At 55.1% G+C, this 57,671-nt stretch carries 46 protein-coding genes (2 of these 46 running past the window's edge); 20 read left to right on the top strand and 26 right to left on the bottom strand.

Translation table 11 applies throughout. The features are described from left to right. On the bottom strand, positions 1-121 hold the start of the coding sequence (locus D467_RS0104790; RefSeq protein WP_018916372.1) for an efflux RND transporter periplasmic adaptor subunit. It extends 1,136 nt beyond the left edge of the window; the window shows 121 of its 1,257 coding nt (coding positions 1-121); its start codon is at positions 119-121; its stop codon lies off the left edge, out of view. A gap of 149 nt (positions 122-270) precedes the next feature. On the opposite strand from D467_RS0104790, the gene D467_RS0104795 reads away from it, so the two are divergent. The 4 genes from D467_RS0104795 (at position 271) to D467_RS0104810 (ending at position 5,367) form a co-directional block, all read left to right on the top strand. Beyond that, positions 271-864, top strand: a complete 594-nt coding sequence (locus tag D467_RS0104795) for a TetR/AcrR family transcriptional regulator (RefSeq protein WP_018916373.1) — start codon at positions 271-273, stop codon at positions 862-864. Positions 865-928: 64 nt separating this feature from the next. Beyond that, positions 929-1,813 carry an alpha/beta fold hydrolase gene (locus D467_RS0104800; protein WP_018916374.1) on the top strand — a complete coding sequence of 295 codons (885 nt, stop codon included), beginning with the start codon at positions 929-931 and terminating at the stop codon, positions 1,811-1,813. Between the two features lie 116 nt (positions 1,814-1,929). Continuing rightward, positions 1,930-4,113: an OsmC domain/YcaO domain-containing protein gene (locus D467_RS0104805; protein WP_018916375.1), complete on the top strand. Its 2,184-nt coding sequence runs from the start codon at positions 1,930-1,932 to the stop codon at positions 4,111-4,113. A 48-nt stretch (positions 4,114-4,161) separates the two neighbouring features. Next, positions 4,162-5,367 carry a serine hydrolase domain-containing protein gene (locus D467_RS0104810; RefSeq protein WP_018916376.1) on the top strand — a complete coding sequence of 402 codons (1,206 nt, stop codon included), beginning with the start codon at positions 4,162-4,164 and terminating at the stop codon, positions 5,365-5,367. 4 nt (positions 5,368-5,371) lie between these two features. On the opposite strand, the gene D467_RS0104815 is transcribed toward D467_RS0104810, so the two are convergent. Next, a complete protein-coding gene (locus D467_RS0104815) occupies positions 5,372-6,601 on the bottom strand; it encodes a spore maturation protein (protein ID WP_018916377.1) in 1,230 nt (409 codons plus the stop codon). A 146-nt stretch (positions 6,602-6,747) separates the two neighbouring features. Between D467_RS0104815 and D467_RS0104820 the strand changes: the two genes are divergently transcribed. Further along, a complete protein-coding gene (locus tag D467_RS0104820; RefSeq protein WP_018916378.1) occupies positions 6,748-7,341 on the top strand; it encodes a GNAT family N-acetyltransferase in 594 nt (197 codons plus the stop codon). 93 nt (positions 7,342-7,434) lie between these two features. Here D467_RS0104820 and glgB read toward each other — a convergent pair whose 3' ends face one another. The 12 genes from glgB to D467_RS0104885 all read right to left on the bottom strand — a co-directional run bounded on the left by glgB (position 7,435) and on the right by D467_RS0104885 (position 30,144). Further along, entirely contained in the window at positions 7,435-9,672 is a 2,238-nt protein-coding gene (glgB, locus tag D467_RS0104825) for a 1,4-alpha-glucan branching protein GlgB (protein WP_018916379.1), read from the bottom strand. After that, positions 9,665-13,018, bottom strand: a complete 3,354-nt coding sequence (gene treS / locus D467_RS0104830) for a maltose alpha-D-glucosyltransferase (protein WP_018916380.1) — start codon at positions 13,016-13,018, stop codon at positions 9,665-9,667. Before treS ends, glgB begins: the two co-directional genes overlap by 8 nt. 158 nt (positions 13,019-13,176) lie before the next feature. Next, positions 13,177-15,216, bottom strand: a complete 2,040-nt coding sequence (locus tag D467_RS0104835) for an alpha-1,4-glucan--maltose-1-phosphate maltosyltransferase (protein ID WP_018916381.1) — start codon at positions 15,214-15,216, stop codon at positions 13,177-13,179. Between the two features lie 58 nt (positions 15,217-15,274). Continuing rightward, positions 15,275-17,518 carry a glycogen debranching protein GlgX gene (gene glgX, locus D467_RS0104840; RefSeq protein ID WP_018916382.1) on the bottom strand — a complete coding sequence of 748 codons (2,244 nt, stop codon included), beginning with the start codon at positions 17,516-17,518 and terminating at the stop codon, positions 15,275-15,277. A 45-nt stretch (positions 17,519-17,563) separates the two neighbouring features. After that, positions 17,564-18,163, bottom strand: coding sequence for a DUF2934 domain-containing protein (locus D467_RS0104845; protein ID WP_018916383.1), 600 nt, complete (start codon positions 18,161-18,163; stop codon positions 17,564-17,566). A gap of 17 nt (positions 18,164-18,180) precedes the next feature. Then, a complete protein-coding gene (gene treY / locus D467_RS0104850; protein ID WP_018916384.1) occupies positions 18,181-21,015 on the bottom strand; it encodes a malto-oligosyltrehalose synthase in 2,835 nt (944 codons plus the stop codon). Continuing rightward, the gene (malQ, locus tag D467_RS0104855) at positions 21,008-23,149 is read right to left on the bottom strand and encodes a 4-alpha-glucanotransferase (protein ID WP_018916385.1); all 2,142 of its coding nucleotides are present in this window, start codon (positions 23,147-23,149) and stop codon (positions 21,008-21,010) included. The genes treY and malQ overlap by 8 nt, the downstream gene beginning before the upstream one ends. After that, positions 23,146-24,990: a malto-oligosyltrehalose trehalohydrolase gene (gene treZ, locus D467_RS0104860; RefSeq protein WP_018916386.1), complete on the bottom strand. Its 1,845-nt coding sequence runs from the start codon at positions 24,988-24,990 to the stop codon at positions 23,146-23,148. Before treZ ends, malQ begins: the two co-directional genes overlap by 4 nt. Before the next feature lie 15 nt (positions 24,991-25,005). Beyond that, positions 25,006-26,697 carry a glycogen synthase GlgA gene (gene glgA, locus D467_RS0104865; RefSeq protein ID WP_018916387.1) on the bottom strand — a complete coding sequence of 564 codons (1,692 nt, stop codon included), beginning with the start codon at positions 26,695-26,697 and terminating at the stop codon, positions 25,006-25,008. Positions 26,698-27,232: 535 nt separating this feature from the next. Continuing rightward, positions 27,233-28,165 (bottom strand): LysO family transporter, encoded by a 933-nt coding sequence (locus D467_RS0104875; protein ID WP_018916389.1) that lies wholly within the window; start codon positions 28,163-28,165, stop codon positions 27,233-27,235. A gap of 16 nt (positions 28,166-28,181) precedes the next feature. Next, a complete protein-coding gene (locus D467_RS0104880) occupies positions 28,182-28,898 on the bottom strand; it encodes a hypothetical protein (RefSeq protein WP_018916390.1) in 717 nt (238 codons plus the stop codon). A gap of 310 nt (positions 28,899-29,208) precedes the next feature. Continuing rightward, the gene (locus D467_RS0104885) at positions 29,209-30,144 is read right to left on the bottom strand and encodes a 2-hydroxyacid dehydrogenase (RefSeq protein ID WP_018916391.1); all 936 of its coding nucleotides are present in this window, start codon (positions 30,142-30,144) and stop codon (positions 29,209-29,211) included. Positions 30,145-30,282: 138 nt separating this feature from the next. Here D467_RS0104885 and D467_RS0104890 point away from each other — a divergent pair, with 138 nt between their 5' ends. The 4 genes from D467_RS0104890 (at position 30,283) to D467_RS0104905 (ending at position 34,209) form a co-directional block, all read left to right on the top strand. Beyond that, the gene (locus D467_RS0104890) at positions 30,283-31,293 is read left to right on the top strand and encodes a DNA topoisomerase IB (protein ID WP_018916392.1); all 1,011 of its coding nucleotides are present in this window, start codon (positions 30,283-30,285) and stop codon (positions 31,291-31,293) included. A 164-nt stretch (positions 31,294-31,457) separates the two neighbouring features. After that, entirely contained in the window at positions 31,458-32,657 is a 1,200-nt protein-coding gene (gene doeA, locus D467_RS0104895) for an ectoine hydrolase DoeA (RefSeq protein ID WP_018916393.1), read from the top strand. A 50-nt stretch (positions 32,658-32,707) separates the two neighbouring features. After that, positions 32,708-33,724, top strand: coding sequence for a N(2)-acetyl-L-2,4-diaminobutanoate deacetylase DoeB (gene doeB, locus D467_RS0104900; RefSeq protein ID WP_018916394.1), 1,017 nt, complete (start codon positions 32,708-32,710; stop codon positions 33,722-33,724). An 8-nt stretch (positions 33,725-33,732) separates the two neighbouring features. Next, positions 33,733-34,209: an Lrp/AsnC family transcriptional regulator gene (locus D467_RS0104905; protein ID WP_018916395.1), complete on the top strand. Its 477-nt coding sequence runs from the start codon at positions 33,733-33,735 to the stop codon at positions 34,207-34,209. 75 nt (positions 34,210-34,284) lie between these two features. Here the strand turns inward: D467_RS0104905 and D467_RS0104910 are convergent, their stop codons facing one another. After that, positions 34,285-35,451 (bottom strand): GGDEF domain-containing protein, encoded by a 1,167-nt coding sequence (locus D467_RS0104910; protein ID WP_244147803.1) that lies wholly within the window; start codon positions 35,449-35,451, stop codon positions 34,285-34,287. A 432-nt stretch (positions 35,452-35,883) separates the two neighbouring features. On the opposite strand from D467_RS0104910, the gene D467_RS0104920 reads away from it, so the two are divergent. The 5 genes from D467_RS0104920 to D467_RS0104940 all read left to right on the top strand — a co-directional run bounded on the left by D467_RS0104920 (position 35,884) and on the right by D467_RS0104940 (position 40,724). Next, positions 35,884-37,380: an NAD-dependent succinate-semialdehyde dehydrogenase gene (locus tag D467_RS0104920; RefSeq protein ID WP_018916398.1), complete on the top strand. Its 1,497-nt coding sequence runs from the start codon at positions 35,884-35,886 to the stop codon at positions 37,378-37,380. Positions 37,381-37,576: 196 nt separating this feature from the next. After that, entirely contained in the window at positions 37,577-39,010 is a 1,434-nt protein-coding gene (locus D467_RS0104925; RefSeq protein WP_018916399.1) for an aminotransferase, read from the top strand. Between the two features lie 112 nt (positions 39,011-39,122). Next, entirely contained in the window at positions 39,123-39,800 is a 678-nt protein-coding gene (locus D467_RS0104930; protein ID WP_018916400.1) for a haloacid dehalogenase type II, read from the top strand. Positions 39,801-39,860: 60 nt separating this feature from the next. Beyond that, positions 39,861-40,208, top strand: a complete 348-nt coding sequence (locus tag D467_RS0104935) for a putative quinol monooxygenase (RefSeq protein WP_018916401.1) — start codon at positions 39,861-39,863, stop codon at positions 40,206-40,208. A gap of 48 nt (positions 40,209-40,256) precedes the next feature. Then, positions 40,257-40,724 (top strand): S-ribosylhomocysteine lyase, encoded by a 468-nt coding sequence (locus D467_RS0104940; protein ID WP_018916402.1) that lies wholly within the window; start codon positions 40,257-40,259, stop codon positions 40,722-40,724. Positions 40,725-40,825: 101 nt separating this feature from the next. Here D467_RS0104940 and D467_RS0104945 read toward each other — a convergent pair whose 3' ends face one another. Continuing rightward, on the bottom strand, positions 40,826-41,530 hold the full coding sequence (locus D467_RS0104945; RefSeq protein ID WP_018916403.1) for an inorganic diphosphatase: 705 nt from the start codon (positions 41,528-41,530) through the stop codon (positions 40,826-40,828). A gap of 75 nt (positions 41,531-41,605) precedes the next feature. Beyond that, on the bottom strand, positions 41,606-42,256 hold the full coding sequence (locus D467_RS0104950) for a DUF1826 domain-containing protein (RefSeq protein ID WP_018916404.1): 651 nt from the start codon (positions 42,254-42,256) through the stop codon (positions 41,606-41,608). A 256-nt stretch (positions 42,257-42,512) separates the two neighbouring features. Between D467_RS0104950 and D467_RS0104955 the strand changes: the two genes are divergently transcribed. Further along, positions 42,513-43,544, top strand: a complete 1,032-nt coding sequence (locus tag D467_RS0104955; protein ID WP_018916405.1) for a CNNM domain-containing protein — start codon at positions 42,513-42,515, stop codon at positions 43,542-43,544. 169 nt (positions 43,545-43,713) lie between these two features. Then, positions 43,714-44,364, top strand: a complete 651-nt coding sequence (locus D467_RS0104960) for a peroxiredoxin (protein WP_018916406.1) — start codon at positions 43,714-43,716, stop codon at positions 44,362-44,364. A 72-nt stretch (positions 44,365-44,436) separates the two neighbouring features. Here D467_RS0104960 and D467_RS0104965 read toward each other — a convergent pair whose 3' ends face one another. Next, positions 44,437-45,705 (bottom strand): methyl-accepting chemotaxis protein, encoded by a 1,269-nt coding sequence (locus D467_RS0104965; RefSeq protein ID WP_018916407.1) that lies wholly within the window; start codon positions 45,703-45,705, stop codon positions 44,437-44,439. 290 nt (positions 45,706-45,995) lie between these two features. Next, complete coding sequence (locus tag D467_RS0104970) at positions 45,996-47,009, bottom strand: isocitrate dehydrogenase (RefSeq protein WP_018916408.1); 1,014 nt, start codon at positions 47,007-47,009, stop codon at positions 45,996-45,998. Between the two features lie 465 nt (positions 47,010-47,474). Between D467_RS0104970 and D467_RS0104975 the strand changes: the two genes are divergently transcribed. Continuing rightward, positions 47,475-48,965, top strand: a complete 1,491-nt coding sequence (locus D467_RS0104975) for a SulP family inorganic anion transporter (RefSeq protein ID WP_018916409.1) — start codon at positions 47,475-47,477, stop codon at positions 48,963-48,965. Between the two features lie 111 nt (positions 48,966-49,076). Here the strand turns inward: D467_RS0104975 and D467_RS0104980 are convergent, their stop codons facing one another. The 3 genes from D467_RS0104980 to crcB are packed head-to-tail and all read right to left on the bottom strand — an operon-like array spanning position 49,077 to position 50,838. Beyond that, positions 49,077-50,036: an arsenic resistance protein gene (locus D467_RS0104980; RefSeq protein WP_018916410.1), complete on the bottom strand. Its 960-nt coding sequence runs from the start codon at positions 50,034-50,036 to the stop codon at positions 49,077-49,079. 23 nt (positions 50,037-50,059) lie between these two features. Continuing rightward, positions 50,060-50,464, bottom strand: coding sequence for a fluoride efflux transporter FluC (locus D467_RS0104985; RefSeq protein WP_018916411.1), 405 nt, complete (start codon positions 50,462-50,464; stop codon positions 50,060-50,062). Beyond that, positions 50,461-50,838 carry a fluoride efflux transporter CrcB gene (gene crcB / locus D467_RS0104990; RefSeq protein WP_018916412.1) on the bottom strand — a complete coding sequence of 126 codons (378 nt, stop codon included), beginning with the start codon at positions 50,836-50,838 and terminating at the stop codon, positions 50,461-50,463. Before crcB ends, D467_RS0104985 begins: the two co-directional genes overlap by 4 nt. A 254-nt stretch (positions 50,839-51,092) precedes the next feature. On the opposite strand from crcB, the gene D467_RS0104995 reads away from it, so the two are divergent. Beyond that, positions 51,093-51,947 carry a universal stress protein gene (locus D467_RS0104995; RefSeq protein ID WP_018916413.1) on the top strand — a complete coding sequence of 285 codons (855 nt, stop codon included), beginning with the start codon at positions 51,093-51,095 and terminating at the stop codon, positions 51,945-51,947. A 134-nt stretch (positions 51,948-52,081) separates the two neighbouring features. On the opposite strand, the gene D467_RS0105000 is transcribed toward D467_RS0104995, so the two are convergent. Next, positions 52,082-53,776, bottom strand: a complete 1,695-nt coding sequence (locus D467_RS0105000; RefSeq protein WP_018916414.1) for a 2-isopropylmalate synthase — start codon at positions 53,774-53,776, stop codon at positions 52,082-52,084. A 247-nt stretch (positions 53,777-54,023) separates the two neighbouring features. Here D467_RS0105000 and D467_RS0105005 point away from each other — a divergent pair, with 247 nt between their 5' ends. Beyond that, on the top strand, positions 54,024-54,506 hold the full coding sequence (locus D467_RS0105005) for an Lrp/AsnC family transcriptional regulator (RefSeq protein ID WP_018916415.1): 483 nt from the start codon (positions 54,024-54,026) through the stop codon (positions 54,504-54,506). Positions 54,507-54,577: 71 nt separating this feature from the next. Next, positions 54,578-54,937 (top strand): RidA family protein, encoded by a 360-nt coding sequence (locus D467_RS0105010; protein WP_018916416.1) that lies wholly within the window; start codon positions 54,578-54,580, stop codon positions 54,935-54,937. A gap of 3 nt (positions 54,938-54,940) precedes the next feature. Here D467_RS0105010 and D467_RS0105015 read toward each other — a convergent pair whose 3' ends face one another. The 3 genes in view from D467_RS0105015 to D467_RS0105025 are tightly spaced (each overlapping or abutting the next) and all read right to left on the bottom strand, a layout consistent with a single transcriptional unit that may run on beyond the window. Next, entirely contained in the window at positions 54,941-55,804 is an 864-nt protein-coding gene (locus D467_RS0105015) for a MurR/RpiR family transcriptional regulator (protein ID WP_018916417.1), read from the bottom strand. Next, positions 55,794-57,566, bottom strand: a complete 1,773-nt coding sequence (locus tag D467_RS0105020; protein WP_018916418.1) for an EAL domain-containing response regulator — start codon at positions 57,564-57,566, stop codon at positions 55,794-55,796. Before D467_RS0105020 ends, D467_RS0105015 begins: the two co-directional genes overlap by 11 nt. Continuing rightward, on the bottom strand, positions 57,563-57,671 hold the final stretch of the coding sequence (locus D467_RS0105025) for an ATP-binding protein (RefSeq protein WP_018916419.1). The gene runs 2,504 nt beyond the window's last position; 109 of the gene's 2,613 nt are visible here — the last part of the coding sequence; the start codon falls outside the window, past its right edge; the stop codon is at positions 57,563-57,565. The genes D467_RS0105020 and D467_RS0105025 overlap by 4 nt, the downstream gene beginning before the upstream one ends.

Consider the following 57,671-nt stretch of genomic DNA (forward strand, 5'->3'; position numbering starts at 1 on the left):
GGGCTGCCACGGCGCCAAAACGAATACGACCCTGTTGGGATGAGGAACAAGAGCTAAGCGATTTTATCAACACGGGGTATCCGTCGTAAGAGCGAAAATTCCAGACAAACAAGCGTATCATGCTAGCATCACGCATTGGTTCGCAGCGATTGGGTAAGCATTATGAAAATAGCGTGCAACCCTTCGCAAGCCGGTAGCATCTGCGGCTTTTTAATGGCGTGATCTATCCACATTGGAATAACTGCCGACCCACGAGTCTTTTTTACGCGTATGAAAAACACCGCCACCCGCGATAAGTTAATTGATACCGGCGCCGAGCTGATTGCCCAGCAAGGGTATAACGCAACGGGTATCAATGCCGTTCTTAAAGCATGCGACGTGCCTAAGGGGTCGTTTTACCATTACTTCTCCAGTAAAGAAGATTTTGGGTTGGCGGTCATTGAGCGCTTTGCCAATGATTACGATGAGAGTTTAGTGGCCCTGCTTGAAGATTCGATGACGCCACCGCTAGAGCGCTTGCAGCGTTACTTTGCCGCTGGCCGGACGTACATGCGCGAGTGCGACCATGCGACCGGTTGCCTGATTGGTAATTTAGGCCAGGAACTGGCCGGTCAAAGCGACCGTTTTCGTGAAGCGCTCAACAGCGCCTTCCAACGCTGGGAAGAGCGTTTTGCGCGCTGTTTACAGGATGCCCAGGCCCAGGGCTTACTCCCCACAGCGCTTGACCCGCATCGGCTGGCAAGCTTTATTCTCTGCGGTTGGGAAGGGGCCATTCTACGCGCCAAAACGCTTAAATCAGAAGCGCCCATGGAAGTCTTTGAGGCGCTGTTATTCGAACAGGTGCTCACTCCGCCTGCGGGCTGACCAGTTATCCTTGAACTGGCGTAAACTGCTTCATGTGCTTATTTATTCCGTGCAGGAGTCCGCCATGTTTACCCGCTATGAAAAACACACCCGTCAGGTCAACGGCGTCGAGATCGCCTTTCGCATGGGCGGAAACGGCCCTGCACTCCTGCTGCTTCACGGACACCCGCAAACCCATGTGATTTGGCATAAGGTGGCTGAATCGCTTGCCCAGCACTTCACCGTCATTGCTGCCGACCTGCGCGGCTACGGCGATAGCGGCAAACCCGACGATGACGCCGAGCATCTCAATTATTCCAAGCGCACTATGGCGACCGATATGGCCGAACTGATGAGTGGTCTGGGGTTCGAGCGCTTCAAGGTGCTGGCGCATGATCGCGGCGCGCGGGTCGCCCACCGCTTGGGCGTTGACTATGCCTCACGCGTTGAGCGCATGGTGTTTCTGGATATTGCGCCCACCCTTGCCATGTATCGCGGCACCAATGAGGCGTTTGCACGCAGCTACTGGCACTGGTTCTTTTTGATTCGCCCTCAGCCGCTGCCGGAAATGCTGATCAATAGCGACCCCACCCAATACCTTAAAAGTGTGATGGGCGCGCGCAGTGCCGGGATGACACCGTTTACCTCGGAAGCCCTGGCGGAATACGAACGCTGCCTGGCGCTGCCCGGCACCGCCACTGGCATCTGTGGCGACTATCGCGCCAGCGCCACGATCGATTTAGTCCACGATCAGGCCGATATCGACGCAGGTATAAAACTTACCTGCCCGTTAAAAGTGATGTGGGGCGCTGAAGGCGCGATTGAAGCCAACTTGGATGCACTCAGCGAATGGCGCAAGGTGGCGACTCAGGTTGAAGGAAAGGCTCTGCCCTGCGGCCACTATATTGCTGAAGAAATTCCTGAGGTGCTGCTGGACGAAGCATTGGCGTTTCTGCTTAGCGCTGAATAAGCACTTAACGAGACTTACCAAGACGAAGCGGGTCAAAAACTGGATAATGGGCGGCAATTCGCCAAGGGCCCGGTTTTCAACGGCCCAGGCACACTCATTGCTCCGGATGCCCGCTCATGGAAATCAAAGTCAACTATCTCGATAACCTCCGCCTGGAGGCTAAATTCGACGACTTCACCGTTATTTCAGACCAGCCGATTCGCTACAAGGGCGACGGCTCGGCGCCTGGTCCGTTCGACTATTTTCTGGCGTCATCCGCCATGTGCGCGGCCTACTTCGTGAAGGTGTACTGCAACGCGCGGGACATTCCTACCGAGAATATCCGCCTTTCCCAGAACAATATCGTCGACCCGGAAGACCGCTACAAGCAGATCTTCAAGATTCAGGTCGAGCTTCCCGACGATATTTCCGAGAAAGATCGTCAAGGCATCCTGCGCTCGATTGACCGTTGCACGGTCAAGAAGGTCGTTCAAACTGGACCTGAGTTTCAGATCGAGGTCGTCGAGAATATAGATGAGGATTCTCAGGCACTGCTGATGGGCGCGCCGGAAGGCAGCGAGCGCACTTATATCGAGGGGAAGGACTTACCCCTTGAAGATACCATCGCCAATATGAGCGCGCTGCTGGCCGAGCTTGGCATGAAGATCGAGATCGCTTCCTGGCGCAATATCGTGCCCCACGTGTGGTCGCTGCATATTCGCGATGCGGCCTCACCCATGTGCTTTACCAACGGTAAAGGCGCGACCAAGGAGAGTGCACTGTGCTCGGCGCTCGGAGAGTTTATCGAGCGCTTGAGCTGCAACTTCTTCTATAACGACCAGTTCTTTGGTGAAGAAATCGCGGGTAGCGACTTCGTGCACTACCCCAATGAGAAGTGGTTCAAGCCTGGGCCAAACGACGAACTGCCCGAAGAAATCCTCGATGAACACTGCTTGGCCATCTACAACCCGGAAGGCGAGCTTGCAGGCTCCAACCTGATCGATACCAATTCCGGGCGGGAAGACCGCGGGATCGTCTCGCTACCCTTTGTGCGTCAGTCGGATGGCGAGACGGTTTACTTCCCCTCGAATCTGATTGAAAACCTGTTCCTGAGCAATGGCATGAGCGCGGGCAACACGCTGGTGGAAGCCCAAGTGCAGTGCCTGTCGGAAATCTTCGAGCGGGCGGTGAAGCGTGAGATTCTCGAGCAGGAGCTGACCCTGCCGGACGTGCCGCAAGATGTGCTGGCTAAGTACCCCAGCATTGTAGAAGGCATCAAGGCGCTCGAGGCCCAGGGCTTCCCGGTGCTGGTGAAGGATGCCTCCATGGGCGGGCAGTTCCCGGTAATGTGCGTGACGTTGATGAATCCGCGCACCGGCGGCGTGTTCGCCTCCTTCGGCGCCCACCCGAGTTTCGAGGTGGCGCTGGAGCGTAGCCTCACCGAACTTTTACAGGGCCGCAGTTTCGAAGGCTTGAACGACCTGCCGCTGCCCACCTTCAACTCGCAGACGGTGTCCGAGCCCAACAACTTCGTCGAGCACTTCATCGATTCGGTCGGCGTGGTCTCCTGGCGCTTCTTCAGCGCCAAGGCCGATTTCGAGTTCAGCGAGTGGGACTTCTCCGGCACCAACGAAGAAGAGGCCGAAACGCTGTTCGGCATCTTCGAGGAGCTGGGGGCCGAGGTGTACATGTCGGTACACGAAGATCTCGGCGCACCGGTGTGCCGCATTTTGGTGCCGGGTTACTCCGAGGTGTACCCGATCGAGGACCTGATCTGGGACAACACCAATAAAGCACTCGATTACCGCGCGGATATCCTCAACCTGCACAGACTGGAGGATGTCCAGCTGCTCAATCTGGTCGAGCGTCTCGAAGAGAGCCAGATGGACGACCACGCCGATATCATCACGTTGATCGGCATCGAGTTCGATGAAAACACTGTCTGGGGCCAGCTCACCATTCTCGAGCTTAAACTGTTGATCTACCTGGCGCTTGGCCGTCATGAAGAAGCATTGGACTGCGTGCAGATGTTCTTGCAGTACAACGACAACACCGTCGAACGTGGGCTGTTCTACCAGGCGGTAAACGCGGTGCTGGAAATTGCCCTCGACGATGAGCTTGAAATTGACGACTACCTGCCCAACTTCCAACGCATGTTTGGCGAAGAGACCATGGCGGCGGTGGTGGGCTCGGTAGAAGGTACGGTGCGTTTTTACGGACTGACGCCCACTAACATGCAGTTAGAAGGCCTGGAACGTCATCAACGTTTGATTGAAAGCTACAAAAAGCTTCACGCCGCGCGGGCGGCTCGAGCTAAGTAAGTTCGGCGCTTGATCGCGCCTGGTTTTCACTTATTTAATGGGAATGCCATGACTTCGATGACTTATCGCTCGCCCTTGATCGCGGCGGCGCTCACGCTTGTTTCAAGCGCAAGCGCAAGCGCAAGCCTTGCCCAGAGCTCTGAGCAAAGCCAGGCTGAGGTGCGCAAGCTCTATAGCGGTCAAATGATGCCTGACGAACAGGTCGAGCTTTCGCGCCATATCGACCGCCTCTTTCCTACCCGCACGGTCAAAGCGGCAAGTTCCCCGCATGAATTCGGCCAGCGCGATGCCTCGCTCGAGGATTTCTCGCTCACCCATGAAGGCGTGACCTACGATATTTACGACTTCATGGCGCTCAACCGGGTGAGCGGCCTAATGGCGGTGCACGACAACGATGTGGTGTTCGAGCAGTACGCCCTGGGTAACACGGCAGACACGCCCTGGATGTCGATGTCGATCGCCAAGTCGATCTCCTCGACGCTGATTGGTGCAGCACTCAACGACGGCCATATCGAAAGCCTGGATGACGCCGTCAGCAAGTACGTGCCCGAACTCGAGGGCAGCGTCTACGATGACGTTACCGTCGAGCAGATTCTGTTGATGGCCTCTGGCGTTGCCTGGGATGAAACCTATGCCGACCCGGACTCCCAGCGCCGCCAGATGCTCGAAGTGCAGCTTGAGCAGCGCCCCGGCGCTTTGCTTGAGTTTATGGGCGGGCTTGAGCGCGCCGGTAAGCCTGGCGAGGTGTGGAATTACAGCACCGGCGAGACCCAGCTGCTTTCGGCAATCATCAACGGCGCCGTGGGCAAGAGCGCCTCGGAGTACCTGTCCGAGAAGATCTGGTCAGGCTACGGCATGGAAACCGATGCCAAGTGGTGGCTGGATAGCGAGGACGGCCAGGAGATCGGCGGCAGTGGACTATTAATCACGCTCAAAGACTATGCTCGCTTTGGGCAGTTCGTACTGGATGAGTATAACGAGCCCAACGTGCTGCCCGAAGGCTGGGTGGCAGAGTCCGCCCGGCCCCATGAGATCGGCGGTGAGGAGGTCGAGTATGGCTACTCCTGGTGGCCGGAAGGCGAGGGCGCCTTCTCGGCGGTAGGCATCTTTGGTCAGTGGGTGTTCATCGACCCGGACAACGACATGGTGATCGCCATGACTAGCGCCCAGCCCAAGGCCGAAGCCTTCGAAATCGTCCCGATCACCCAGTTCTTCCACGCGTTGAGCGATCATCTGGCGGGTGAAAGTCAGTAAGCGCCTAGCCGAAGAACCAGTAACACACGCCGATTGCCGTGAGGATACCCGCGGCATCGGCGATCAATGCACACCCCAAACCGTGACGAATACGGCTGATGCCCACTGCGCCAAAATAGACCGCCAGCACGTAAAAGGTGGTCTCGGTGCTGCCCTGCAGCGTGGCCGCCAATAGCCCCGGGAAGCTGTCCACGCCGAAGTTGTTCATGGTCTCGATCATCATCGCCCGCGCGCCGCCGCCGGAAAGGGGCTTTATAAACGCGGTAGGCAATGCATCCACAAAGCGCGTGTCCCATCCAAACCCTTCTACCAGCCAGCGCACGCCGGCAAGCCCTGCATCCAGAACGCCGCTGGCGCGTAAGACGCCCACGGCTACCAGCATGGCGATCAGGTAAGGCAGAAGCGTCAGGGTAAAACTCACCCCTTCCTTGGCCCCTTCGATAAAGGCGTCATATACCTTGACGCCCCGCAAGGCGCCCACCACCAAAAACATGATGACAATGCTGAACAGCGTCAGGTTACCCACCAGCGTCGAGGCTGCGGCCAGCGCCTCGGCGGAAAGCCCGGCCAGGGTGGTAATCAGCAGGCCTAGGCCAAGGGCCGCCACGGCAAAGTAGGCAAGCACCGTGGGGTGCCAGAGCTTTAAACGCTGAACCAGAGCGACTGCTAATAACCCCACAAAGCTTGAAGCGCTGGTGGCAAGCAGAATAGGCAAGAACACGAGCGTTGGGTCGGCGGCTCCCTGCTGGGCGCGGTACATGAAAATGGTGACGGGCAAGAGGGTCAGCGATGAGGTATTGAGCACCAGAAACAGGATCTGGGCGTTGCTGGCCGTATCGCGGCTGGGATTAAGCGATTGCAGCGAATGCATCGCCTTGATCCCGATGGGCGTCGCGGCGTTATCCAGCCCCAGAATATTGGCCGCAAAGTTCATGCTGATCAGGCCCATCGACGGGTGGCCTCGGGGCACTTCTGGCATCAACCGGCAAAAAAGCGGGTCCAGCACCCGGCCTAGCAGGCGAATCATGCCTGCCTTTTCGGCAATGGATAAAAACCCCAGCCAAAGCGTCATGGCACCCAGCAACACTAGGATGATATCCACGCTTACCTTGGCCATATCGAAAAGCGACTGCACCAGGCGCGCGAAAACTTCGCCATCTCCACCCACCAGCCACTGCCAGAGCGCGCCGGCAAACGCGGCCATAAAAAAGCTTAACCAGATTCCATTGAGCATGGCGGGTGATGATCCTGAACAGATAAATAAAACGTGGCGGCTATCCTACCTAATTTGTGCCGGTGCCACAGTAGCGGCTTACCAACGGTTAATGCGATGCTAATGGGATTATTGAGCGTTAGGATTACGACAGGGGAACAGTGACGATGTTTATTAAAGAGCAGCAGCTGGAAGGCGAACATATAGTTCTTGAACATTTGCACTCAGGGCACATCGAGCCGCTACAGCAGGCAGTTGCCGAGGGGGAAGCGTGGAAAATCTGGTACGCCAGTGTGCCTCATCCAGATGAAATGGCCGCCTATGTTGAGCGTGCAATGGAAGATGCAAAAACGGGCAATACTGCCTATGCCGTACGCCATAAAATAAGTGGTGATATCGTCGGCACCACGCGGTTTTATCAGATCGATGCCCCTAACCGGCGCGCAATGCTCGGCTATACGTGGTATTCGCAGTCGGTTCGGCGTACGGCCGTGAATACCGAGTGCAAGTTTTTGATGCTGCAGAATCTATTTGAAGCCTCTGAGGCGGTGGCGGTCGAGCTGCGTACACATTTCTTTAACCAGGCATCGCGCCAGGCGATTGAACGTCTAGGGGCCAAACAGGATGGTATTCTGCGTAGCCATCAGGTCATGCGTGACGGTTCGCTACGCGACACCGTGGTGTATTCGATTATTGCCTCGGAATGGCCTGCCGTGCGCATGCATCTAAACAGCAAGCTGGAAAGCTATCGCACACTCTGATCTAAGTCGTAATTTATCCGCGTCTTGAAGAAAAAAGCCCCTGGCACGATAAAGCGTCAGGGGCTTTGGAGCCTTAATTTACAAAGGCTAAGCCTAAAGCGCTCCAGCGGGGCGCAGCAGAAGCACCGCCAGCGGCGGCAGGGTTAGCTCAAGGCTGGCGCTTTGGCCGTGCAGCGGGGCATCTTTGGCGGTGATGCGTCCCATATTTCCCATATTGGAGCCGCCATAGCATTCGGCGTCGCTGTTCAGGCACTCTTCCCAACTGCCCGCCATCGGCACGCCCAGGCGGTACCCCTGGCGGGGAATCGGCGTCATGTTGGCAACCACTAGCAGCGGCTCGCCTGTGGTACTCCAGCGCAGCCAGGCAAATACGCTGTTGGTTTCGTCATTGCCCACCACCCAGGTAAACCCTTGGGGCTCGCTATCGCATTCGTGCAGCGCAGGTAGCTCCTTGTAGCAGCGGTTGAGATCACCCAGCAGCCGTTGAATACCGGCATGGCGGGGCTCGGTAAGCAGTGACCAGTCCAGCTCCCGGTCATGGTTCCACTCACGCCACTGGCCAAACTCGCAGCCCATGAATAAAAGCTTCTTGCCGGGCTGCGACCACATGATGGAAAGGTAGGCGCGCAGGTTGGCAAACTGCTGCCACTCATCACCGGGCATCTTGCCGATCAGCGACCCTTTGCCGTGTACTACCTCGTCGTGGGAAATCGGCAAGACGTAATGCTCGGAAAAGGCATAGACCATGGGGAAGGTCATTTCGTGATGCGAGTAGGCGCGATAGACCGGGTCTTTAGAGATGTACTCCAGCGTGTCGTGCATCCAGCCCATGTTCCACTTATAAGCGAACCCCAACCCGCCTTTCTCGGTCGGCTGGGTAACGCCAGGCCAGGCGGTGGATTCCTCGGCGATGACCACCGTGCCGGGGACTTCCTCGGCGATGACCTCATTGAGGTGGCGCAGAAAATCGATGGTTTCGAGATTCTCCTGGCCGCCGTGGCGGTTGGGGATCCACTCGCCTTCGTTGCGCGAGTAGTTGCGATACAGCATTGAGGCCACGGCATCCACACGCAGGGCATCAATATGGAAATGCTTCAGCCAGTGCAGCGCCGAGGCCAGCATGAAACCGTGCACTTCGCGTCGGCCCAGATTGTAGATATAGGTATTCCAGTCCTGATGAAACCCCTCGAAAGGATGTTCATATTCATACAGGGCGGTGCCGTCAAAGCGGGCAAGGCCATGCGGGTCGGTAGGAAAGTGAGCGGGCACCCAGTCGAGAATCACGCCGAGCCCGGCGCGGTGGCACTCATCGACGAAATAAGCGAAGTCGGCAGGCGTGCCGAAACGCGCGCTGGGGGCAAACTGGCTGAGCGGCTGATAGCCCCAGGAACCGCCGAAAGGGTGCTCCATGATGGGTAAAAGCTCAACGTGGGTGAATCCCATGTCGAGCACATAAGGGATCAGGTGTGTTGCCATATCGCGCCAGCTGTAGAGCTCGCCGTTGTCGCCGCCATGCTTGCGCCACGAGGCAGCATGCACTTCGTAGATACTGATAGGGCGTGATACGGCGTGCGCCTTTCCGCGGCTGGCGATCCACTCATCGTCATGCCAGACAAAGGGCGTGGTATCGGCCACCACCGAGGCGGTGCTGGGCGGTGCTTCGGTCGCCAGGGCGACAGGATCGGCGCGCAGGCCGAGCGTGCCCTGGGGCTCGAGAATCTCGTATTTATACGATTCTCCTGGCCCAAGCCGAGGCACGAACAGCTCCCATACCCCGGCTGGGTGGCGCAGGCGCATGACATGGCGTCGCCCGTCCCAGCTGTTGAAGTTACCGACCACCGATACCCGCCGCGCATTGGGCGCCCAAACGGCGAAGCGCACACCCTGCACGCCTTCCACCGTCATGGGCTGCGCGCCCAGGCAGTGCCCCAGGTTGCGGTGGTTACCTTCGCCGAGCAGGTAAAGATCCATTTCCCCCAGCAGTAAGCCAAAGCTGTAAGGGTCCTCGGTTATCTGTTCGCCCTGGGGCCAACGAATACGCAGCCGGTAAGGGGCGCTGTGAGACAACCGGGCGGCGAATAGCCCGGGAATCTGCATACTCGTCAGGCAGCTGCGTAAGGTATCGTCTTCACGGTCGAGGACATCTACCCCTACGGCGCCGGGCATAAATACCCGCAGGAACGGGCCTTTGGCATCGCTATGCAAGCCGAGCAGCGAGAAGGGGTCACGATGAGTGCCCTGTACCAACGCATTGGCGTCGTCATCGGTCAGCCACAGGGTACGATCCACCGTGAGGCTTGACGTGGGTCTGGTGTGCATCACCTCATTCATGTGGCTCTCCCGGGCTTAGTTGTTCGACAAGTGCTGCCAGACCGCGCAGCGGTACACCCAGCCAAGCGGGGCGATTGGCGGCTTCATAGGCAATTTCGTAGGCGGTCTTTTCGAGCACGAACAGATCGACCGCTGCCGCAGCGCCATTGGCCTGTTTCCATTCGTGAGGAAGGTCCAGGGTGGCCTGCCAGTAGGCATTCAGAAATACCTGGCGCCCTCTAAGCAGGTACTGCTCTACCACATCGTGACTAGTGCGCGTGTGGGTATCCGGGCTTTCGCTGCCACCGGACTGGGCCTCTTCAATCTTGGCATAGGCGTAGTCGAAGGAGCGCAGCATGCCGGCCACATCACGCAGCGGGCTATCCTTGGCGCGCCGCTCTTCAAGGGGGCGGGCGGGCTCGCCTTCAAAGTCGATGATATAGGCATCGTCATGGGCAACCAGCACCTGGCCAAGATGCAGATCGCCGTGGATACGCGTAATGAGGCTACCCTCGGCAAGGTCCGCCATGTATTCAATGGAGGCCAGAAGGGTATCGCGCTGCGCCAGAACGTTAGAGGCAATCTGCTGTTCGGCTTCATCGGCGGCGCCAATGTGGCGTTCAAGTAGCTCCAGCGCTTCTTCAACACGCTGAGTTACACGCTGTTTCCAGTGCGCGACATGGCTGGAGTCGGCTACCTCGGTCATGAACGCCGGTTCATTGCTGGGCATTGCCAGCACCATATGCAGCTCGCCCAGCCGCTGCCCCAGCGTGGCGGCAAACGCTTCCAGCTCTTCAAATGCACCGTAATGGGATTCATCGCGGGCGAACTCGCGGCCCTGATGATCATCCGCCAGCGCTTCACGAATGGCGCGCTCAAGTGTAGCGCGGGTCCATGACCAGGCATCGCCCTGGTTATCGATAAAACCCTGCAAAATCATCAGCGTCTGCGGGGTGCCCTGTTCATCGATCTGAGTTACTTCGCCAAGCAGCGGCGCAGTGTTGATAAAGCCCCGCTCGGTCAGGTAGCGACCGATTTCCGCCTCCGGATGAACGCCTGACTCCAGACGACGAAACAGCTTGAGCACCAACTGATGATTGATCACCACCGAGCTATTGGACTGCTCGGCACCCTGCTGTGCAATTTCAGGATGTTCGGGTAGCGTGAGTTCAATAAGCTCAGGCGTGGGCAGGAAGTGAATGGCGCCTTTCGAGCTTGGCAGCACGATTGCCTGCCGCATGGCGTCAAGAACGGCCAGCGTAAACGCATCTAGGGTGAACGCATCGGTAAGCAGACCCACTTCATGGAAGCGACGTACCCGGGCCATGGCAAGCTGTTGGGCAAGAGGGCTGCTTTGCTCATCCTCACCCAGGAATGCCAGGGGTAACTGGTAACGCTCGCTGCCTTGGGCATGGGTGATTTCCAGCTCGCTGAACAGCAGGGTATGGCCGCTGTGCTCAAGGCTTGCCAGCGAGTTCAGGTGGATATCCTCGATACGTGCCTGCTTGGACGCGAACCAGCGCCGCTTGGGCAAGTAATGGGGCAGCGTTTCATGTTCAAGCAGTTGTCTTGATGAGCCTGCAAAAATCTCCTCAAGGCGCTTTTTGATAATCAAGGTGACGTAATCCGGCATCGGCTCGGGTACCGGCGTATGCCACTCGGGCATGGCGGTTGCCGGGGCCAGCAGGAACCAGAAAAAACCGTAGGGTGGGAGCGTCAGCAGGTAAGGTAGGCTGCCCACCGGCGGAAAAGCACTGCCGCCGACCATTTCTACGGGCACTTTGCCGGCGAACGCCGAAAGATCCAGCTCCACCGCTTGGGCGGTGCTGGCGACGTTCGCCACGCAGAGCAGTGTTTCCGTCTCGCCATTGTCGAGCGTCATCTCGCGCAGGTAAGCCAGAATATGCCGGTTGGCCGGGTAGAGCGGCCGCATGGTGCCGCGACTGAAGGCGCGGTGCTGACTGCGCACGACGAGCAGCCGGCGCTGGTTATTGAGCAGTGAGTGCGGATCGCGCACCTGGGCCTCGACATTGACGGTCTGGTAGCCATACAACGGGTCCATGACCGGTGGCAGAACCAGGCTCGCCGGATCGGCGCGCGAGAAGCCCCCATTACGATCGACCGACCACTGCATAGGGGTGCGTACGCCGTCACGGTCGCCAAGGTAAATATTGTCGCCCATGCCGATCTCGTCGCCGTAATACAGCACCGGCGTGCCCGGCATGGAAAGCAGCAGACTATTGAGCAGTTCGACACGCCGCCGGTCACGCTCCAATAGCGGCGCCAGGCGCCGACGAATACCCAGGTTAATGCGTGCCCGACGATCCGCCGCGTAATGGTTCCACAGATAGTCGCGTTCCTTGTCGGTGACCATTTCAAGCGTCAGCTCGTCATGGTTACGCAAAAAGATCGCCCACTGACAGGTGGCGGGAATTTCCGGTGTCTGGCGCAGAATATCGGTGATCGGGAAGCGGTCTTCCTGGGCGAGTGCCATATACATGCGCGGCATCAGGGGGAAGTGGAACGCCATATGGCACTCGTCGCCATCGCCGAAGTAGGGCCGGGTATCTTCAGGCCACTGGTTGGCTTCGGCAAGCAGCATGCGGTCGGGGTAGCGCTCGTCGAGCACTGCACGGATCTTCTTGAGCACCACGTGGGTTTCGGGCAGGTTCTCGTTATTGGTGCCTTCGCGCTCGACCAGATAGGGAATCGCATCCAGGCGCAGACCATCGACCCCCATATCGAGCCAGTACTCCATGACCTTGATAATTTCATCAAGCACCACGGGGTTATCAAAGTTGAGATCCGGCTGGTGGGAGTAGAAACGGTGCCAGAAGTAAGCGCCTGCCACCGGGTCCCAGGTCCAGTTGGAGGATTCGGTATCCAGAAAGATGATGCGCGTGCCGGTGTACGCCTGGTCGGTATCTGACCAGACATAAAAGTCCCTTTCTGGCGACCCTGCTGGGGCATGTCTGGCGCGTTGAAACCATTCGTGCTGGTCGGAGGTGTGGTTGATGACCAGCTCGGTAATCACGCGCAGTCCACGTTGGTGCGCTTCCTTGATAAAGCGCTTGGCATCCTCCAGCGTGCCGTAGTCGGGGCTGACGCCGGTGTATTCGGCAATATCATAGCCGTCATCGCGACGCGGTGACGGGTAGAAGGGCAATATCCAGATCGTGTTTACGCCGAGGCTGACGATATAGTCGAGCTTCTGGATCAGGCCTTCAAAATCGCCGATGCCGTCGTCGTTGGCATCAAAGAACGACTTCACATGTACCTGGTAAATCACCGCGTCCTTGTACCAGAGCGGATCATCCAGAAAATTCAGGGCCTCGACAGCGTGTGTTTCACTGCTGGCATCCATCATGGGCTTGCTCTCCCTGCTTTGATCGATGTAAACGAATCAACCGGCGCCTTTGAAACAAACGGCCCGCCGTTGAGCACACTAAAAATCATGGTCTTAAAAATATCGTCTTAAAAACCATCGTCTTAAAAACCATCGTCTTAAAAACCATGCCTGACGCATCAGTGAACCGGCTGAATACGCCAGATGGCGAACGGCATGACGGCAGGGTCGAGCCGCACCGTTTGCCATTGGCCCTGCCACGTCCAGCGTCTGCCACTCATCAGGTCCTCCACGTGTAGCGCTGCCTCTTCGGGTAGATCGAACAGTGCCAAAGGCAACTCGAACGCGCCTTCCTGTGGCTCGAAAGGGTCAAGATTAACGGCGACAAGAACCACGTTATCGAGCGACTCGGTGGCCTTGGTAAAGAGCAGCAAACGGTCGTTGTGTACCGTGTGGAAGGTCACGCCCAGGTGGGTATGCAGCGCCGGGTTTTCGCGCCGAAGCCGGTTAAGCTGGGTAATTTCGTAGACGATATTGCCGGGTGCGCTGTAATCACGCGGACGAATCTCGTATTTTTCAGAGTCGAGATACTCCTCCTTGCCCGGCACCGGCGCGCCTTCGCAGAGTTCAAACCCTGAGTACATGCCCCATAAGCCTGAGCCCATCGTGGCAAGTGCTGCGCGAATCAGAAAACCGGCCCGCCCGGAAGACTGTAGAAAGTAGGGGTTGATATCCGGCGTGTTGACGAAGAAGTTCGGCCGGTAACCATCGCGCAGCGGCGCCTCGTTCAACTGGGTGAAATATTCCGTCAGCTCGGCCTTGGTATGGCGCCAGGTAAAATAGGTATAGCTCTGGGTAAAGCCCAGCTTGCCCAGGCGCAGCATCATGGGTGGGCGCGTAAAGGCTTCGGCCAGAAAGATCACATCAGGATCCCGCCTGCGAATATCACCAATCAGCCACTCCCAGAAGGGCAGCGGCTTGGTATGCGGGTTATCGACGCGAAAGATTTTCACGCCTTCATCGACCCAGCCCTGAACCACATCGCGAAGCTCGGTCCACAGTTCAGGAACAGCATCCTGGGCGTAGAAATCGACGTTGACGATATCCTGGTACTTCTTGGGCGGGTTCTCGGCGTAGCGGATCGAACCGTCGGGCCGCCAGGAGAACCAGCCGGGGTGCTCCCTGAGCCACGGGTGATCTGGCGAACACTGGATGGCGAAATCAAGCGCTATCTCCAGGCCATGCTCGCCTGCCACGCGCACCAGCTCGCGGAAATCCTCGCGGGTACCTAGCTCTGGGTGAATAGCCTCGTGCCCACCTTCATCGCTTCCGATCGCGTAGGGGCTGCCGGGATCGTCTGGCCCAGCTTCCAGGCTGTTGTTGGGCCCTTTGCGATGCTTGCGGCCAATCGGGTGAATGGGCGGGAAATAGAGAACGTCAAAGCCCATGTCGCGGATGATGGGTAGCCGCTTGTGAACATCCTTGAATGTGCCGTGACGGTTGGGGTCGTCGGTTTCCGAGCGGGGGAACAGCTCATACCAGCTGGCAAAGCGTGCCTTGAGCCTTTCCACATCTAGAGGATAGGTAACATCGCTTTGCGTGAGGTGCGGCCGTGAGTCCGCTTCGTGCATCAACTGTGCCGTGTCGCTATCCAGCAGCAGCGCAACACGTTCGCCCTCCTGGGGGGCCAGCTGAAACTGTTCATGAAGAGCAACCAGAGCTTCGTTTAGCGCTGCATTGTTGTTTTCAGAAGCGCGCTCAGCGGCGCGTTCGATCAGCTGCCGGCCCTCTTCGAGTTCGAGGCTGATGGGAACGCCTGCCTGGTGCTTCTTGGAAAGCTCATAGCGGTAGGTCGCGTAAATATCCCACCAGGCTTCGATCGTAAACGTGTGGCGGCCCACGCGCGTCGGGGTGAAGCTACCTTCCCAGACATCCAACCCCAAAGGCTTGGCTGGCTGCATGGGCACGCGCTGCTCACGTCCCTCGTCATCTTGCCAGCACACGGCTGCCGCCAGCACATCGTGGCCGTCAGCGAAAATTGTCGCCTTGACCAGTACTGGCTCGTCAATCACCGTCTTAGCTGCAAAGCGTCCGTTATCTAGGGAGGGCATGACGGCTTCAATTGCAATGCGCGGTGCCTGGACAGCCGTCAGAACATCGTTGGGTTCCTGCTCTTGCGCCGGCAGGGCAGGTGAGGCTGGAGTGACAGATGAACTCATTGCATGCTTCTCCTTGCAGCGCAAAAAAGCCCGTAAGCTTAGACGCGCTGCCTCATGGCTAGGTTGCGGCGTTATCAGCCTGCTGCACTTGCTCTAGTTGAACCAGCTCCAGCAGGGCCAGCGAACGGCCTTCCATTACATGCTTCTCTCCAAAAGAACGTTGGACAAAAGAACGTTGGTCAAACGCATGTTGGGAAGAATCTTCCTCAGTGGTCCAACTGGTATCAAGGCGGCATAACCAACCTCCACCGCTGGGTGCTTCAGGTAGGTGAAACGCCACTGAGTCGTGATGAGCGTTAAAAATCAGCAGCAAAGTAACGTCGGCGCCGGCACGGCGTATACCGCTGGGCTGGGCACGGCCGTCCAGCATCAATCCCAGTGTTCGGGCCTCAGAGTCTTCCCAGCGCTCAACGCTCATTTCATTGCCATCCGGGGCCAGCCAGGTCACTTCCTTGAGCCCCATTTCCTCGTTGTATTCACCCGAGAGGAAGCGTCCGCGACGTAGAATGGGGTAGCGCAGCCGCAGCGCCGTCACCCGGCGCACGTACTCGATCATGGCGTGAGCGTTACCATCGAGGTTCCAGTCCAGCCAACTGATCTCGTTGTCCTGACAGTAAGCGTTATTGTTGCCCTGCTGGGTGCGCAGCAGTTCATCGCCCGCCAGCAGCATGGGCGTACCCTGGGAAAACAGCGTAGTGGCGATAAAGTTACGGATCTGGCGTAACCGCAGCGTCTGGATCTCGTCATTGTCGCTATGGCCCTCTTCGCCGTGATTCCACGAAAGGTTGTGGCTGTGGCCATCCTGATTATCTTCGCCGTTTGCCTCGTTATGCTTATCGTTGTAGGCCACTAAATCGTAGAGGGTATAACCGTCGTGGGCGGTAACGAAGTTGACCGACGCAAACGGTCGCCGGCCGCGGCGCTTGAAGAAATCTGCCGAGCCCATGAGCCGGGTGGCCAGGTCTGGCAATTGCCCCTCGTCGCCCCGCCAGAAAGCACGTACGGTATCGCGGAACTGGTCATTCCACTCCGCCCAACCCGGCGGGAAACCACCCACCTGATAGCCGCCGGGGCCGCAGTCCCAGGGTTCGGCAATCAGTTTGACCCGGCTAAGCACTGGGTCCTGGCGGCAGGAATCGAGAAAACCGCCGCCTTCGTCAAAGCCGTGAGGCTCACGCCCAAGGATGGTCGCCAGATCGAAACGGAAGCCGTCAACGCGCATTTCCGTGGCCCAGTAGCGCAGGGAGTCGGTGACCATTTGCAGAACGCGCTGATGGCTCAGGTTCAGGGTGTTGCCGGTGCCTGTGTCGTCGATGTAGTAGCGCGGCTCGTCCGGCATCAGCCGGTAGTAGGAGGCGTTGTCGATCCCCTTGAGGGAGAGCGTCGGGCCGAGCTCGTTACCTTCAGCCGTGTGGTTGTAGACCACGTCAAGAATGACTTCCAGGTCCGCAGCATGATAGCGCGCGACCATCTCCTTGAATTCGTTAACGTTGTCGCCAGATAAATAGCGCGAATGAGGGGCGAAGAAGCCCAGGGTGTTGTAGCCCCAGTAGTTGTGTAGCCCCTGCTCCTGCAGGCGCTGATCGTCGGCAAACGCATGAATGGGTAAAAGCTCCACTGACGACACACCCAGCGAGCGGATGTAGTCGACCACATCGTTGACCATCAGCCCGGCGAAGGTACCGCGTAACGCTTCAGGTACCGACGGATGACGCATGGTATAACCGCGAACATGGGTTTCGTAGACAATGGTCTTGTCCCAGGGGAGCTGTACTCCCCGCGCGCGCCCCCAGGTAAAGGCCGGGTCCACTACTTTGCACTTCGGCATGAACGCTGCACTGTCACGTTCATCGAAACTCAGGTCGCCATCCGGATGGCCAATGGTGTAACCGAATAGCGCCTCGTCCCACTTGATCTCGCCCACGATCTGCTTGGCGTAGGGGTCAAGCAGCAGTTTATTGGGGTTGAAGCGGTGGCCTTTCTCGGGATCATAAGGCCCATGCACGCGATAGCCATAGAGCTGACCAGGCCGCGCGTCTGGAAGGTAGCCGTGCCACACTTCGTCGGTATATTCGGGGAGTTCGATGCGTTCCAGCTCGTGCTCGCCCGTTTCATCAAACAGGCACAGCTCAACCCGGGTAGCATGCGCCGAAAAAAGCGCAAAATTCACCCCCAGGCCATCCCAGTTGGCGCCTAAGGGAAACGACCATCCTTCATGCACGCGTGAGCGCCGCATGACGCTAGGGGCTTCATCGGTCGCAACGGAGTCATCGCCGTCCCGCGTGGTTTGGCTTGTTTGCATCTCATTCATCCTTGAGCCTTTTGAGTGCTCTTATGCGTGGTCGCTTTATTTCCGCTCGCTTGGTTTCTTCGCTTTGGTCGCGGTTTTCTTGGTCACTGTTTTAGTGGGCTCGGATTTTCCTGATCCGGCCGTCTTTTTGGGCTGAGCGCGTGTTGATTTCTTGGCCGGTGGAGGGGCGTCAGCCTCGTCAGTAGCGGTTAGCGCCTCGCTGCTACGACGCGGGCGCTGGGCGCGTTTTACAGTGGCGGACTCTTCCGGCATTGGCTCCATTGAGCCGGCTGCCTCGTCGGGTGTAGGTTCCTGGGGCGGGTGGCCACGGTCCTGGACAGGCACGTCCTGGCCTACCGTTATATCGTCGCGAAAGGGGGCTTCATCGAATGACAGATCGCCATCGGGATCCTCAAGCGGTAGACGGTTCTCCTGAATGCCCATTTCATCCTCTTCCAGAGGCAGGTCATCCTCTAAAATGGGCGCTTCGTCGATCGGTTCGCCCACTTCGTCAAGCTCGGCTTCGTTGCCTGCCGCCTGTTCGGCAGCCACTATCTTGATCGCTCTATCCCAGTGTTTTTGCTGTTGCCCTTCGGGGCGCCCTTCAGCTTCCCAAATGCTGTAGGCCAATTGACGTACGCGTTCTTCGTCAGTCATCTCAGCTCTCCCTATGCCTATTTCGATAATTCACTATGTGGATGGAAGGGCGGGGCTTCAGTGCTGCTGTCCATGTGGTCAGCGCGCAGGAAAACTCCCACGGGTAGCTCAGCAAGCAGGCTGGCAACAGAAATGCCGGCGCTGCCTGCTTCCAGGGTTGCCTCGGTTAAAACGCTTCGCCAGCAGCCTGGGTCCGGTTGCAGGCACGTGTCCTCCCAGCGTTCTTGTGGAATATGCGGCCTGTCGGTGTTATCCAGCAGGTTGGCGGTGAGTCGGGGGACCACCACCAGTAATTGGTAGCCGGTATAGCGGCGGGTGAAGGCCACCACGTGATTGTCACGTTCGCCGTCTGCCATAAGCGGGCGATAATCGCCTTGGGCGAACAGCAGCGGATGGCGTTGGCGAAGCTTGAGCAACCGGGCAATGATTGCTTGTTTTACTCGACCATCACGCCAGGTGCGCAGGGCCTCGGCGGGTGGCAGCGACTGATCAAGTCCTGCTTTACGCAGGCCGTAGTCGACTGGGCGGCGGTTATCCGGATCTACCAGACTGTAGTCCCAGAACTCGGTTCCCTGATAAAGATCCGGCACGCCGGGTACGGTTAGGCGCAGTACCGTCTGTACCAAGCCGTTAATGGTGCCCGGAAGGTCGAGAGAGCGCGCAGCTGCGGCGATCGAATCCCGCAAGGGCGCTGTGGTCAGCAACCCTTCTAAAAATGTGCGGCAGGCCGATTCGTAAGCCTCGTCGGGCCACAGCCAGTGGCTACGCAGCTTGGCTTCGCGCAGGGCTTTTAACTGCCACTCGGCGAGTCGCTGATTAAAGTGCTCAAGCGCCTCATCGTCCTGTGGATCGAGCGTTGGCGACCAAGCGCCCAGCAAAATCTGATAGAGAATCAGCTCGTCGCCCGGTGAGGGCGCAAGCCCCTCAGGCAATGACTGGCGCAGCGGTGCGGCCATTTTCCGCCAACGCTCAACTTGGCTTGTAAACATCACCGCGTGCTCACTCAGTGCGGCAAGCCGGGCACGTACATCTTCGCCTCGCTTGTGGTCGTGGGTAGCGGTGGTCAGCATGGAGCCAGGGAAGTCGCGGGCACGCCGGGCATTCGCCTTATGGAAGTGCTCGGCGGAGTGGCTAAAGTGCTCCCCATCAAAGCCCACGTCGTTACGCGAAATCAGTGCCGCACTGCGATACCCGGCGGTATCTTCCACCGCCTTGGCGGCCACCGGCGAAGTAAGCTGTTGAAAGCGGGTAATCGCGCGCTGACGCAGCTGGCGCTCGTTATCCTTGGCGCCATCACGCGGTGCCTCACCCCCTAGCCAACGCTCAAGCGCTTCAAGAACGCCAATGTCCGGCGGGTTAAGCGCTTGGCGTGCACTTTGCATTGCCTGGGTAAAGAAGGGTTGATCGGCATCGGGGCGGCCGGTGTCATCGGCATAAGTGCGGTAGATAGGGAAGTGGACAATCAACGCTTCCAAGGCACGGCGAATCGCGGCCAGAGTAATATCACGGCTGCTTAATTGAGCACGCGCGACAGCATGCAGGGCACGGGCGCAGGCCGAAAATTCGCTGGCCAGCAAGGAAGCAAGTATCTCGCGTCTGGCCAGGCGCACTTCGGCAGAAAAATCAGGATTACGACCACTGACTTCATGCCATAGTTGGCGTAGGGGAGCGGCGCTTGCGGGGTCGTGCTGTATTCCCGAGACCTCGTTCATGAATTCATAGCCGCTGGTGCCATCTACGCCCCAGTCAGTATGCAGCGTCTCTCCATCGCCCAGAATCTTTTCTACATACAAGGTGACATTGCGCGGCGCATCTGCCGGGCGTTTTTCCTCTAGCGCATCCAGGTGCTGGCGCAGGCGCAGGCAGTAACCCCGCGGGTCGGCCAGCCCATCAACGTGGTCTATTCGCAGGCCGTCGACCCAGCCTTCCTCGACCAGACGTAATGGCAGGGCGTGTACGGCCTCAAAGACTTTTGGGTCTTCAATGCGTAGCCCGCCCAGTTCGGTCACGTCGAAAAAACGCCGCCAGTTAATCTCATCAGATGCGGTGCGCCACCATGCCAAGCGGTAGTGCTGACGTTCCAGCAAGGCATGAAGCCTAGTAGCAGCGTTATTACTTGCACCATTGAACAGTTTCATGACGGCGCTGAGCGACGCCTGGGCCGCGGGTGATTCCAGCACCTTGTTTAACTGGCGACGCGCATCCTGGGTAGACGTGTAAGCGTCTTCGTCTTGCTGTAGGGCTTCAAAAAAAGCCGCCTGCTCATACAGCGCGTTGTGCTCGGAAAAACGCAGTATGTCGCCGTAGTGACGCGGGTCGATGGGAAAACGGTGCTCGTGATAATCGACGTGAAAGCTTGCCGCCTCGGCGTCGTAGTCCAGCGTCAATTCGCCTGAGTTGAGTACTTCGGCATAGGCGGCGCCAAGAAACGGCACGAGCAGTTTGCCGTTAAGCGTGGGGTCAGCGTTGTTGATATCAGGATGCCAGTCGATATCGAAGAACCCGGCGTAGGGGCTATCGCCACCCCAGGCCAGCACATCTTGCCACCAAAGGTTTTCCGAGCCGCCCACCGCCAAGTGGTTGGGCACAATATCCAGAACCAATCCCATATGGTGGGCGCGCAGCCGGGAAACCAGGCTTTTCAGAGCGGCCTCACCGCCCAGTTCAGGGTCGATGCGAGTGGGGTCAACGCCGTCGTAGCCATGCGGGGACCCCGCGCGTGACGCCTGCAGCGGTGAGGCATAGATATGGCTGATGCCTAAAGCAGCATAGTAGTCTACCCAGCGTTCGGCGTCCGCCAGCGTAAAATCGCGATGAAACTGGAGCCGAAGCGTTGCACGAATCTCATTCATGAGTCGGCCTCCCAAACAGGGCAGATTGTGAGGTCGGTTCTTTTAGCTCGCCGCTGCGCGAAAGCGCCAGTGTGCCAAGCCGTTGATGAACTTCGTCGGATGCCAGCAGGTCGCTGGCATCGGTTGCCCAGCGACGGCGCCAATTCGGATGCTCAGCCGTGCTGTTGGGCAGGTTGGCCTGCTCTTCAAGCCCCAGAACATCCTCTACCGGCAGGAGTACCAGCGGCGCAGAGGTGCCGCCCAGATGGCGGACACAGGCATCGAGCACCTGCGAGGCGGGAATGTCGGCAGCTTCCAGGGTCTGGGTGGTTGGTTTACTGCCCAGCAGCCCAAGCGTTGTGGCAAGCTTGGCCCGCTCATGACGGCGGGCCTGTTGCTCGCCCTCCAAGCTCTGGTTAGCCTTGAACAATCCAAGGCGGTCACGCCATTCAATATCGCGGCCCGCCCACCAGCCAGCTACAGTGGGCAGGTCATGGGTCGAGGTAGTGGCCAGCGCATCGGGAGACCACTGGCTGGCGGCAAGGTAGTTGTTGTCTTCATCTTGCTCGAACCACAGCACCTGCATACCCAATATGCCGCGCGCGGCCAGAAGCTTGCGAAAGCCCGGCGCCACGGTGCCAAGGTCCTCACCAATCACGATGGCGCGATGACGCCAGGACTCCAATGCCACTAGGCGAAGCATGTCGTCCAATGGATAAAGCAGGTAGCCACCCTCAGTGGCGGGGGCGCCCTGGGGCACCAGCCATAGGCGCATCAAGCCAAGAACGTGATCAATTCGCAGCCCACCGGCGTGGGCAAAGGCACTACGTAACATATCGATAAAGCTACGAAAACCCGAGCGTTTCAGACCGAAGGGCGAAAAGGCAGCCAGCCCCCAGTTTTGCCCCTGGCCGTTAAACAGATCAGGGGGCGCGCCGATGGAGACGCCTTCCAGCATATCTTCCTGGCGGCTCCACGTTTGGCTACCCGCGGCGTCGGCGCCCACGGCTAAGTCAGCAATTAAGCCTATTGCCATGCCGTTTTCGCGAGTAGCGTACTGGGCGCACGATAGCCCTTCAGCGACTAGCCACTGCAGAAAGACGTGAAAACCTATTTCGTGGGCGCGGGTCTCGGCAAAGCGAGCCACTTCCGGGCTGGCAGGATCGCGAAGGGCTGCCGGCCAGTCACGCCAGTTGCTGGGTCCGAACTCGCGTTGCAGGGCCTCAAAACGGCAGTGATCTTCCAGTAAATCACCTCCCGTCTGACGAAATTTGTGCATTTTCTGGCGCAGGGCTTGAGTAGCTTCATCCTCGCAAGCCATGAAATCATCGTATAGAAAGCGCAGCCAGGAGAGCTTGGCCCGCGCCGCATCAATCCAGTCGAGTAAATCGTCGGCTTCCAGGCGGCTAAGTTCTGCCTGCAGCCCATTGCGTGCCTGGGCAGCGCGAACGCGGTCTTCGCCGAATAGCGTTTCCGGCGCGCTATACAGCACATTGTTAAGAAGCCGCGTGGAGGGCGAGTAGGGGCTGTAATTGTCAGGGTTAACGCTGAACATGGCATGCGTAGGGCTAATGGCCAGCGCATCCGCGCCAAGCTTTGCTGCCGGGGCGATAAAGTTTTCCAGCGCCAGAACATCGCCAATACCGCCATCGCCCGTGCGGCGCAGAGCATAAAGCTGGGCGGCCAGGCCCCATAAGCGGGGCGTGGGCTCACCACTAGCTCCATTAGGAAAGAAGCACCGCTGCGGCGCGACTGCCAGAGTCAGTTGGGTATCGGCAATATGCAACTGGTGATAACCAATTTCTGCGACACCGGGCAGCGTGCCGTCGCGGTCGAGCGAGCCCTCTACGCGGCTGCCTTGCTCAAGCATCAATATAAACGCCGTGCCGGGGGCCAGCGGGGATGGCAACGTGATCGGCGTTTCAAGATCAGCGGTGATCAGCGGTGGCCACTCGGAAGGGCTTTCCGGGGCATGCAGGCGCTTAAGGCGCTGCAGGCTTTCATCCAGCGCCGCTTCACTCTCGGTTGAAAACCCGAGTACTTCCAGCAGGGTGCGTTGAACCGACTCAGACAACTGGCACGGTTCACCGTCGCTATTTTCCCATTCGAGCAATAACCCGGCCGCTTCAGCAAGCTGGGTAAGTTTATGGTTCATCGGCTTGCCTCACTGTTACCCAGCCCATCCAGCAGCCACACGGCAGCAGCACCCGAGGGCAGGCGGCCACTGCGTGTAGTCGATGCCACTCCTTCGTGCGTTTCATATAAGCACTGCTCGGCAAGCAGCAGTTGAGTGCTGGAATCGGATAAGGCGGTTGGCTGGTTGCCTAAATTAAGCGCTATTACCAGTTGGGAGCCGTCGTTCATCTGCCAGCGGGCCAGCACGGCCTTGTCGCCGATGGCGTCAGCTCCTAATGCTCGTGCGCCTTTCAAGCGAGGAACGATATGCTGATGGCGGAGTGCCAACAGGGTGCGATAGCGTTCCAGGTACGCGGCATGGGGAGCCGTTTCGCGGGCGTCAAAATCGGGGATTGACGCCTCGAATGTGCTCAGGGCATTGGGATCAGGTATACGCTCGCGGGCCTTTTCATCCTGGAAAGCGCTGAAGTCGGCAAACTCAGCCCGGCGTCCTTCGCGAACCGCCTGGGCGAGTTCTTCTTTATGCTCAGTGAAGAATAAAAAGGGCTGAGTAGCGCCCCACTCTTCGCCCATGAACAGCAAGGGCACCTTGGGCGAAAGCAGCAGCAGCGTTGTGGCGGCCGCTAGGGCGTCGGGGTCTGCAAGATGACTTAATCGCTCGCCAAGAGCGCGGTTACCGGTCTGGTCGTGGTTTTGTAGAAACGCCACAAAGGCTGTGGGAGGCAAATGAGCGCTAGTTTCGCCGCGAGTGTGGCCATGGCGTGTCTGCGCGCCCTGATAGATAAACCCTTCGCTTAAGCAGCGGGCCAACCGGGCCGTAGCATCATCAACGAAATCGCTGTAATAGCCCTCGGTTTCCCCGGTCAGAAGCACATGAATAACGTTGTGCCAGTCGTCATTCCACTGGGCGCTAAACTGCTGAGCATTGAGTAGGCTGGCGGTATTACCTTCGTTTTCAAGCACTAGATGGACATGCCGCTCAGGCGCTATCCGGGTGCGTACGGTTTGTGCCAGCTCGACCAGAAAGTCCTGCTCGCTGATGGCATGCACGGCATCGAAGCGAAGCCCGTCCAGGCGGTACTCTTCAAGCCACATCAAGGCGTTGTCGATAAAATAGCGGCGCACCTGGGGCTGACGAAAATCGATGGCAGGGCCCCAGGGCGTGGCGATGTCTTCACGAAAAAAAGTGCTGGCATAGCTTGCCAGGTAGTTGCCGTCGGGGCCGAAGTGGTTATACACCACATCGAGAAATACCATCAGGCCCAGGCCATGGGCTTCATCGATCAGGGCTTTCAGCTCATCCGGGCTGCCGTAGGAGGCTTCCACTGCGTAGGGCAGCACGCCGTCGTAACCCCAGTTGCGTGCGCCGGGAAACTCCGAAACCGGCATCAGCTCGATGGCAGTAATGCCCAGCTCAGCAAGGTAGGGTAGGTGTTGGCGAACGCCTTCAAAGCCGCCCAGCGTGCCGACATGCAGCTCGTAAAGCACCGTTTCATGCCAGGGGCGCCCTTGCCAGCCTTGGTTACGCCAATGATAGTGGTTTGGGTCAATCACTACGCTAGGTCCGTCGATATCACCAGCCTGAGCGCGGGCAGCAGGGTCGGGTATCAGGCTGTCCTGATCGTCGCCATCACTGAATACACGATAGCGGTAGTGAGCGCCGTGGCCGCAGGCAAGCTCGGCGGCAATATACCCGTCATCGACTTTCACCATGGTGGCGCTGGGCAGGTCTTCAACCTCTACATCGACCCGACGAGCGTCCGGCGCCCAGAGTACAAACCGGGTGACTCCTTCCTCGACCCTCTGAGCGCCCCAGGTGGGCTGAAAAACCGTTTCTCGAAACTGAGCCCTGTCAGACATTCCTTGCCGACTCCTTCAGTGAGATAGCGCTGTTTTATATCCTGCTTGTAAAGTGTCCGCCTGCTCCAGAGCCTGCTGGTAAAGCTTGCTGTAAGGCACGATGGATTGCTTCCAATGGTAGCGTCCCGTCATGGCAGCGCCGCGCATGGCGTTGAACAGGTCAGTCGACTTATGGACTGCAAAAGCGCGTTGAATCGCTCGCATGTAGCTGCCGAACTGCATGTCGTCGAACAAGAAACCGGTTACGCCATCTTCAATTGTGTCTGCCAGTCCGCCGGTTCTGTGGGCAATGGGAAGTGAACCAAACCGCTGGGCATACATCTGGCTCAGTCCGCAGGGTTCAAAACGTGACGGCATCAGCAGGAAGTCGCTCCCGGCGAACAGGCAGCGCGCCTGGTATTCGTCGAAACCAATGTATGCAGCGATGGCCCCCTGAAAACGCATGGCCAGCTCACGCAATGCTTCCTCAACATCCCACTCGCCGCTGCCCATAAACACGATCTGACCGCCAGCATCGACAATCGCTTTGGCAGCCTTGATGGTAAGGTCAAGCCCCTTCTGATGGACAAGCCGTGATATCACCACGAATAGGGGGCCTTGGCTCGGCAACAGGCCAAAATGACGGCGGACATGATCGGCATTGGCGCGTTTGCCACGCCAGTCGTTTGAGGAGAAGGCCTGGATCAAGTGGCTATCCGTACGCGGGTCCCAGGAGTCATCGATACCGTTGGGAATACCGCTTAAAAGCCCTTGGTCGGCTTTGCAGCGCAACAGACCATCAAGGCCACAGCCGAATTTAGGCGTAGTGATTTCCTGAGCGTAAGTGGCACTGACCGTGGTGACACGCGAGGCATAGACGATGCCTGCTTTCATGAACGAAAGGTCGCCGTAATACTCGACACCTTCAATATGAAACGCCTCATCGGGAATGCCGAGCGCTTTCAAGCGCGAGGCATTGAAGATGCCCTGATATGCCAGGTTGTGAATTGTGAACACACTTGGAATGGATTGCCCTTGCCAGTGCATATAGGCCGGCGCCAGACCGCACGCCCAATCATTGAGGTGCAATAGCTGTGGCTGCCAATCGAGATTTGCCTCGCCAAGGGCGATATCGGCCGCCGCCCGGGAGAGTCTGGCAAAGCGAATGTCGTTGTCTTGCCAGCCTTTATCCTGACCATCGCCATAGCCACTGGAGCCCATTCCATAGGGCGTGCCTTCCCGGTCATAAAGCTCGGGGCAGAGCAATACATACAGAATCAGCCCATCTTGGCAGGTGATCTTGCCTATATCACACGCGGGCAAATCGGCAAAGGCAGGCAGGTGGCCTACTGGAATAATGTCATACTCGGATTCAAGTATTTCCCGATAGGCAGGAATCAGCACACGCACATCGTGATGCACCGATAGCGCCCTAGGTAAAGCAGATGAAACATCACCTAATCCACCGACTTTAACGAAGTCGGTAATCTCGGTGGTTACAAACAGAATGCGCTGTGGAGAGTCTGGTTTTTTTTTATCGTTTTTAGCGATGACAGTATTATGAGGTTTGCTCGTAATACTGTGATCAGGACAATAGTCAGAAAGTACTTGATGAGAGATATAAGAAGTTTTGACGGCGGTTAACTTCAAGTTTCTGCCAACTTCCTTTAGACTCTCGTCCGGTTCGCTTTTATCGGTAGTAACCTCGCCCAAAGCCACTCCGCCCATGTTCAACCTCCCTGGATTATCATGGTTAATAGTGCCTAATTAGATCATTCATCTTTTCGGTGATTTCCCTGTCTATCCTTCGACAAACCTGCCAACAGGCCTCGTGGTGGAAATCTTTATTAAACTACTTTAGTCGAAAAAGAATACGTTGGTGACATTGCACTCAGCCATAACCTACATCAACTCGATATGTTAGTTAATGGTTAAATAGCCTTAGATAACGTTATCAAACGTCTGATTGAATCTAATAAGCGATTATTATTTATAGCGTTTAAGAGCGATATTAATAAGAGTTAAAAGGTTTTTGCTGAAGTCTGTTTTGCTTATATTTATATTTGTTAAGAAGTCTAAAAGCGTAGTTGGCTGAGTTAAGTGGAAAATATTGTTAATTGTTAAGTTCTGAACCATTACGTGTAACGCCTGAAAATAGAAAAAGCCTGTCCTCTCTGGAAAATATTCACCAGAGAGGTAATGCTTCACTGCCTTTGGTTAAGCGTTGAGTGAGATCATTGTTTTGACGGATGAAACCTGCCACCTATGTTGACAGCGACAAAAAGAACAGAATCAGTGGGGGTGAGAGCAGCGAAAGAATAAACCCGCTAACTACCGCAATGGGTACGCAGTCGACGCCGCCGTGCTGTTGAATCACGGGCAGCGTAAAGTCCATTGATGTCGCGCCACCATAGCCAATAGCAAGGGCGGTGTGGCGATGAATCACCAGCGGAATCAAAATAAACGCCAAGAGTTCGCGGGTAAGGTCGTTAAAAAACGCTACGCCGCCCATCAGCGGTCCTAACTGGTCACCAATTAAGATGGCTGAAAGCGAATACCAGCCAAAGCCAGACGCCATGGCGAGTCCTTCATTCCAGCTAAGCGATAGCAGGGGTGCCGCCGCCAGCCCCGCCAGAAGAGAACTAACGGCCAGTGTGACCGCGATAGCCAGCCCCAGCCGGTTGAGGAGAATTTGCTTAAGCGGCATGCCGGAATTACGTAGCTGACAGCCAATCAGCACCAGCAGCGCATACAGCACCCATTCGGCCATAAAATCGGCCGTGGAAAACAGACTCTCACCCAGCCAGGGGCCCAGCAGCAGACCGGTAATAACGCCACCGGCAACGACGGCCAGCAAAAGTAACGAGCCCTGCATGGCGGCAAGCTTGCTAGTTGGAGCATTTTTAACCACCGGTGAATTGCCCGCTTTTAACGCGACCCGGCGAGACAGCCACCAGAGAGCGGCCAGATTAAACACGGTAGTAATGCTAAACAGCAGTAGCGCATTGCCCCCCAGGCGTGAAAGCTGGCTTGCCAGGTTTTCAAGTCCGGCCAGACTAATCCCCATAAAGAGCAAAATAAGGTAGACCGAGCCACTGACGGCCCGGTTGATAAGTTGCTGCAAAGGAGTAGAGCGAACGCGTATTAAATAACCCACTATCAGGGGTAGAAGAACAATCAGTAATCCAGACAACATCTAAAGTGTAGCTCGTTTAGGGGTTAAATTGAGTAAGCCTGATACGGGTTTGACGGCGCCCCTCCTTGCGGTACTCCGCAGATAGAATCAGGCCAGGCCTATCGGGGTGAAAATTGATTTCCAGGAAACGGTCAGGTTTTTCGATATCGTTTAATACCACCTGCTGAGCCTCGAATTCACCCGCCGGCACGCTCACCGTCTGCAGGCCTGGCACGGAGTAATACTGGAAATGCTCATCACGGCCGCGATGGTCAACGAACTCGATATCGCACGGCGCGCTTTGCGTGCAATTTTCATGGCCCGCGCGACGCGATAGATCTACCAGCGCGGCTTGACGGTCTATGGAGGGAATATCGTCTTCATTCAATTGATAGCTGTCGCCAACGCCTATCAACGAGTAGCTGCTGCTGTACAGCAGCGAGCGTATTGAGTCTTCGCTGACTGAAAAACGGCTGTATTCCTGACCGCGCGCAATGGTCACTGAAAAGCTCATATCGCTTAACCAATGCAGGCCTTCCTGGCTGAGCTTATGGTTAATGGTGGCCGACGGCCAGCCGCGCGTTTCAAGCCTATACTGGGCTTCAAACGGCGTTAGATCCGCAAGCTTGCTGGGCGCTTCTTCGCCCGCGCTTACCTGCAGCGAGAATAACGAAAGGCAGGCGGTGCCCAATAGCGTACGGGCCGATAAAGGAATGACAGAACCCAAAGGGTGCTTTGAGCGGGCTGGTCGCATAGTGACTCTCCTTGTTAGCAAGCGATGCCCAATAAATTGGGCGTTAGGGCAGTGCTAAAGCGTATTTGATCAATGGCCAGGCGGCGGGTTTAGCGCCATTGCCTGGTTGCTTTGCTCTGTTTCCATGTCTCGATATGTCGGCAAATACGTCTGTCTCGCTTTTCCATAGCCTGACATAACCATATCCAAACGCTTTATATGTCTATCTTAACATCGGTTACGTACTGATTCCTGGCGACTGCCTATCATCTACCCAAGAAAACGCCGTGCGCTCTCACCTGACGCGTTCGCTACCCAGGGTTTAAGCATTTTAGTAGCCTTGGTTGGGGTTAACGGTAGTCAGCGTTTCACCTGCCTCAAAGGCATGCAGATAGGAAATAACCTGGTCAATGGCGTCATTTAGTGGGGTTGGGGCCGCCATATGAGGTGTGACTATCACCCGTGGATGCTGCCAAAGAGGATTTCCAGCAGGCAGCGGCTCTTCGCAAAACACATCTAACAGTGCGCCGCGTAGGTGGCCGGGTTGGCTGTTATTACCTAACGCCTCAAGAAGCGCCTGTTCATCAATCAGACTGCCCCGCCCGGGGTTTATCACGCTGGCGCCTTTGGGCAGTTTGGCAAGCCGTTCGGCGTTAAGAATGCCTTGGGTAGCGGGAGTGTCGGGCAGAATAGTGACTACGCTCTGCACCTGGCTAAGCAGCTTATCCAGCCCTTCATCGCCATGCAAACACTGTACGCCTTTAATCGTCTTGGGCGAGCGGCTCCAGCCCAGCACAGGAAAGCCTGCCTGTTGTAGGGCGCTTGCCACATACGCGCCGATGGCTCCTAGACCGAGCACACCCACCGGCCAATCGGCTTTATCAACCACGCGTTGTGGCTGCCATTTGGCGCTGGCTTGCTGAGCGGCGTAGCAGTCCATGCTGCGGTAAAAGTGCAAGACGCCGTAGAGGACATAGTCGGCCATGAGATCGCCCATACCCGCATCGCGCAGTTTCACGATGGGAACATCGGCGGGCAGCCCTGGCGTATTGAGCAAATAATCCACTCCGGCGCCCAGGTTGATGATGCCTTTAAGCTGAGTCTGCTCTTTCAAGAGATGCGCAGGCGCCTTCCACACGGCGAGATAGTCAGCATTTTGTCGCGCCTCTTCGGGAGCATCGCTGGTGACGATCGTCGCGTCAGGTAGCGCTTCAGAAAGGGCCGTGCGCCATTGTTCGGCCTCGTCGGTATGCACAACAATTTTCATCTTGTCTCCTGGCGTGGTGGATTCATCTGTTAACTATCATGGGTGAGGTCGACTGCAGGCTGCAAGTCGTAACATGTCACGATAAAACGCTTCGTTTGGCCTACGCTTAGACGAACATCACGGTAAAGGGAAATTACCATGCCCGAGGCTTCGCTTCGTAAGGTGACTCGCCACCGCAGTGGCAAGGGGTTCACTTATAAAACACCCACAGGAAAGACGTTACGCGATAAGCGCTGGCGGGAATGGATCGATTCGCTAGCCATTCCTCCTGCCTGGCATGAAGTCGAGATCACGCTAAACCGTCGCCATCATATTTATGCGGTAGGGCGTGATGACGCTGGGCGCAAACAGTACATCTATAACCCCAAATGGCGAGAAGCTCGCGAGGCAAAAAAGTTTGATCGTATCGTCGACTTCGCCCAACGGCTGACTACCATGCGGCGTATAACGGGCCAGCATTTAACGCTTGAAGGCCTGCCCCGGGAGAAAGTGTTGGCCTGCATGGTACGGCTGATCGACAGCGCCTACTTTCGGCCCGGCAGTGAACGCTATCGACGGGAAAACGAATCCTACGGGTTAACCACCATGCGCTCCAAGCACCTCACCATTGAGGGCGATGAGCTGATTTTTGATTATCAGGGTAAAAGTGGCCAGCAACAGCATCGGGTCGTCGAGGATGCGAAGCTCGCCCAGGTGGTCGCTGAGCTTGACGATATTCCAGGTTACGAAATCTTTAAGTACTTTGACGAAGATGGCAGCAAGGTGCGTGTCGATAGTGCTGATCTGAACGACTATATCCACGAAGTAATGGGCGAAGCTTTCAGCGCAAAAGATTTCCGCACCTGGGCAGGTACGTCACTTGCCGCATTGGCGCTTGAAGAGCTGGGTATTGGCGAAGATGACAAGGCTAGCCAGAAAAATGTCCGTCAGGCGGTGGAGCGTGTGGCGCAATCGCTAGGCAATACGCCAAGTATCGCTAAGGCCAGCTACATTGACCCGCGGGTGGTCGAGAGTTACCTGGATGGCCGCACCTTGGAGCACTTTCGCCAGCTGGTTAAGAACGAACTTGAAAACGAGCAGCTCATTGGTCCGGATGAACGCGCCGTACTGGAGCTTTTACGCAGCCGTTTGAAAGAACAATTGAACTGAGGGGCATAAAGGTTTTGACCCGCAACCAAGGGGTGGTGCTAGTATCGGGCTAAGACGACATTGGCAAGCCCTCAAGCGGCGGGGCCAGGTCGACCCTCTGGTCCGTTGCTTGGCGTAAAAAAACGCGCACCGGTTCTTGGTGATCTTTGATGGTGAGTTGCCCGATGACTCAGGTTTCCCTGCCTTTTACGCGTGAAGAGTATGCTCAGCGCCTGTGGAAGGTGCGTGCTGAAATGGCCAGCCGCGGTATTGATGTATTGATCGTCAGTGATCCATCTAACATGGCGTGGCTGACTGGCTATGATGGCTGGTCTTTTTATGTACACCAGTGCGTACTGGTGAGCCTTGAGGGCGAGCCGGTATGGTTTGGGCGGCGTATGGATGCCAATGGTGCGCTGCGAACCTGCTGGATCGACCCTGCCAATATTACCTATTACCCGGATTACTACGTTCAGAATCCGGATATGCACCCGATGGATTATCTGGCCCAGTCGATCATGCCTGACCGCGGCTGGCATACCGGCGTGGTGGGCATGGAGATGGATAACTACTATTTCTCTGCCAAAGCCTATCAGAGCCTGCTGCGTGAGCTGCCCCACGCGCGCTTTATAGATGCCAATGCGCTGGTCAACTGGTGCCGGGCGATCAAGTCGCCCCAGGAAATCGCCTATATGCGCATTGCCGGCAAGATTGTTGAAGGCATGCACTCGCGCATTCTGGAAGTTATCGAGCCGGGCCTGCCCAAGAGCAAGCTGGTCTCGGAGATTTATCGGGTGGGGATCGAAGGCTTTGTGGATGAAAACGGCAAAGTACACGGCGGTGATTATCCCGCCATTGTGCCCATGCTGCCGACCGGTAAAGATGCCGCTGCCCCGCATTTAACCTGGGACGATACGCCGTTTCGTGAAGGCGAGGGCACGTTCTTCGAGATTGCCGGGGTGTTCAAGCGTTATCACGCGCCTATGTCGCGTACCGTGTTTCTGGGCCGGCCGCCGACCGACTTTATTCGCGCTGAATCGGCCCTGCTGGAAGGTATCGAAAATGGCCTGGCGGTCGCCAAGCCCGGCAATCGCACCGCCGATATCGCGATGGCCTTGGGCGCTGCCATGGATAAATACGGCTTTGACCGGGGTGGCGCACGGTGTGGTTATCCCATCGGTATCTCCTATCCGCCGGATTGGGGCGAGCGCACCATGAGCCTGCGCCCCTCTGATGAGTCCATCCTGAAGCCCGGCATGACCTTTCACTTTATGCCTGGATTATGGGTGGAAGACTGGGGGCTGGAAATTACCGAAAGCATCCTGATTACTGAAACAGGCTGTGAAACGCTGGCCAATTTTCCACGGCAGTTATTTGTTAAATAATAAGTCGTTAAATGACGATAAGCCGTTAAGCAACTGATTAAGGATTCGTTATGACCCTGCGACCGAGCCCGATTTCCGCGACTGTCGACTTTGATGCTGACGGCGTGCAGCACGGTTTTTTAAAGCTGCCTATCTCCACCGATATTTCGGCCTGGGGGGCGATAATGATCCCGATCACGGTGGTCAAAAATGGTGAAGGCCCGACGGCGCTATTAACCGGCGGTAACCATGGCGACGAGTATGAAGGTATTACTTCACTGCTTAAGCTTGCCAATGCGCTTACCGCAGAGGAAGTGAGTGGCCGCGTCATCATCGTGCCGTGCATGAATACTCCGGCCGTAATGGCAGGCACGCGCACCTCACCCATGGACAAAGGCAACCTTAACCGCAGCTTTCCGGGCGACCCCAACGGCAGCGTAACGCTGCAAATCGCCGACTACTTTACCCGCGTGCTGGTGCCCATGAGCGATGTGGTGCTGGATCTGCACTCGGGTGGCCGCACGCTGGATATTCTGCCGTTCGGCGCTTCTCATGTGCTGGATGACAAGGCCCAGCAGCAGGCCGCGCTGGAAGGCGCCAAAGCGTTTGGTGCGCCTTACGCCATGGTGATGTTTGAGCTGGATGCTGAAAAACTCTTTGATACCGCCTGCGAGCGTCAGGGCAAGGTGTTTGTAGCCACGGAACTGGGCGGCGGCGGCACTTCCACGCCGCAAAGCATGGCGATTACCGAGCGCGGCGTGCGCAACTTCCTGATCCATTACGGGCTAATAGCAGGCGAGGTAGAAATACCTGAAAGCGGGCAGATCTATCTCGATATGCCGGATGCCAGCTGCTACGTGCAGAGCCAGCACTCCGGCGTACTTGAGCTTTGCGTGGCGCTGGGCGATGCCGTGACGAAAGGGCAGGTGTTGGCTTACATTTTTGATATGACCCGCACCGGCAGCGAGCCGGTTGCCTACCGCGCCGAACGCGATGGCATTTTGATGGCCCGGCGCGCGCCGGCACTGGTCAACATGGGGGACACCATTGCGGTGATTGCCGATGTTGTTGATCGCCTGGAGGCGTAGCCCTAGGCATGATGAAACTCGACCGTTTTGATCTTAAAATTCTCGATATCCTCTCCCGTGATGGGCGGATCACCAAGTCCAAGCTGGCCGAGGCAATCAACCTTTCGATCAGCCCCTGTTGGGAGCGCGTCAAGCGTTTGGAAAAGGCGGGGGTTATTCAGGGCTACACAGCGTGTATCAATGCCGATGTACTGGTGCCGCGCAACCCGGTGTGGGTGCAGATTGAGCTTAAAGCGCACAATGCCGAAAGCTTTGCGCGCTTTGAAGCCCTTGTAATGGATACACCAGAGGTCACCGAATGTGTCGCCGTCGGCGGTGGGGTCGATTATCTGGTGAAGTTTGAGGCCCGTACGATTGATAGCTATCAGCGGCTAATGGATAAATGGCTAGTATCCGAAGCGGGCATTGAGCGTTACTTCACCTATATCGTGACCAAGACGGTCAAGCGTGAGCCGCTGCCTGTCGATGTTGACGCATTTCTCTGATCTTAATCATCTGGTTAATGGCGTTTTAGCGGGCGGGATACGCTGAAGTGAGCGCAAGCAGGCTTTAGGGGACCATTATAATATGTTCATGGCCTCACCAGATGCTAATGGGGGGCATGTAGCGCTATGAACATTGTGGCATACCCGGTTACGGCCCTCGCGTTTCGCTTGATAAAGCGCTTCATCGGCCGATTTGATCAAGGTTTGAAGGTTGGTACTGTCGTCTAGCGAGCCATAACACACTCCAACACTGACACTTAGTATGCCGTCTGTGGGCTGATGAGGTATGGCAAGATCAATAATCTGCTGGCGGATGCTCTCTGCTAAGACAAGAGAGCTTTTAAATGAGGATGCCTCATTGTGATGTAAAACCAGAAACTCTTCCCCGCCATATCGGCACACAACGTCGTTAGTATCACAGGCGCTGCGTAGAGCTTCTGCCACTTTACATAGACAGCTATCACCTTGGGTATGACCATAGTAGTCGTTATAAGCTTTGAAATTATCCACATCGATAAGGATGATGGCCACCCTTCTGGACGCGCTGACGTTTCGCTGAAGCGCTTTGGCGTGAAGAGCCAGGGCTCGGCGATTGGCAAGATCGGTAAGAGGGTCAATGCAAGAAAGTCGCTCTAACTCCGCGTTACGAGTGGCTAATTCTTCGCGTAGCTGCTCTACGCTCACTTTTTCCAGATAGAGCCTTAAAGATTCGGCTGAGAAACGATAGTTGGCCATTAACGAAAGCACCAGTACAGGCATCCCTACAGATAGGTGATGGAGAACATACCCGACGCTGGCGCCTTCCAAAAACCAGATGGTGGTATAAAGGCAGGCAAATACAAATAGAGAACCATAAAGACTGTACTCAAACGGGGGGTTAATAACGATGGTGAGCACTAAAAAAAATACCAGCCCCGCGTAAAAATAATTTAATACGTTAGGATCATTGGAGCCGAGAAGAACTACACACCATACGAGGGTGCCCAGGCAAGCTTGGCAAACACCGGCTAGTTCCTTGTGGCGAATAGAAACCGACCACTGATAGTAAGCAAATAGCATAATGGTCGGTGGCCCAACGATTAATCCACGCAACAACACTGAGCGTAAAGTAATATCAGGCAGCAAATTGATATCGACAAGCGTATAAGAGAAATAGAACGTGGCCAGCCAAACGGTAATACGTTTGAGCGAGCGCAGACGCTCATCCTGCCGGTCACTGTCGTATAGGTCGCGCACCGTCACGTTACCGAGACACTGTGAAAGCTGCTGATAATAGGCAGAAAATCGGTACACGGAAAAGGTCTCTCAGCTTACTAAGCCTTAACGTAACTATATTTGTTGAGCAAGTTGGCTCACAATTGTCAGAACTAGAGTCATCTTAGCCGAGTATTATGGTAAGAAACGTTTAAATTTAAAATATCGCGACTATTTACACTCTTTGTAATTTTAGTTTGATAGTGCGTACCGATACGCTTGCACAAGCCAAAAAAAACCACTTCCAAACGCCCGTTGACAAAAAAAGCCGCACGATAAGCACGGGTTTTCAAAAACACTTCGTGCGCTATCTCCCTTACGCTAGGCACATCAAAAAAATTGGCCAAAAGCCGATCTTTTTCAATCGTCAACGCGCAACGGTTTGTCGCCTTTCAGTGGCTTCAACCAGGGGAGGTTCCCATGACCACACTATCGACCACGCTGGTTAAACGCTTGGAAGACCCACGCCTGTTCCGCCAGTACGCCTATGTGAACGGCAAGTGGACACATGGGGAAGGTGGCCGTGAAGAAGCGGTGTATGACCCCGCGACCAATGAAGTCATTGGCCATATCCCGCTGCTTGAAGCCAACCAGATTACCGCCGCGGTCGATGCGGCCGAGGCCGCCTTCGTTCACTGGCGCGCACTGCGTGCTGATGAGCGCTGCGAGCGCCTGCTCGCCTGGTACGATTTGATTCAGGCCAACCGCGAAGATTTGGCGGCTATCATGACGCTGGAGCAGGGCAAACCGCTGCCTGATGCGCGTGGTGAAGTAGAGTACGGTGCAAGCTTTGTGCGCTGGTTCGCCGAAGAAGGTAAGCGCACTTACGGGGAAACTATCCCCAGCCATATTCCCAACGCCTCATTGGGGACTATCAAAGAGCCTGTCGGGATCGCCGCGATGATTACGCCGTGGAATTTTCCGCTGGCAATGATTACCCGTAAAGCGGCGGCCGCGCTGGCTGCTGGTTGCCCGGTGATTGTGAAACCGGCCAATGAGACGCCCTTTTCAGCGCTGGCGCTGGCAGAATTAGCCGAGCGGGCAGGCATACCGGACGGTATCTTTAACGTTGTGCTGGGTGAGCCTGCCGAGGTTTCTAAAATACTGTGCAGCGAGCCGCGCATTCGGGCACTGTCGTTTACCGGCTCCACCCGCGTTGGCCGCCTGTTAATGGAGCAAAGTGCCGGTACCGTCAAACGCCTTTCTCTGGAATTGGGTGGCAATGCGCCGTTTATCGTCGGGCCGGATATGGATCCCAAAGAAGCGGCCTACGCGGCGGTCGCGGCCAAGTTTCAGACGGCGGGGCAGGACTGCCTGGCGGCCAACCGTATTCTGGTGCACGAATCCATTCATGATGCGTTCGTTGCGCAGTTTACCGAACGTATGGCGGCACTAACCGTCGGCAATGGTTTGCAGAGCGAGATCGATCTTGGCCCGCTGATTCATCGCCAGGCGGTAGAGAAGGCCGCCTCGATTGTCGATGATGCGATTTCTCGGGGCGCCACGCTGGTGATGGGAGATCAGAGCCAAGCACCGGGCGAAAACTTCTTTATGCCGGTGCTATTAACGGGCGTAACGCCACAAATGAAAGTCTGGCGGGAAGAGAACTTTGCCCCCGTGGCCGGGATTACCGCTTACTCAAGCGATGAAGAAGTCATCGAGCTTGCTAATGATACCGAGTATGGCCTGGCGGCCTATGTATATACCCATGATATTCGCCGGATATGGAAGCTGATGCGTGCGCTTGAGTACGGCATGGTCAGCGTAAATTCGGTGAAGATGACTGGCCCGCCGGTGCCGTTCGGTGGAGTGAAACAGTCTGGCCTTGGCCGGGAGGGCGGCGCCACCGGTATCGACGAGTATCTCGAAACCAAGTATTACTGCCTGGGCGCGCTGGGTTCGGTCTCGGGGAGCTAGCTGCGCTTCGGCCTGGCGTTGTTGAACCGTCGCCGAGAAATGCTCATGGACAAATGTCCACTCCGCTTTCTCGGCGACGGTTCGCCTAGCCAGACCTTTGCTCGCAGAGCTCCGCTTATTGCATGTAAATTTAAGTCTTATTAATTTTTAAAAACTTTCCTAACAGTAGGAAGGTTTATCGTACAGAGAGAACGTTATGAGCCAACATCAGGACCTGATTGAACGCGACCGCAAAGTCACTTTTCACGCCTCTACCCATCTGCGTGACTTCGCCCATGGCGATGCGCCTGGCCGTGTGATTACCGGCGGTAAAGGCATCAATATTGTGGATAAGGATGGCCGCGAATTTATCGACGGCTTTGCCGGGCTTTACTGCGTTAATATCGGCTATGGCCGTACGGAAATTGCCGAGGCGATTTACAAGCAGGCAATGGAAATCTCCTACTACCACACTTACGTAGGCCACTCGAATGAGCCGCAGATTGCGCTTTCCGAGCGTATTCTGAAAATTGCCGGCATGAACATGTCCAAGGTCTATTACGGCATGTCAGGCTCAGACGCTAACGAAACCCAGCTGAAAATTGTGCGTTACTACAATAACGTGCTGGGCCGCCCGCAGAAGAAAAAGGTCATCTCACGCATGCGCGGCTACCACGGTTCGGGTATTGCTTCGGGCTCACTAACGGGCCTCAAGGCGTTCCACGACCATTTTGATCTGCCTATCGATACCATCCGCCATACCGAAGCGCCGCACTACTACCTGCGGGCAGCCGAGCAGCACGGCATGACCGAGCTTGAGTTCTCGTCTTACTGCGCCGAAAAGCTGGAAGCGATGATTCTTGAAGAAGGCCCGGATACCGTGGCGGCGTTTATCGGCGAGCCGGTATTGGGCACGGGCGGTATTGTACCGCCGCCGGAAGGTTATTGGGACGCGATTCAAGCCGTGCTTGCCAAGTACGATGTGCTGTTGATCGCTGATGAAGTGGTGTGTGGCTTCGGACGTACCGGCTCTGACTTTGGCAGCCACCACTACAACATGAAACCGGATCTGGTCACGATTGCTAAAGGCCTTACCAGTGCTTACCAACCGCTTTCCGGCGTGATTGTGGGTGAAAAAGTATGGCAAGTGCTTGAGCAGGGTACCGGCGAGTTTGGCCCCATTGGCCATGGCTGGACCTACTCTGGCCACGCGCTGGGCTGTGCGGCGGGTATTGCCAATCTGGATATCATCGAGCGTGAAAACCTGGTGGGCAACGCCGCGGAAACAGGCGCTTACTTCCAGGCACAGCTCAAGGCTACTTTTGAAGGCCATCCGCTTTTAGGAGATGTGCGCGGTGTTGGCCTGATGGCCGCGCTTGAGTTTTCGCCCGAGGCGAAACAACGCCTGCACTTTGACCCGGCATTAAAAGTTGGCCCACGCGTGGCGGCAGCGGCGATGGAAGAGAACTTGATTGCTCGCGCCATGCCCCAAGGGGATATCCTGGGCTTCGCGCCACCGCTGACTATCAATCGCGCTGAAGTTGATGACATGATTGGGCGTGCCAAGCGTGCGATCGACCGGGTGGCGGATGAGCTTACGCGTTCAGGCGATCTGAAAAAAGGCCATCAGGAAGCTGCCTTTACGGTTTAATGGATAGGCGCTGACCTTATAAACGCCGCTGCTTATGCAGCGGCGTTTTTGTTTTTGAACAAGGCGGCTATGCTGAACAGAGTGCATGATCGACTGATAGGCAGGAGTGACTATGCAACCGGTATTGGCTTTTGATGTTTACGGCACGCTGATTGATACCCAAGGGGTTACCATCGAGCTTGAACGGCGCCTGACGGATGCCTCCAAGGCGGGCGAGTTCGCTAAGCGTTGGCGGGAGAAGCAGCTGGAGTACAGCTTTCGTCACGCATTGATGGGGGCTTATGTGCCTTTCTCAGAATGCACACGAGAAGCCCTGGTGTTCACCAACCGTACGCTACAGGCGGGGCTTTCCGATAACGACCACGATCACCTGATGGCTATATATGCAGAGCTTCCTGCCTTCCCTGACGTGGTGTCCGCCCTTGATCAGCTACGTGACGCGGGTATCCGCTGCGTGGCGTTTTCCAATGGTACGGTTGAAGCGGTTACACAGCTGCTGACACGTGCGGGGGTAGAAAGCCATATGGACGCGGTGGTGAGCGTGGATGATATCAAGCGCTTTAAACCAGACCCGGCAGTCTATGCGTATCTTCGATCGCAGCTGGAGACGCGCCCTGAGCATACCTGGTTAATTTCCAGCAATCCCTTTGACGTGATTGGTGCAACCCATGCAGGGCTACGCAGTGCCTGGGTGCGGCGTCATTCCGATGCGCCTTTTGATCCGTGGGGGGTCGAGCCGGATATGACGGTGCCTGATTTGGAAACGCTGGCGGAGCGACTGATCGGTTAGGTTGGTATCCCGTTCCTGAAGCCGCATAATAGGCTACACGTAACGACTTAGGACGCGATCATGTCAGAGAAAATTTACTGTGTTGCCGGCTTTAAACCCAAACCGGGCAAAGAAGAGGCGGTGTTCAAGGCGCTTCAGTCGCTTGAACCAAATACTCACCGGGAAGACGCCTGCATTCACTACACGGTGACGCGCCAGATCGATAATCCCTTCGCTCAAGGCACCGGTTACCCGATCGTATTCCATGAAATCTGGGCCAGCCGCGAAGAGTTTGAAGCGCATTGTCAGCGTAAAGAGATTCAGGACTTCTTCGCTGAGCATGTTGAATCACCCGATGGCGATATCGAAGACGCCAATGTGTGCGTGTATACCGATGAACCGTGGAACTTTGATGCCCCCAAGGTATAAACCCAGCGTGTAGAATGGGCTCACGACACCGATAAACACGGAGCAAACATGACTGAAAAGAAAATGAACGTTGAAAGCTTTAACCTGGACCATACCAAGGTAAAAGCCCCTTACGTGCGTCTGGCGGATATCAAGCAAGGCCAGAACGGCGATCAGATCCATAAATACGATCTGCGTATCTGCCAGCCGAATAAAGAACACATGGAGATGCCTGCGCTGCATTCTCTTGAGCACTTAATGGCCGAGCTATCGCGCAATCATACCGATAAAGTCGTCGATATCAGCCCCATGGGCTGCCAAACCGGCTTCTATATCGCGATGATTAACCACGATAACTACGACGACGTGCTAACTATCATCGAACAAACGCTGAACGATGTACTGGTCGCCACCGAAGTACCTGCCTGCAATGAAATGCAGTGTGGATGGGCCGCCAGCCACAGCCTGGAAGGCGCCCAGGAATTAGCCCGCGACCTGCTCGCCAAACGCGGTGAGTGGACGGAAGTATTTGCTTGATTAAGTAGTGATTTAGTAAACCTAAAACGCCTCTGTATAGAGGCGTTCTGCTGATAAGCTTGGTTATTTTTGCATTTGTTTTGCTATATAACACAGCTTATTTATGGCGTTGAAAAATTCTCAGCGGCCGCTTCTAATACAGCTAAAGCGGATTCGGCATCTTCAAACCCAAGTCCTTCCATACCGCCATCGGGCCCTTTGTAGTTTGCAAACCAAATATCGATGATTTGGCTAACACCAGGGAATTCACTATCGAGCTGCGTCATGCTTTCAACATTGGCAAATGGTGAGCCTTGGGTAAGAACTGCTATGAGCTTGTCGTCTTGCTCACCGCCATCCAGCATTTTCAGAACGCCAATAACGCGCACATCAACGATTTCGCCGCGTGGAATTGCCTGGCCTAGCACAATCACGTCGAGTGGGTCGCCATCACCGCCCATTTCTTTAGGTAGATCTGTGCCAGGAATCGCACCGTAATTTCCGGGGTAACCCAGATAATTTACAACGCGGGGCGCATCATTTTTATATTCCCAGTAAACCGCGTTAGTATCTTCTTTACTAACTTCCCATTTAGCTGATGTGCCTGTTGGGATTTCAATAATGGCGCTGACAACGCCATTAGAATTTATAGCATCCATCGCCATTAAATCTTGATCACCAACAATGGTGAAATCGTCCTTCATGGTCATGCTTGAGCTGTGAGGCGTCGTCTCAGAAAATGCTAAGCCACCCAGCGGCTCCGCATGAACGGTAGCCGTTAGCATTGAGGCGCACATCAAACTCGCAAGCAATATTTTGTTACGCATAACAATCCCCACACCTGATTAGATTTTACAAATTATTATCAGGTGTGGATGACGCGTTCATGACAGGCCCACATATCAAGCAGGATCGATTGTTAACAGCAGTCGCCTTTGTCCATTACTTAATGAGGGGCTGCGGTGCACTAGAGCGCTATGCTCGCATCCTTCCCAACCACTGCCTTTAATAAGCGCGATATCGCCTGCTTTGAGCGTTTGGACGGCATCAGGTTTAAGTACTATTTCAGGCCTGTCAGGAGTCGGGGCTCCCAAGCCATCGCGGTTAACAGCTTCTTCGGGCAGCCATTCACTGCCGGGGCCTAGGTAGGTTGTCACTAAGCGCACAGGAAGATTGTCGCAATGAAAACGCGGACACATCGCCTCGTTTAATATTCTAAGCCGTATACCTACGGTCTGTGTATCAAACAGATAAGCAACCGCCTGGGCAATGGACACAATATCGTCAATAAGAGCATTCGCCGCATCCGGCTGCGGCGCGCAGCGCCTAAGTTCTTCTATGAGGCTGTCATCGGGGGTACCTAACCATGAAAACTGCCAGGGGCGCTCTGTTTGGCATTGCGCCGTAGCACTTAGTGCAACGTCGGCAGGTAAGCGGCGTTGCATTACGGCAATGTTAATAGAGTCTTCAAATATACGCGGCAGCACGCTGATATCTTTGCCTTGAGCGGCATGAAGAGGAAGTAGGGTGGTCGAAGAGGCGGTGGCGGTCATAAGTTAACCTCGTCAAAGAAAAACGTAGTCAGTTATCAAAATCATAATTGATATGTTATAACATTAAATACTGATTGAGATAACCTAAAATTATTTTTCGGCATGCCGCCATCGCTTAATACCTTTCCACCCAGGCGCTTAGACATTCTGCGGGCGGGCCACCATTGTCCATGTCAGAAAAGGCCTACAGAGGTCTATTGACAGGCGTCCATATTTGCTCCTATAAACACGCTATAACCCCTCACCTCAGGCGCTCATGTTCCTGCTCATCACGATTGCCACGCTTTCCATCGCACTATCCTTTTTATGTTCCATCCTTGAAGCGGCTTTGCTCTCCATTACGCCAAGCTATATCGCCAAACTAAAAGAAGAGAAGCCCAAGCTGCATGCCTCGCTTAGCCAGCTTAAAACCAGCATTGACCGGCCACTGGCGGCGATACTGACGCTTAATACAATTGCGCATACCGTTGGTGCAACAGCGGTGGGGGCACAGGCGGCAGTGGTATTCGGAGAAGCCTCAATTGCCATCGTATCTGCTGTCATGACGATGCTGATTCTGGTGCTTTCTGAAATTATCCCCAAGACGATTGGCGCCACCTACTGGCGCGGCCTGGCACCGTTTTTGCCGCGTTTATTAAAGCCGATGATAGTGGGGTTACTGCCCTTTATCTGGATGTCAGAGCAGATTACACGTCGGCTGGGCACGTCAGAGCATGACGTTGATCTGCGCGATGAAATCAAGGTGCTGGCACGTGTTGGGCTTGAGGAGAAGGTGCTGGATGCCGATGAGTCGCGCACCATCATCAATATGCTTAACCTGCATGAAATTGCCGTAAGTCAAGCCATGACGCCAAGAACGGTGTGCGTGACAGTACCACCGAACATGGACGTCAAGACGTTTGATCAGCAGTACGGCAAGGCACCGTTTACGCGTTTTCCAGTGATGGATAACGGTGAAATGGCCTTTGGCTATGTGCATAAAGCCGACATGTATCACGCCGATGACGCTAAAATCATGCGCGAGCTTATGCATCCTATTGGTAGCGTGGACATCGCGCATAATGTAGAGCATGTGTTTGCTTCAATGCTTAAGGACCATCTGCATATGCGTGTTGTATACGATGAGCATGGCACCTTTGTGGGCCTCATTACGCTTGAAGATATTATTGAAACCATCCTGGGCCAGGACATCATTGATGAAACCGATAGCGTAGCCAACTTAAGACATCACGCTAAGCAGCGCTGGCTGACACGCATAAAGCATAAAGGTCCCAGTCCCACTATTTAGATAGCAGGGCGTCTGGTTGGCTCATAAGATTCAGGCGCACTGTCCTGAAAAGAAAAACGAGTGAACGTTAGGAGAATATTCGTAGTCTTAGCACTAAATGTTCTATAGTGAATTATCTATAGGTGGTTTAAGGTATTAAAAAATATTAATCACCCGCGAAGGAGGCACTATGTCATTACGTATCAATGCGGTCGTTCCCGATTTTGAAGCCCAAACCAGCCAGGGGCCTATCCAGTTCCACGAGTGGATTGGCGACAGCTGGGCTATTTTGTTTTCACACCCCAAAGACTTTACGCCAGTCTGCACCACCGAATTTGGTGCCGTGGCCACGCTAAGTGCCGAGTGGAAAAAGCGCGGTACGAAAGTGATTGGTGTATCGGTAGATGGCGTTGAAGATCACAAGCGTTGGGCGGGCGACATCACGAAGTACAGCGGCAGCGATGTTGACTTTCCGATCATTGCTGACGAAGGCCTTAAGGTTTCAAAGCTTTTTGACATGTTGCCGGAAGATGCTTACCTGCCGGATGGCCGCACGCCTGCCGATAGCGCCACGGTACGCTCGGTATTTATTATCGGCCCGGACAAACAGCTCAAGCTTTCCATGACTTACCCCATGACGGTAGGGCGTAACTTTGCAGAAATTCTGCGTGCGCTCGATGCACTTCAGGCAACCGTTAAACACGGTATTGCGACGCCTGCTGATTGGACCGTTGGTCAGGACGTGATTATTCCGCCTAGCGTCTCAGATGCTGACGCCAAGCAGAAATTTGGTGAGTTTGAAGCTGTACTACCTTACTTGCGTAAAACGTCACTTAAATAAGCGTTAAGCACTGCGCATATAAAAGCCCTGAGGTTATTTAAACCTCGGGCTTTTTTAATGTGCTCGGTAAATTTACGAAGCTTCTAACGCCAGCTGTTCAACCGTGGTCGATACGTTGCGCGCGCCTAACAGGATCTCGTTAACGATAATCTCGATTTCACCAACGCTTGCCTGGCTTGATTTACCTTGTTCCACGACTTGCTGCATGGCTTCGGTAGTTTTCATTACTAGCGCCGTATTCTCTTTAAGCAGCTGAGTAATTTCAGTTACCGCGTTACTTGAGCCTTTGGCAAGCTGGCGCACTTCGTTGGCAACCACGGCAAAACCGCGGCCCTGTTCACCCGCCCGGGCAGCTTCGACAGCGGCATTCAGTGATAGCAAATTGGTTTGATTGGCAATGCGGGCAATTGATGCCGTAATGCTATTGATGCTCTTGGCCTGTTGATTCAGGGCTTCGATCAGCCGTTGCGCTTCCGCTATGGTTTGGGCGGCCTGGTCCGTATCACGCATAACCCGCTGCAGGTGGTTCAGGCCGCTTTGGGCTATTTGCTCTGTCTGGGTGGAGGTGCTTTGCGCAGAGGAAACCGCCTGCTTGGTCGCTTCCGCTTCTTCGACAGCGCGAGTGATGTCAGTGGCAAATTTGACCACTTTAAACACTTTGCCGCTTGAATCAAAAATAGGGTTATAGGTGGCTTCTAGCCAAACGCTTTTTCCTTGGGCATCAATACGCTCAAATTTACCCTGCATAAGCTCGCCTTGGGATAAGGACTGCCAAAAATGCGGGTGTGTTTTATAAAAGTCTTCAGGGCAAAAGCGCTGATGATGCACTCCGATAATCTGTTCCTTGCGGTAACCCAGCGTGCGTTCAAAATTTTCGTTGGCATTGAGAACGTTGCCTTCGGGCGTAAATTCAATTACCGCCATTGAGCTGTTCAGTGCCTGAAGGACAGCATTCTTGCGCTCAGCCAGCAGGTGGGCGTCAGTAATATCATTAGCTAACTTGACCACTTCATGGACGCGGCCACGCCGATCACAAATCGGCAGGTAAGTGGCTTCCAGCCATACTTCTTTGCCTTGAGCGTTAAAACGCCGGAATGTACCCCGATGGCTTTCACCGGCCGCCAATGCTTGCCAAAACGCCTGATATTCCAACGTCTGTGTTTCAGTCTGGCTGCAGAACATGCGGTGGTGCTTGTCGCGTATGTCGTTCAGGGTATAACCCATAACGTCTAAAAACAGCGGGCTTGCGGTTTTAATATGGCCAGTTGGCGTAAAGGTAATGAACGCGGTGTGCTGTTCGACAGCATTGCGTAAATGTGAACTGGAACGTAACGGTAGCATTAGGGGGGATGCTCTTTGTACAGGGATGGTATAGTTTTAAAGAGAGTAGTATAGCTTTTTGCTAAATGCACTTGCTAAAACCACTTAATTTAAGTACACAACGTTACAAATTGGAATTAATTAGTCACAAATATAGGTGTTTTTTACTAGTTTTTATTAATTTTTTAATTCAAACGATTGAATGAAATACAGAAAATATTTTCACTATTTGGTAATTGAGCACTATTGGCGAGCAAAAAAAAGCGCCCTTAATATTAAGAGCGCCGGTTTATTCTGAATCTAGTATTTTTTTAAGCCTGAACGTATTCCACCAACGCTTGGGCGAACGTGTCGGTGGTGCCTGTACCACCCATGTCGGGAGTTACCATCTCACGGCGCGTCTCAAGTACCTTACGGATACCCTGACGAATTGCTTCCGCTTTAGCGTTCATGCTCAGGTGGTCAAGCATTTGTGCGGCGGCCAGCAGTAGGGCGCAGGGGTTGGCAAGCTTTTTACCGGCAATATCCGGCGCTGAGCCGTGTACCGCTTCAAAGATCGCAGCTTTTTCACCAATATTTGCTCCGGGCGCCAGGCCCAAACCGCCCACTAACCCTGCGCAGAGATCCGAAAGAATATCGCCAAACAGGTTCGTCGTGACCACCACATCAAACTGATGCGGGTTCATCACCAGCTGCATACAGGCGTTATCAACGATCATTTCCTGGAATTCGAGTTCGGGATACTCTTTGGCGATTTCGCGCGCCACTTCAAGAAACAGGCCTGAACTGGTTTTGATGATATTGGCTTTATGAACAGCGGTGACCTTTTTGCGCCCCTGGTTTTTAGCCAGCTCAAACGCATAACGCACAATGCGCTCGGACCCTTTACGGGTCACCTTGATCACTGAAATACCGGTATTGCCGTCGTCGATCATCTCCTGCCCGTCAGACAGATAAGCGCCTTCGGTATTTTCGCGCACGGTAATCATATCGATATCTTCAAAGCGCGATTTAGTCCCTGGGAAACTAATGGCCGGGCGCACGTTAGCGTAAAGGTCAAAGTGGCGGCGAAGCTGAACGTTAATGGAAGAAAAGCCTTTGCCGATGGGGGTCGTAAGAGGGCCTTTAAGCGCAATGCCGTGTTTTTCGATGGCATCCAGTGATGCTTGAGGAATGAGCGTGCCATGTTTTTCAAGCGCGACCAGGCCTGCGTCAACAAACTCATAGTTCAAGCCACACTCAAGGGCATCTAATACCTTTAAGGTAGCGTCCATAATTTCTGGACCGATGCCATCGCCTTCAATAACCGCAATCGTTTGGCTCATGGGTAACTCCTCATTAACGGTTAAATATCATCATTTAACATACTCAATGGTACGCTAATGTGATGTCAAAGGTCATCCGTGAGAGACGCGATACATGCTGCTAGGCGGGTGCAGCTGCCTTTATTTGCTGATAGAATCAGCCGCCAATATCGCAGTGTATCGTTTACCGCATTTTTAACGGCCAAGTATCCACGTCATGACGCTTTCAATAGCTACTTTCTTATTACTGCCAATAGCAGGGCTGATGACTCCGCCCTAGGCAACTTCCTTCCTTATTACTGTGAGGTGATGCGCTAATGGCGCTTTCATCGCATAGCGGCACCCTATTCGCCGAAAGCGGATGAGGGCCATTAGCCGTTAGTCATTAATGATTTTCCAACTCCCGTATTGATTGCGTCGCCCCCAGTATCGCTATGCCATGCTGTTGGGCCGCTTTGCGTTCATCTATCACCATGGACCCTATGAATGTCTCTCTTCAGTAAGCAAGAATGGTTTTCCAACATTAAAGGCGACACGCTTTCAGGCCTTGTTGTAGCGTTGGCGTTGATTCCTGAGGCGATTGCCTTTTCGATCATTGCAGGGGTCGACCCCAAAGTGGGGCTGTACGCCTCGTTCTGTATCGCAGTCATCATTGCGTTTACAGGCGGGCGCCCTGGCATGATTTCCGCGGCTACCGGCGCCATGGCCCTTTTGATGGTTACGCTGGTTCGCGAGCACGGCCTGGAATACTTGTTTGCCGCGACGCTGTTAACCGGCGTGTTCCAGATTATCGCCGGCTATTTAAAGCTCGCAGAATTAATGCGCTTTGTGTCGCGCTCAGTGGTGACAGGCTTTGTGAATGCGCTGGCCATTTTGATCTTTATGGCGCAACTGCCTGAGCTGACCAACGTGACCTGGCATGTGTACGTTATGACGCTGGCCGGTTTAGGCATTATTTATCTGTTCCCCTATTTACCCGTTATCGGTAAGTCTCTGCCTTCCCCGCTGGTATGTATCGTAGTATTGACCGTTGTGTATATGGTCAGCGGCATGGACATTCGTACCGTGGGGGATATGGGCGAGCTTCCGGATACGCTGCCGGTTTTTCTGTGGCCAGATGTCCCGCTTAACCTTGAAACGCTGACGATCATTTTGCCTTACGCGTTGATGCTCTGCGTTGTGGGTCTTTTGGAATCGATGATGACAGCGACCATTGTCGATGACCTGACCGATACGCCCAGCGATAAAAACCGTGAGTGCAAAGGCCAGGGAATCGCCAATATTGGTGCGGGTCTGATGGGCGGTATGGCGGGCTGTGCAATGATCGGTCAGTCGGTCATCAATGTTAAATCCGGTGGCCGTACACGGCTTTCAACGCTGATTGCCGGCGGCGTGCTGCTGCTGTTGGTGGTGTTTCTCTCTGACTGGGTATCCCAGATTCCCATGGCGGCGCTGGTGGCTGTCATGATCATGGTATCGATCGGGACGTTTAGCTGGGAATCGATCCGCGATTTGAAAAAGCTCCCTCTGAGTACCAACATTGTGATGCTGGCAACGGTAGCGGTTACCGTAGGGACGCATAACCTCGCGCTAGGCGTATTTGTCGGTGTGTTACTTGCCGCGATGTTCTTTGCCAATAAAGTCAGCAAGATCATGTATGTCGAATCAAACGTGTTAGAGGCGGGCAGGCAGCGTGAGTATCACATTGTCGGCCAAGTGTTCTTTGCCTCCTCTACGCATTTTATGGCGGCGTTTGAGACCCGGGAAAGTCTCGACAAGGTCACTATCAACTTATCGCGGGCGCATTTTTGGGATATTACCGCCGTACAGGCGCTCGACCGGGTGGTGATTAAATTCCGCCGTGAAGGTACTGATGTCGAGATCATTGGCTTAAACGCCGCCAGTGCAACCATTGTTGACCGCTATGCGGTACACAACGATTCGGCTGCGATAGATAAGCTGATGAAAGACCACTAGGCTCTTTAACGCCTCACCACAAAACGCATAGCTGTATTAAATATATCTGTAATGAATATAGCTTCTTGAATGTAGCGTAAAGCCGGCCCTGGATGTAGGGGTCGGCTTTTGTTAAGCGCGGTCGGGTAACAGCGTGTTGGGTACCCAGCGTAAATAAACAATCATTCCAAACAGCTCAACCAACGATTGAAAAACAATCACAACCACGGCGGCTTGCCATGCCTCAGGCAGGGCAAGCGCAATAGGCAACATCACAAAAGAGTTACGCGTAGCAAAACTGAACGTTAACGTTCTGGCACTGGCCGGCGGTAACTTGAACGCGTTGCCCAGCACTTTCCCGAGCATGCCGGCAAAGAGTAGAAAACCTATAAAAATGAATACGACTTGGGCCAACACCTGATGAAGCCCAAGCACGCTGCCCACTTGAGAGGCAGCAATAATAAACACCACCAGCGCTAACAGTGGCACCGGCAGGAGACCAAGGCGATGAGTGGTGCGCTCAAGGCTTGGATAGCGCTGGGCGGCGCACTCTGTCAGCCAGGCCAGCGCCAACGGCAGTAAAATAAAGCCTGCAAAAGCGCCCAATAGCGCCGTCGAAAAGGTAAGCAGAAACCACTCGTTGCCTAAGAGCAGCCACAGGTAGACCGGCAACGCGATTATCTGCACCAGCAACAGCAGCGGGGTGGCGGCAATGGCGAGCGCTGTATCGCCTTTACCCAAGTGGGCGAAGCTGATAAACCAATCGGTGCAGGGTACTAAAAGTACCAGTAACACACCGGCCAGCACGGCGGGGGGCAGCGGTAGCCACAGCAGCATAATGGCTATAAATGCCGGAATAGCCACAAAATTGCCGACCAGCAGGGCAATCATAAATCGGGTATCGGTGGCACCTTGTGCTATGCGTAGCAAAGGAATTTGGGTAAACGTTGCGTAGAGCAGTACGCCTAGCAGTGGCCACAATAAACGGTCAAAAGACGCCGTTAGCTCTGGCGCATAGGCGCCTAGCGTTAAGCCCGCAGAAATAAAGCCAAGATATATCCAGGACTGATGCTTTTCCATCTGATCACGCATTAGGCAGTATTGCTCCGGGTAACTTATGGCTGGTGGCTGTTGGGGCAGGCTTTGTATGAGCGCGCCATGCGATCGCCGACTGCGGCGGCGCCCAGCCACAGCGGTAGGCTGACCGCTAGGTATACAAGCGCAAGCCCCGGCTTGCCTGCATCAATAAAATGCAGCGTCTCTAGGCTGAACATTGAGAATGTCGTAAAGCCGCCACAAAATCCCACGATGCCAAAAGGCTGCCACCAACGGGTAGGCGCAAGCGTTGCCATGGCGGCTAACCAGCCAATCAGCCACGAGCCTGCCACGTTGACCAGCAGCGTGCCCCAGGGGAAATAGCTGCCCAGCGCTGCTTGGGCACCAAGCGATACCGCATAGCGCATTAGGCTACCCAGGCCGCTGCCAACGCCAACGGCTAAATAACGCTGCCAAGCCTTCATGGGAGGCTCCCGGATAACAGCCAGCCCACATAAGCCAGGCAAAGGCCAAGCAACAGCGTGGCGATAATATTGATAAGAGCGCTAATCGAATGGCCATTTCGCCATAGCCCAAGCGTTTGTAAGCTGAATGACGAGACGGTGGTGTAACCCCCAAGAAGCCCGGTGACGCTCATTAGCCAAAGCGATGAAGCGCCGTGCTCAGGAAAGCCCAGTGTGCCTAAAAGCCATCCGGCCGCCAACGCGCCGCTAGCGTTTACAAAAAGCGTTCCCCAGGGGAATTGCTGTCCATACTTTTTGGCGAGCAGGTTTGAAATCGCAAAACGCCCCATGCCGCCAAGTGCACCACCTAACGCCACTAATAAAAAACTCATCATGCCAAGCCCCTGCTGACGTCATCGGGTGCGCCTAATGGCTGGGTTTTAAGCTAAAAGCGCCAAAGTGTAGCACGCCATTCTATTAAGATAGAAAGACGCGCTAATGGCGATATGAGTAGACAGAAACCCCAGAAAGAACTAATACACAAGTAAGTGCCAATAAAAATTAGCGCCTATTGTTAGGCGCTCACTTCACCTAAAAGAGGGATAGATCACCAGCGCAGTGCATGCACTCACTTGAACAGAGGTTGCTTATGTCTGACTACGTTTTAGCCGCTATTGATCGTTCCCCGTTTGCAGAAGGTGTTTGCCAATATGCCGCATGGGCGGCAAAGGCGCTTGATGCTTCACTCACGTTTATCCATGTGGTCGAGCATCACGCTCAGGCGGTTAGACCTGACCTGACCGGGCATCTGGGCTTAGGAACCCGGGAGCATTTACTTGAAGAGCTAGCCAACGTTGATGAGCAGCGCGCTAAGATTGCCCGTGAGCAGGGCCGTCTATTGCTTGAGGCAGCGAAAACGCGTGCTGAAAACGCAGGCGTTGCAGCGCTTGAAAGCGTGCAGCGTAACGGAACGCTAATCGAAACGCTCACCGACCAGGAGCAAGCGTTACGTTTGCTGGTTATCGGTAAGCGTGGTGAAACGACTCATCTGGCAAACGGCCATATGGGCGCAAACCTTGAGCGCGCTGTACGGGAAATGCATCGACCTATTCTTATGGTGCCCAGGGAGTTTACCCCGCCCCAAAAAGTCATGATGGCTTTTGATGGTAGTGCAACGGCACGTAAGAGTATTGAGATGGTGGCGAAAAGTCCGCTGTTTAAGGGGCTTGAGTGCCATGTGGTGCTAGTGGGCACCGAGACTGCCGAGAACCGTTTGCAGCTGGCCTGGGCATTAAAAGCCCTGCGCGATGAGCAGCATATCGTTAAAGGCGCGATACATGCAGGCGATGTAGAGGAGACGCTGCGTCATTACCAGCAGGACCATAAGATCGATATGCTGGTGATGGGCGCTTACGGACATTCGCGCATTCGCCGTTTATTGCTGGGCAGCACCACTAAAACAATGCTGTGTAAAACCCAGGTGCCGGTACTGATCTTGCGCTAACGGTGCTCCTGGCGCGGCTTTTATACGCGAAAGCAACCCTTGGCAAGCGGCTACTGGAATAGCTTTTCATCCGCTTGCCAAGGGCGTAACTGTTTAGATCTTGAACATTAGACCTTAAACATAAGATCTTAATATTAGACCGTAAGCGCGCTTTCAGCGGGGTGCTGAGCGTTCTTGTCAGTAGTTTTTGCCGCTAGATTGATACCTGAAATCAACGCTTTCAATGAAGCACTCACGGTATCGCTATCTTCAGCAAAGGCACAGATCCGCTGACCGTCTATGTTGAGCTGCACGAAGGCAATGGCATTGGCTTCGCTGTCGCCGCCTAGCGAGTGTTCGCTGTAATCGATGATACCGATACTGGTGCCGGAATGTTTCTGCCAGGCGTCGGTAAACGCGGACATGGCGCCGTTACCTGAACCTGCCAAACGTAGGGTTTCACTGCCTTGCCATAGGGTAACTTCAAGCCCTTCGCGCTGGCCCTTGGAGAGCTGGTAATCCGCCAGCGACAGGGGAGTTTCCTGAGTGAAATTATCGAACATCACCTGGCGAACCATCTCGCTTGAAAGCTCGCTGGCGCGATCTTCGCTCTCTTTTTGCACATAGGGGGCGAGTGCCAGCATCATCCAGCGTGGCAGGTTAATGCCGTAGTCACGCTCAAGCAGGAAGGCCATGCCGCCTTTGCCGGATTGGCTGTTAACCCGAATCACCGCTTGGTAATCGCGACCAATATCGTGGGGGTCAATCGGCAAATAAGCTACTTGCCACGGTTCATCAGTCTTTTGGTGTTTCAAGGATTTACGAATTGCATCCTGGTGGCTACCGGAGAACGCGGTATACACCATCTCGCCTACCCATGGGTGGCGCGGGTGCATGGCAATACCGGTGCACTCGTTGACCACCTGGATGATTTCATCAGGGTTGGAAAGATCAAGTTTAGGATCAATGCCCTGGCTATACAGGTTCATGGCCAGCGTTACGATATCCATATTGCCGGTACGCTCGCCGTTACCCAGCAAGGTGCCTTCTACCCGGTCGGCACCTGCCAATAAAGCAAGCTCTGCTGAGGCCACGGCACCGCCACGGTCGTTATGGGTATGTACCGAGATAATGACACTGTCGCGACGGCTAATATGCTGGCAGAAGTACTCAATCTGGTCGGCATGGTGATGGGGGCCGGCCACTTCTACCGTGGTGGGCAGATTGAGAATGCATTTGTTCTCAGGGGTTGGCTGCCAGACGTCCATCACTGCTTCGCAGATAGCCAGTGAGAAATCGATTTCAGTGCTGGAAAAGCTTTCCGGCGAGTACTGGAAACGCCAAGCGACATCAGGATAGCGTTCGGCATGCTGCTTGACCCAAGTCGCGCCCTGTACGGCAATTTGGGTAATGCCGTCGCGGTCCATTTCAAAAACGCGCTCGCGCTGGATAGTCGAGGTCGAATTATACAGATGGATAATGGCGCGCTTGGCACCTACCAACGAATCAAAGGTCTTTTCAATCAAATGCTCGCGGCACTGCACCAGTACCGCAATGGTGACATCATCCGGAATCTGGTTTTCTTCAATCAGCCAACGAACAAAATCAAAATCGGGCTGGCTGGCTGAAGGAAACCCCACCATGACTTCTTTAATGCCCACCTTGACGATCTGGTGCCAGAAGCGTTTTTTCTGCTCAACGGTCATCGGCTCCAGCAGCGCCTGATTACCGTCACGCAGGTCTTCACTTACCCAGATCGGCGCACGATCAAGATCTCGGTCAGGCCATTGGCGGTTAAACGCAGGAACGCGCGGTGCTGGGCGATATTTACGATGATCGAAAGCAGACATGGTGAAATTCCTAAGGGTTAATGACTTGGAAAATTGGCCGCTTGTGGCGTAGGCCTTGGTGCATTAAAACACGCTCATCGGTGCAGACTCATGATGCAGAGTATTGCACGCAACCGTTAACTGCTTTTGGCAGTGTGAATAGTGTAACGGGTTTGTGGCGCTAGGTTGTTGCGAAAAATAGTTAAAAATGGCATTAATTGGCAGTATATTTTAATAAATTGAAATTTATTAGCAGGAGCTGCTTATTATGTCGGTAACGCCGTTGACGCTTGATCGTTTTGACCGCCAGATTTTAACTATCCTGCAGCAGGAAGGGCGGATCAGTAATCAGGAGCTTGCCGACCGAATTGGCCTTTCGGCGTCGCCTTGTTTGCGCCGGGTTCGTGCGCTGGAAGAGCACGGCTTGATTATGCAATATCGCGCCGAAGTAGACGCCCGCCAGCTGGGTTACCAGCTAATGGTGCTGCTGCACATTGCGATGGATCAACATACCTCAGAGCGATTTGAGAACTTTGAACACCATATTCGACAAATTCCCAACGTCATTGAGTGTTTGATTATTACCGGACAGGCGGCCGATTTTCAGTTAAAAATTCTGGTGCGCGATATGGATGACTACCAGCACCTGCTGCTGCATGTGATTAACCGTATTGAAGGGGTCACCGGTGCACATACAAGCTTTGTGCTTCGCCGGGTTTTCGAGCACCGACCCGTGCCCAGCGAACGCTGAACATGAAAGCGTGGTCAGTGGCTAGATAGCCGTTTACACTGCCTTTTTACCTATATGCAGTGGAGTCTTCTATGACCATCAAGCGTCACGATACCAAAGCCCGTATGAGCCGCGCCGTTATTCATCAGGGCGTTGCCTATTTGTGTGGCCAGGTGGCCGGGCCTGAAGCGCGCAATGGCGATATTACCGCCCAGACACAAAGCATGCTGGCTCGCGTCGATGCGCTGTTAAAAGAGATTGGTTCCAGCCGCGAGGAGCTGCTCAGTGCCACGATCTATCTCAAGGATGGCAGTGATTTTGCCGCCATGAATGACGTTTGGGACGCCTGGGTACCCGAAGGCTATGCGCCAGCTCGCACCTGCGTGTGCGCTCCGATGCCCGCCGACGAGTTAAAAGTGGAAATTAGCGTAACGACTGCTGTTTCGGCCTGAGCACTATGGGCTGGATGAATCTAGCGGAAAGCGGGTGTCACGCAGGCTATCCTTGATTTTCTTTAGGTGCGGTAGGAAACCCTCGCCGCGCCGTAGCGTGACCCCGGTAGCTAGCGCATCGATCAGCGTGAGCTGAATGACTCTGGACGTCATCGGCATATAGTGGTCGGTGTCTTCTGGCGTCGCCACATCAAGCGTGGCGCTGCACTCTGCACCCAGTGGTGAGTCTGGCGCGGTAATACCTAGCACCACCGCTCCGGCTTCACGCGCCACGCGCGCGATGTCGACCAGCTCACGGGTACGCCCGGTGTAGGAGATAATCACCACCACATCACCAGTATGGCAGGCTGCTGCCACCATGCGCTGCATCAGTACATCGACGTACGCCATCACCGGCAGGTTGAAGCGGAAAAACTTATGCTGGGCATCCTGCGCGACAGCCCCTGACGCGCCCAAACCAAAAAAATGAATCTGTTTTGCTTGGGTCAGGTAGTCAACCATGCGCTCGACGGCTGAAATGTCGATGTCACGCTGCGCCTCATCTAGCGCTGCAATCGTTGCGCCAAAAATTTTGTGTGTGTACTGGGCGGCCGTATCGCCGGGCTCTACCGCGCGAGTCACATATGGAGTACCGCCTGCCAGGCTTTGGGCCAGCTTGATTTTAAAATCGGGGTAGCCCTTGGCGCCAAAGTTGCGGCAAAACCGATTAACGGTAGGCTCACTGACGCTGGCCGCCTGGGCAAGGCTTGCGATACTTAAGCTGGTTGCCGCGGCCGGATCTTCTAAAATCACGTTAGCGACTTTGCGCTCGGAGCGATTTAAATCTTCTAAGCGTTCGCGTAAGCGATTAAGCAAATCATGCGCCATTAAACAAGCTCCGTGTAGTGAGTGGCGTAGGCTGTGGAACCCAGTTGTTACACCAGGCAACAAAGTCATCGGCAGGCAATGGGCGGGCATAAAAAAAGCCCTGCGCGGCCTCACATCCAATAGAGCGCAGGTATGCCGCTTGTGAGGCGGTCTCGATACCTTCTGCTACCACGTCGCAGCCCACCGCATGTGCCAACTGGGTAATCATAACGGCAAGCTGACGGTCCACGGCATTTTTTTCAAGATCCATCACAAACGCACGGTCGATCTTTAACGTCGAAAAGGGTAGCGTTTTTACATAAGCAAGCGATGAGTGGCCGGTGCCAAAGTCATCAATAGCCACGGCTACGTTCATTCTAGCGAGCTGAGCTAGCTGCAGACGAGCATTTTGCATATCGCTCATCAAGCCTGACTCGGTCACTTCCAGGGCCAGAAAACGCTCTGGAATATCATACGCCGCCAGACGGTTCAGCAGTTTTTGGGCGAAGTCTTTACGCGTTAACTGGCGTGCAGCCACATTGACCGCAATATGAAAACGGTCGTTGAGCAGCCCCTGCTTTCGCCAGGCTACTATTTGCTGCATGGTTTCTTCGAGCACCCACTCGCCAATCGCCAGAATATCACCGCTGGCTTCCGCCAAAGGAATGAAGTCCCCCGGCGAAATATGCCCAAGCTCAGGATGGTGCCAGCGCAGCAGGGCTTCTGCGCCAATAATCTGTTGGGTCGCCAAAGAGATTTTTGGCTGAAAAGCCAGCGACATCTCGCCACGCTGAGGAGCACCGCGGATGGCTTGCTGAAGGTTGAGCCGGTGGCGCTGCTGTATTTCCAACGTTTCCTGATAGCGCTGTATGCGCAGGTTGCCGCCCCTATGCGGCAGCGCTAATGCCGCCATATGCACCAGCCGCTCGATTTCAAAGCGCCCGCTTGCCCAGCTGATCCCAATGCGCGCATCCAGCGGCAAGAGTAAATCGCCCAGCGTCTGATCCTGTTCAAAGGTGCTGAGTAACCGCGCGCCTAATTGTTCAAGCGCATGTTGATCGCTGACCGGAGTGATGACCAGAAGCTCGCTTCCACCCCACAAGCCCAGCAGGCCGATATTATCCAAATGCGCAGAAAGCTGCTGGCTGGTATGTGCAATCAATTGATCGGCGATGGTATAGCCATGCAGGCGTACTACATCGTCCAAATCATCCAGAGCAATAAATAAAAGCCCTGTGCCGGAGGCCTTTAGTGCGGCTTCTCTAAGCGCCTGCATCAAGCCGCGTCGGTTAGGCAACTGGGTGATGGGGTCGGTACGCGATTGGCGGTCAAGCTCGTGGGTACGCTTGGCCACCATGCGCTCAAGCGTTTCTGCCTGTTGGTCGCGCACCTGGTAGCGGTGTTCAAGGCTGAGCGCATTGCGAATACGCTGAAGCACTTCATGATGATTAAAAGGTTTGGTGATAAAGTCGCGCGCCCCCATGCTCAGGGCGCGGTAGCGGGTGGCGTCGTCAATTTGTGCGGTGAGTACGATTATGGGCGGCGTCTGACGCGAAAACTGTTTCTGGAGCAACGTAATAAGGTCATAGCCGTTCAAAAACGGCATGCGAATATCCAGCAGTATCAAGTCAGGCTTCTGCTGCTGACAGTGGGTAAGAACCTGACGCGGGTCGCTAATCCCGTGCACCTTGGTAAAACCATGATCGTCTAACAGGTCCAGTAGCAGCTCTACGTTAGTAGGATTATCGTCCACTACTAGCACATGCTTGCCGACTAGATTCATGGCGCTTCCTCTAACGTTAAATCAATAAACTTGTTAAGGGTGCTCGCAAGCCTATTAATATCCAAAGGCTTGGTAAGATAAGCGTCAAAGCCTGCAGCCAGACCG

Origin of the sequence: Vreelandella zhanjiangensis DSM 21076 (genome assembly GCF_000377665.1) — a bacterium.
Taxonomy (GTDB): Bacteria; Pseudomonadota; Gammaproteobacteria; order Pseudomonadales; family Halomonadaceae; genus Vreelandella; species Vreelandella zhanjiangensis.

Bases quoted from the DNA above. Each gene is read 5' to 3' on its own strand.
- D467_RS0104795 (WP_018916373.1), top strand. From the start codon at position 271: ATGAAAAACACCGCCACCCGCGATAAGTTAATTGATACCGGCGCCGAG.
- D467_RS0104800 (WP_018916374.1), top strand. From the start codon at position 929: ATGTTTACCCGCTATGAAAAACACACCCGTCAGGTCAACGGCGTCGAG.
- D467_RS0104805 (WP_018916375.1), top strand. From the start codon at position 1,930: ATGGAAATCAAAGTCAACTATCTCGATAACCTCCGCCTGGAGGCTAAA.
- D467_RS0104810 (WP_018916376.1), top strand. From the start codon at position 4,162: ATGACTTCGATGACTTATCGCTCGCCCTTGATCGCGGCGGCGCTCACG.
- D467_RS0104815 (WP_018916377.1), bottom strand. From the start codon at position 6,601: ATGCTCAATGGAATCTGGTTAAGCTTTTTTATGGCCGCGTTTGCCGGC.
- D467_RS0104820 (WP_018916378.1), top strand. From the start codon at position 6,748: ATGTTTATTAAAGAGCAGCAGCTGGAAGGCGAACATATAGTTCTTGAA.
- glgB (WP_018916379.1), bottom strand. From the start codon at position 9,672: ATGAATGAGGTGATGCACACCAGACCCACGTCAAGCCTCACGGTGGAT.
- treS (WP_018916380.1), bottom strand. From the start codon at position 13,018: ATGATGGATGCCAGCAGTGAAACACACGCTGTCGAGGCCCTGAATTTT.
- D467_RS0104835 (WP_018916381.1), bottom strand. From the start codon at position 15,216: ATGAGTTCATCTGTCACTCCAGCCTCACCTGCCCTGCCGGCGCAAGAG.
- glgX (WP_018916382.1), bottom strand. From the start codon at position 17,518: ATGCAAACAAGCCAAACCACGCGGGACGGCGATGACTCCGTTGCGACC.
- D467_RS0104845 (WP_018916383.1), bottom strand. From the start codon at position 18,163: ATGACTGACGAAGAACGCGTACGTCAATTGGCCTACAGCATTTGGGAA.
- treY (WP_018916384.1), bottom strand. From the start codon at position 21,015: ATGAATGAGATTCGTGCAACGCTTCGGCTCCAGTTTCATCGCGATTTT.
- malQ (WP_018916385.1), bottom strand. From the start codon at position 23,149: ATGAACCATAAACTTACCCAGCTTGCTGAAGCGGCCGGGTTATTGCTC.
- treZ (WP_018916386.1), bottom strand. From the start codon at position 24,990: ATGTCTGACAGGGCTCAGTTTCGAGAAACGGTTTTTCAGCCCACCTGG.
- glgA (WP_018916387.1), bottom strand. From the start codon at position 26,697: ATGGGCGGAGTGGCTTTGGGCGAGGTTACTACCGATAAAAGCGAACCG.
- D467_RS0104875 (WP_018916389.1), bottom strand. From the start codon at position 28,165: ATGTTGTCTGGATTACTGATTGTTCTTCTACCCCTGATAGTGGGTTAT.
- D467_RS0104880 (WP_018916390.1), bottom strand. From the start codon at position 28,898: ATGCGACCAGCCCGCTCAAAGCACCCTTTGGGTTCTGTCATTCCTTTA.
- D467_RS0104885 (WP_018916391.1), bottom strand. From the start codon at position 30,144: ATGAAAATTGTTGTGCATACCGACGAGGCCGAACAATGGCGCACGGCC.
- D467_RS0104890 (WP_018916392.1), top strand. From the start codon at position 30,283: ATGCCCGAGGCTTCGCTTCGTAAGGTGACTCGCCACCGCAGTGGCAAG.
- doeA (WP_018916393.1), top strand. From the start codon at position 31,458: ATGACTCAGGTTTCCCTGCCTTTTACGCGTGAAGAGTATGCTCAGCGC.
- doeB (WP_018916394.1), top strand. From the start codon at position 32,708: ATGACCCTGCGACCGAGCCCGATTTCCGCGACTGTCGACTTTGATGCT.
- D467_RS0104905 (WP_018916395.1), top strand. From the start codon at position 33,733: ATGATGAAACTCGACCGTTTTGATCTTAAAATTCTCGATATCCTCTCC.
- D467_RS0104920 (WP_018916398.1), top strand. From the start codon at position 35,884: ATGACCACACTATCGACCACGCTGGTTAAACGCTTGGAAGACCCACGC.
- D467_RS0104925 (WP_018916399.1), top strand. From the start codon at position 37,577: ATGAGCCAACATCAGGACCTGATTGAACGCGACCGCAAAGTCACTTTT.
- D467_RS0104930 (WP_018916400.1), top strand. From the start codon at position 39,123: ATGCAACCGGTATTGGCTTTTGATGTTTACGGCACGCTGATTGATACC.
- D467_RS0104935 (WP_018916401.1), top strand. From the start codon at position 39,861: ATGTCAGAGAAAATTTACTGTGTTGCCGGCTTTAAACCCAAACCGGGC.
- D467_RS0104940 (WP_018916402.1), top strand. From the start codon at position 40,257: ATGACTGAAAAGAAAATGAACGTTGAAAGCTTTAACCTGGACCATACC.
- D467_RS0104945 (WP_018916403.1), bottom strand. From the start codon at position 41,530: ATGCGTAACAAAATATTGCTTGCGAGTTTGATGTGCGCCTCAATGCTA.
- D467_RS0104950 (WP_018916404.1), bottom strand. From the start codon at position 42,256: ATGACCGCCACCGCCTCTTCGACCACCCTACTTCCTCTTCATGCCGCT.
- D467_RS0104955 (WP_018916405.1), top strand. From the start codon at position 42,513: ATGTTCCTGCTCATCACGATTGCCACGCTTTCCATCGCACTATCCTTT.
- D467_RS0104960 (WP_018916406.1), top strand. From the start codon at position 43,714: ATGTCATTACGTATCAATGCGGTCGTTCCCGATTTTGAAGCCCAAACC.
- D467_RS0104965 (WP_018916407.1), bottom strand. From the start codon at position 45,705: ATGCTACCGTTACGTTCCAGTTCACATTTACGCAATGCTGTCGAACAG.
- D467_RS0104970 (WP_018916408.1), bottom strand. From the start codon at position 47,009: ATGAGCCAAACGATTGCGGTTATTGAAGGCGATGGCATCGGTCCAGAA.
- D467_RS0104975 (WP_018916409.1), top strand. From the start codon at position 47,475: ATGTCTCTCTTCAGTAAGCAAGAATGGTTTTCCAACATTAAAGGCGAC.
- D467_RS0104980 (WP_018916410.1), bottom strand. From the start codon at position 50,036: ATGCGTGATCAGATGGAAAAGCATCAGTCCTGGATATATCTTGGCTTT.
- D467_RS0104985 (WP_018916411.1), bottom strand. From the start codon at position 50,464: ATGAAGGCTTGGCAGCGTTATTTAGCCGTTGGCGTTGGCAGCGGCCTG.
- crcB (WP_018916412.1), bottom strand. From the start codon at position 50,838: ATGATGAGTTTTTTATTAGTGGCGTTAGGTGGTGCACTTGGCGGCATG.
- D467_RS0104995 (WP_018916413.1), top strand. From the start codon at position 51,093: ATGTCTGACTACGTTTTAGCCGCTATTGATCGTTCCCCGTTTGCAGAA.
- D467_RS0105000 (WP_018916414.1), bottom strand. From the start codon at position 53,776: ATGTCTGCTTTCGATCATCGTAAATATCGCCCAGCACCGCGCGTTCCT.
- D467_RS0105005 (WP_018916415.1), top strand. From the start codon at position 54,024: ATGTCGGTAACGCCGTTGACGCTTGATCGTTTTGACCGCCAGATTTTA.
- D467_RS0105010 (WP_018916416.1), top strand. From the start codon at position 54,578: ATGACCATCAAGCGTCACGATACCAAAGCCCGTATGAGCCGCGCCGTT.
- D467_RS0105015 (WP_018916417.1), bottom strand. From the start codon at position 55,804: ATGGCGCATGATTTGCTTAATCGCTTACGCGAACGCTTAGAAGATTTA.
- D467_RS0105020 (WP_018916418.1), bottom strand. From the start codon at position 57,566: ATGAATCTAGTCGGCAAGCATGTGCTAGTAGTGGACGATAATCCTACT.